Genomic DNA, 45,170 nt, shown 5'->3' with positions numbered 1-45,170 from the left:
GGTGAGGAGGCGGGTGAGGGTGGTGCGGGCGGAGCGGACGGAGATCTGCTGGCCGACGATTGCGCGTACGGCTGCTTCGAAGCCGTCGGCGGCGCGGGGGACGCGGATGCCGGGTTCGGCGGCGATCGCCGGGGCCAGGGCGGGGTCGGCGGCGAGGGTCTCGTCGACGGCCTGCGGGTCCGCGTCCAGGTCGAGCAGGCGGCGGCAGCGGGCCACCGCGGGGGCCAGGTCCCGCATGTCGGCCAGGCGCAGGGTCGCCGAGACGTGCCCGGCCGCCGGGGTCAGCGCCACCTCCGCGGCGCCGTGCGGCAGTCGCAACCCCCGGCGGTACGTCCCGTCGCGTACCTCCTCCACGCCCGGCAGCGCGCGGAGGGCGAGGAAGTCCAGCAGCGCGGCGGCGTGCAGCGGCGGACGGTACGCCAGCCGCAGCGTGATCGTCCCCGCGCCGCCCGGCGTGGGCCGGCCGGCGCGCGCCACCCGCAGCTGCGACGGGGCGGTGCCGTAGACCTCGCGGACCGTGTCGTTGAACTGCCGGACGCTGCCGAATCCGGCCGCGAAGGCGATCTCGGCCATGCCCAGCCCGGTGGTCTCGATCAGCGTGCGGGCGGTCTGCGCCCGCTGGGCCCGGGCCAGCGCCAGCGGGCCGGCGCCCAGCTCGGCGCGGAGCATCCGGTGCAGGTGCCGCTCGGTGTAGCCGAGGCGAGTGGCCAGCCCCGGTACGCCGTCCCGGTCGACCACCCCGTCGGCGATCAGCCGGACGGCCCGCCCCACCACGTCGGCCCGGACGTCCCACTGTGGCGAGCCCGGCGCGGCGTCCGGGCGGCAGCGGCGGCAGGCGCGCAGCCCGGCGCCCTGCGCGGCGGCGGCCGACGGGAAGAACCGGACGTTCTGCCGCTTCGGTGTCATCGCCGGGCAGGACGGCCGGCAGTAGATCCCGGTCGAGGTCACGCCGGTGTAGAACCAGCCGTCGAAGCGCTGGTCACGGCTGTCCACGGCCCGGTAGCACCGTTCGAAGTCCAAATCCACGACACCGATGATGCCCGCTGGTCAGGCCGGTGGCTCGCGGGAATCGGACGCGAGCGTGGTGACGCCCGACGCCCCGGGCGGTGGTGCGATCCGGGGGCGTCGGGCCCGCAGTCAGCGCGGCGCCGGACTGCCCAGCGGTACGTCGGTGCCGACCGGGCTCGGCGCCGCCGCCGCCGGCGGGGCCGGGACGGACCGCGCCGGGCCCATTGGCCTGCCCGGTCCTCAACCGGGTGCCGGTCGCCGGTGAGCAGGTACGCGACCCGCATCAGCGCCGGAGTGCGGCCGGCCACGAACTCGGCCGGCCGGGCCCGATCGTCTGCGTCCACGCGTCCTCCCCGCTTCGTTCCTACCGGCACGGACGCCGCAGCTCGGGCCCGCTATCCGTTGCCGGGCAAGGAATCGGACGCGAGAAAGTGTCGGTAGTGGTCGGTACGGTCCCGCCACCAACTCAAGAAGGGTGCGGGGGCGATGGCGAGCGTGGCCGGGCGAGGTGCCCGCTGATGCGGTCGGGGCGGGCACGGCTCGACCGCGCGGTGGTGCAGGGCTTCTACGACCGGATGCGGGCGGTGGCGCCGGCGGCGTACGGGGCGATTGAGCGGGACCGGGTGGGTGAGCCGGGGCGTCCGTTCGCCGAGACGGCGTGCGGCCGGCTCGCCGCGTCGCTGGATCCGGCCGGCGTGCGGGCGCTGGGCATGTGGGCGCACCACTGGTGCATGCGCTTCTACGACGACGACACCCGGCCGGGGCTGCGGCTGGTCCGGGAGATCGCCGGTCGGCGCGGGCTGGGCTGGACGGTCGACGAGGTGCGCTGGATGCTCGGCGAGTCGTACGCGGCGGGCCCGTCCGCCGCGCACCGGTTCACCCTGCCGGTGGCCGCGGCGGCCGAGCTGCCCGCCGGGGCGCTGCCGGAGGCCGACGCGCTCGGCGCGGACTGGCGTCTGGCCGGCTGACCCTCCCCGCTCGGGCGGGCGGGCAGCTGCGCCACCACCATCGCCGCCACGGCCAGCGCGAAACCGGCGAGCTGGGCCGGGGTCAGCGCCTGGTCCAGCACCACCCAGCCCAGCGCGGCGGCGGTCAGCGGGCTCAGCGCGCCGAGCACCGAGACCTGTGTCAACGGCAACCGGCCCGCGCCCCGGAACCACAGCACGTACGCCAGCGCGGTGCCGACCAGCCCCAACCAGGCGTACCCGAGCAGGGCTGGGCCGTCCGGGGCCGGCGGCGCGCCCTCGATCGCGATCGCGACCGGCGTGACCAGCAGGCCGCCGGCGGTGAGCTGCCAGCTCGTCGCGGCGAGGGTGCTGATCCCGGCCGGGCGGCCCCAGCGGCGGGTGAGCACCAGTCCGGCGGCCATCGCGGCGGTGCCGGCCAGCCCGGCGGCGACCCCGAGCGGGTCGGTGCCGGCGTCCGGCCGGAGCACGACCAGAGCGACTCCGAGTGGGGCGGTCACGGCGGCCAGCAGGGCGAGCCGGTGTGGCCGGTCCCGCAGCACGAGCACGGTGAGGCCGGCGACGAGCAGCGGCTGGGCGGCGCCGAGCACGGCGGCGGTGCCGCCCGGCAGCCGGTACGCCGCGAGGAAGAGCAGCGGGAAGAACGCGCCGATGTTGAGCGCGCCGAGCAGGGCGGCCCGCCACCACCAGGAGCCGTGCGGCCGTCGGCGGGTCAGCGCGAGCAGCAGCAGCCCGGCGGGCAGCGCCCGCAGCGCGCCGGACCAGAGCGGCCGGTCCGGCGGAAGGAGTTCGGAGGTGACCAGGTAGGTGGTGCCCCAGACGGTGGGCGCGAGGGCGGTCAACGCGATGTCAGTGCGACGACGGCTCATCGGACCCCCGATTCTCTTTGCAGTAAGTAGCTTAGCGCTAAGCTAATCACCGGCGAGGGAAAAGCGGAAGGGCGACGTGGGGCACAATCCGGGGGTGACCGACCGGGACGACGTCGACCGCATCGTCGAGCAGTGGCGGCGCGAGCGCGCCGGGATGCGACCCGAGCCGATGGCCGTCTTCGGCCGGATCTACCGGCTGGCCCGGATCCTGGGCGACGCGCAGGAGAAGGTCTACGCGGACTGGGGCATCGGCCGGGGCGAGTTCGACGTGCTGGCCGCGCTGCGGCGCAGCGGCGAGCCGTACACGCTGGCGCCGAAGGAGCTGACCGCCGCGCTGATGCTCACCAGCGGCGGGATGACCGGCCGGCTCGACCGGCTGGAACGGGCGGGGCTGGTCCGGCGGGAGCCCGACCCCGCCGACCGGCGCGGGCTGCGGGTCACCCTGACCGACGCCGGCCGCCGGGCGGTCGAGGAGGCCGCCGAGGCGGGGCTGGCGGTGCAGCGGCGGATCCTCGACGCGCTGCCCCCGGCGGACCAGACCCGCCTGGGTGACCTGCTGCGCGCGCTGCTCGCCGCCGCCGAGGCGGGCTGACCAGGACGACGGCCGGACCGGGCGATGACGCAGGATGAAGGCGTCACCGGCCCGACGAGAGGATCATCCGTGCCCGCCAGCGAACCCACCATCGTCGCGACCAGCATGGGCTTCAGCAGCCGGGACCGGGGCCCCTGGGACGCGAAGCCCGGCCCGGTCTTCGACCTGATGGCCGAGCTGGCCGGGACCGACGAGCCACGAATCTGCTACCTCAACCAGGCGGTCGGCGACCAGCCCACCTCGTTCACCGTCTTCTACGGCGCCTTCGCCGGCACCCGCTTCCGCCCGTCGCACCTGGCGCTGTTCCCGATGCCGACGGTCGACGACATCCGTGCCCACCTGCTCGCCCAGGACATCATCTGGGTCGGCGGCGGCAGCGTGGCCAACCTCTGCGCCGTCTGGCGGGTGCACGGCCTGCCGGAGATCCTGCGCGAGTGCTGGGAGGCCGGGGTGGTGCTCGGCGGCGTCTCCGCCGGCTCGATCTGCTGGCACGTCGGCGGGGCCACCGACAGCTTCGGCCGCACGCTGCGCGCCTTCACCGACGGCCTGGGCTGGCTGCCGTACGGCAACGGGGTGCACTACGACAGCGAGCAGCGGCGCCGCCCGCTGATGCACCGGCTGGTCGGCGACGGCACCCTGCCGGTCAGCCACTGCACCGACGACGGGGTGGGGCTGGTCTACCGGGGCACCCGGCTGGCCGAGGCGGTCGCCGACCGCGAGGGCGTCGCCGCGTACGAGCTGACCCCGGACGGCGCGGGCGGCGCCCGGGAGACCCGGATCGAGCCCCGGCTGCTCACCGCCTGACCGCCGGCCGCCGGCCCGTCCCGCTCGTCGGCGGGGCGGGCCGGCACCGCTCGAGGCGTACCCGAGATGTCCTTTTCTCCCGGCGGACGGGCCTGCCTGCCGGGTGCCGGCGGGTGGCGGCGTAAGCTGGCTCGTCGTGAGTCTCACCATCGGCATCGTCGGCCTGCCCAACGTCGGCAAGAGCACCCTGTTCAACGCGCTCACCAAGAACGACGTGCTCGCCGCGAACTACCCGTTCGCCACGATCGAGCCCAACGTCGGCGTGGTCGGGCTGCCGGACGAGCGGCTGGGCAAGCTCGCCGAGATCTTCTCCTCGCAGAAGGTGCTGCCCGCGCCGGTGTCGTTCGTCGACATCGCCGGCCTGGTGCGCGGCGCCTCCAAGGGGCAGGGCCGGGGCAACGCGTTCCTGGCCAACATCCGCGACGCCTCGGCGATCTGCCAGGTGGTGCGGGCGTTCTCCGACCCGAACGTGGTGCACGTCGACGGCAAGGTCTCCCCGGCCGACGACATCGAGACGATCAACACCGAGCTGATCCTCGCCGACCTGCAGACCCTGGAGAAGGCGCTGCCGCGGTTGGAGAAGGAGGCCAAGCTCCGCAAGGACCGGGCCGCCGCCGTCGCCGCCGCCAAGGCCGCCGTCGACGTGCTCGACGGTGGCACCACGCTCTACGCCGGCGCCGCCGCCGCGAAGATCGAGCTGGAGCACCTGCGCGAGCTGCACCTGCTCACCACCAAGCCCTTCCTGTACGTCTTCAACGTCGACGAGGCCGAGCTGGCCAACGCCGAGTTCCTCGACGAGCTGCGCGCGCTGGTCGCGCCCGCCGAGGCGGTCTTCATGGACGCGAAGATCGAGTCCGAGCTGGTGGACCTGCCCGAGGAGGAGGCCCGCGAGCTGCTGGAGTCGATCGGGCAGCACGAGCCCGGCCTCGACCAGCTCGTCCGGGTCGGCTTCCGCACGCTCGGGCTGCAGACGTACCTGACGGCGGGTCCCAAGGAGGCGCGGGCCTGGACCGTCCCGGTCGGCGCGACCGCGCCGGAGGCCGCGGGCGTCATCCACAGCGACTTCCAGCGCGGCTTCATCAAGGCCGAGGTCGTCTCCTACGCCGACCTGGTCGAGGCCGGATCGATGGCGGCGGCCAAGGCCGCCGGCAAGGTCCGGATCGAGGGCAAGGAGTACGTCATGCAGGACGGCGACGTGGTGGAGTTCCGCTTCAACGTCTGAGCCCGGCCCCTCCGCAGGCGCGGGCAGCCGACCATCGACGCGCTACCGCTCGGAGCGCCGACGCGCCAGATGGACGGTGATGTCGCCAATGATTCTCACCGTCTCCGGCACCACCCGCAGGATCCGGCTGAACGCCTGCTCCCGAGTAACGGGCGGCAATTCGAGGTAAGCGGAAATGGTCGAGAGAAGGCCGACGTAGTCGCGGGCACTGATCGTCGGCCGCCGTGTGATCACGGCCTGCCGAACGTCCGCGAACCACTCGGACCGTTGCAGCTCCGTGCCCGGCCACTGCATGTCCTGTCCGGGCGGCGTCCCGTCCGGCGACGGCACCTCGTCCGTCGCCAGGAACGGCGCCCGGGCCGCGCGCACGGCTTCCGCCACGGCCGGGTCCGCCAGCCGGAGTGGTCCACCGAACGAGGCGAACACGCCACCCGGCTCCAGCAGCGCGGCCATGCGTGACCACCGGCCCTCGGGGTTCGTCCAGTGCAGCGCCGCCGCCGCGTACACCAGCTCGTAAGGCTCGCCGGTGCGCAGGTCCTCGAATGCGGCCTGCACCGTCCTGACCTCTGTCCCGACGTGCTTACGCAGCTCGGCGAGCATGGCCGCGTCCGGCTCGGACGCGGTGACCGCGACCCCTCGGTGCCCGAACAACCGGGTCGCCTTGCCGGTCCCGGCGCCGATCTCCAGAGCGGTCCGGATCGGCCGGCCCGCGTACGTCGACACAAGGTCGAAGAGTTCCGCGGGATATCCCGGCCGGAACCGTTCGTAGGCTTCCGCCATCGCTCCGAAGCTCAGCGCGCGACGAGACATGCCGGGATCCTGGCACGAACCAGGCGGTCGATGCCCGGTCTTTCCAGCCGGCCCCTCCGCCTGGTGGGTCCGGAGACCCGCACAACGCCCACTTCGGGGTAAACCGCGCCGACGGTGACGAACCCGGGTGTCGCGCGAATGGCCGTTGCCCCATCGGGTACGCGGGCTGGGGTACGCGGAGACGCACGGCTGGTCCGATGTACGCGAGAGGGGATGCCTGCGATGAAGGACAGAATCCTGAAGGGCTTGCGCAGGAAGGTGAACGCGGTCGTGGTGCGCCGTCGGGGCAAGGATGCCGTGATCACCAAGCCGACCGGTGCAAAGAGGCCCGGGAGGCGTTTTCAGTGAGAGCGCGACCGGCCGGGGGCTGACGGCCTCCCGGCCGGGACTCGCGATCAGGCCGAAGGACAGGGCCCGGCTGAGGGCGCGCGGACGCCGGGGTGACTCGTTGGCCGACCCGCCGATCAGCGGCAGAGCGAGTCGATGAACGGCTCGAAGTCGGGGAACTCGGCCCGGGCCGCCTCGATCACCTCGGGCGCGGTCTGTCGCGCCTGCGGCGCGTACCGTTCGGCGATCGCGGTGCGGCGGGCGTCCGGGCGGGGCCGGTGCTCGTGTCGCGGCCACATGGTCGCCTCCATCGGGCCGAAGCCGCCCGCGAGCAACCAGAGGTAGGCCGCCAGATCGCGGGCGACCACGGACAGCTCACCCTCGGAGCCGAGGAACACCACCGGCTGCCGTTCGACCGGCTCGCCGGGGCGGACCCGCCAGCAGGCCGCCAGCCCACCCGTGCCGTCCTGCCCGAAGATCCGGAAATCAACTCCGTCCATCGAGGTGTTGCCGCTCCACGCCTGCCACCACTCGGCGGTCTCGGCGAGGGTGAGGAAGGCGTCGTACGGCTCGAAATCGATGCCGTCACCGCCGTCGTAGTCGAAGCCGCCGTCGTGGGCCTCCCGCAGCGGGGCGGGGATCGCGAGCTGTCCTCCGGTCACCGCCGCACCCTAGCGGCGACCCCCGACACGTCCGCTCAGCTCGCGGCGGATCAGCTGATGTAGTGCAGGATCACGTTGTGCACGTGGTGGCTCTTCTGCGCCCCCCGGAACTCCACCTCGTAGGTGTGCGTGCCGACGTGGACGGCGATCGCCCCGGTGGAGAAGAACGACCCGCCCCACGACTTGTTGCTCACCACGCTCACGCTGGTGATCTTCGAGTACGGGATGCTGGTGATGGCGTACCGCTTGCCGACGAAGGACCGGTCCTGGATGATCACGCGCCGGTCGGTGAGCCCGATGAAGCCGGTTCCGGTGCCGACGGCGTCGTAGACGGCGATGATCTGCTCTCCGTCGAGCAGTCCACTCTGGATCTGCTGGAACTGCTCCTTGCGGTCGTACGTCGCATTGGCCATGGATCCCACGGTAGGAAGCGGATGCCAGCGGTCCGGTCGACTAGTCTGCACGCCGCACGGGGGATGCAGGGGAAGGAACCGGACATGACCACGGATGAGACCACGGCCGGGCGGCCGGCAGGCCCGGCGGAGCCGGTCGCGGGCGAGTGGGAGCCGTGGGCCGGGTCCCGGCCGGCGCGCGGCCGGACGAGCCGCCTGGCCGTCGCCGCCTTCGTCCTCGGGCTGCTGGGCGGCGTGCTGGGGGCCGTCCTCGGGGTGGTCGCGCTGCTCCGCATCGGACGGACCGGGAAGCGGGGGCGGGGCCTCGCGGTCGCCGGGGTGGCGCTCTGCGGCGTCTGGATGCTGATGCTGGTGCTGGTCCTGACCGGGGTGCTGTCGCGGCCCGACCCGGCGGCCGGCGGCGTCCGGGGGCTGCGGGCGGGTGACTGCTTCCGCGTCGACGACACCCCCACGGGTACGCGCACCGCGCCGGAGGAGGTCACCACGGTGCCCTGCACCGCACCGCACGACGCGGAGCTGGTCGACCGGGTCCCCGGGTACGAGCGGTACGCCGGTGAGGCGTACCCGGGGACGGCGGCGCTATCGGCGCGGGCCGAGACGGCCTGCCGGCAGCGGCAACGTAGCTACGTCCTCGACCCGCTCTCGCTCCCGACGGACGTGCGGCTGCGCTGGTACGTCCCGTCGCGGGTCGAGTGGCCCACCTATCCGCAGATCACCTGTTACCTCGCCGGGTCGACGCCGCTGACCCGGCCGCTGCGGCAGGACGCGACGGTGGTCCGCCCCGAACAGCTCGCCTACCTGACGGCGACCCGGGAGCTCGACGAGGCCCGGGCCGTCCTGGCCGCCCAGGCCCCGACGGCCGCGCCGGCCGAGCTGCGCGCCATGGTGGAGCGTGCGGCGAGCGCCAACGGCAGGTTCTGGCTCGCGCTCAGCGCCTACGCGTGGCCGGTGGAGGCCCGGGAGCCGATGGTGAAGCTGATCGCCGAGGCGCAGGAGGCCGCGGCGTCCTGGCGGGACGCCGAGAAGGCCACCGACCGCGACCAGATGCTCCGGCTGGTGGCCCAGGCCGAGCAGCGCCGCGAGCCGCAGACCGAGCTGGCCGTGCGCCGGGCCCTGGGACTGTCCACCGTGCAGGGCGAACCGGCCCGCTGACACACCCAGCCCCGCCGGTCGCGTCGGGGGACGCGGCGCGGCGGGGCTGCGGGGGTTGGGGGTCAGTGGTTGGTGCGCGGGTCGTCGTCGCGGGTGCGGCTGCCCGACTTCGCCAGGCCGCGGCTGATCAGGTAACCGATGGTCAGCAGGGTGATGTACCACCAGGCCTTGTCGGCGGCGAAGTAGTCACCGCCGTTGTCGGCGGCCCCGTCGCCCACGGCGTTCGAGGCGATCAGCACGCCGATCACGGAGAGCAGGTAGACGGCCAGCTCGGTGGTCTTCCACGACGGCTTGGTCTCCTCGCCGTGCCGACGCGCGACGCGCACGTCGTGGTGGCCGAGGTGGTCGCCGTGCGTGGTGAGGTTGGTGCCGGTGGGCGTGGTCATGGTCAGCTCCTAAGGGGTCACTCCGGGGTATTCGTCCTGTACGAGCGGTATCGACCCGCCCGCGCTGAAACTTGTACCCTGGGCGTCTTCGCCCAAACGACGGACTCTCAGGAAAGTCTCAGGAGGGGGCCGCTCGGCCGGTCCGGTCCGGCACGTTCCGGCGAGGCCGGGTGCAGCGGGGGCCACTAGCCTGGCAGTGACGCCTCCGGTCGCCCGGGGGCGCGGCGGACGGGGGCCGACGATGGACGCCTGCCACGGGGCTGCGGCGGCGCGCTGGGCCGCTCAGGGGCCGGTGACGGCCCGGTACGCGTCCTCGATGCGGGCCGCCAGCAGGACCTCGCCCTCGGTCAGCGGCTCGCCGTCGCCGTGCCCGACCCGGATCTGGGTCTCCTCGTCCCGGCGGCTGATCTCCGGACGCAGCCGGAGCGCGTCCGCGACCACCTTGACCCGTTCGGTCAGCGCGGCGTGCTGGGTGTCGTCCATGACGAGGATCCGCCGGATCTGCTCGCCCTCGCGGGTCCACCCGGTGAGGAGCGTCAGCGCGTCGCTGAGGTAGTCGTGCTTCGCCCGGCTGTTGAACAGCGCGCGCATCACTGCACCTCCCAGGCGTCGTTGCCGGCTTGTGGCCAAATCGTCGCCGTCCCGTGTCCTCGCGATGTATATCAGTCTGTCGTCAGCGCAGCGGTGTGTCCACGCCCACACTTCCGTGTTCTGCTGACCTACCGGTCGGGGACGGTACCCAAACCGACGATTGATCTGGCACGCTGGACGCCCGTGCGGACCGAACGGGTAGGCGGAAGCGGGCAGACCGAGCGGCGTGAGCCGAAGGTGGTCGTCGGAGCGGCGATCATCCGCGACGGGCAGGTGCTGGCCTGTGCGCGGTCCGCGCCGCCGGAGGTGGCCGGGATGTACGAGTTCCCCGGCGGCAAGGTCGAGCCGGGCGAGAGCGAGACCGACGCGCTGGTCCGCGAGTGTGCCGAGGAACTGGCCGTACGCGTGGAGATCGGCGGCCGCGTCGGCCGCGACGTCCGGATGGCCCACGGCCGCTCGGTGCTCAAGGTGTACCTCGCCCGGCTCCTGCACGACGACCAGCCCAAGGCGCTGGAGCACCAGGGCATGCGCTGGCTCTCCGCCGCCGAGCTGGACTCCGTCACCTGGCTCCCCGCCGACGTCCCCATCGTGGCCGCCCTCCGCCCTCTCCTGCGTCCCGCCCCCTGATCCCGCCGGGCGCTGCCGTCAGCCGTGGGGTCGTCGCCGTGACCCGTCGACTCGGCAGGCGCACTTCGCGAGCCGGTGGGAAACCGGCAGGGAGGCGGAAAGGGGACGGGGGCCGGCGGCTGTCGCCGCGGCCCCCGTCGTTGCTGTCGTGCTCAGTGCTTCTCGTCCTGGCCCGGGTGGGCGAAGTTGAGGTGCTCCGGCGGCAGCGGGAAGGTGACGTCGTCGCCGAACGGCGACGGTGCCGCCGCCCGGTCGAAGGTCAGCTCCGTCAGCGGCAGCTTGCCGGTGGCGTCGACCGCCGGGGCGGTCGGGTGCGGGACCTCGCGGTGCCAGTTCACACCCTGCTGGGCCTGGATCTCGGCGTTGGAGTCGTGCGACCCTCCCGCGTGCGAGTGGACTCCAGCCTGACGAGCGCTGCGGTGCACCACGGACTCCTTCCCCGCGCTGCTCGCGGTGCTCTGGGGCGTGTCACCCCGACGGAAGATCTTGCTACCAAGCCACACGAGGGGATCGTACCTGCGGTCGACGACCCGCTCCTTCATGGGGATGATCCCGTTGTCAGTGATCTTGATGTGCTCGGGGCAGACCTCGGTGCAGCACTTGGTGATGTTGCAGAATCCGAGCCCCTGCTCGGCCTGCGCGTAATCCTTGCGGTCGGTCTTCGCGTCCAGCGGGTGCATGTCCAGCTCGGCGGCCCGGATGAAGTACCGCGGGCCGGAGAAGGCCTGCTTGTTCTCCTCGTGGTCGCGGATCACGTGGCAGACGTTCTGGCACAGGAAGCACTCGATGCACTTGCGGAACTCCTGCGAGCGCTCCACGTCGACCTGCTGCATCCGGTAGTCACCGGGGGCCACGCCGGGCGGCGGCGCGAAGGCCGGCGTCTCCCGCGCCTTCTCGTAGTTGAACGAGACGTCGGTGACCAGGTCCCGGATGACCGGGAAGGTGCGCAGCGGGGTCACTGTGACCGTCTCGCCCTCCTCGAAGGTCGACATCCGGGTCATGCAGCTCAGCCGCGGCTTGCCGTTGATCTCCATCGAGCAGGAGCCGCACTTGCCCGCCTTGCAGTTCCACCGGCAGGCCAGGTCGGGCGCGTCGGTGGCCTGGAGCCGGTGGATGACGTCGAGGACCACCTCGCCCTCGTTGACCTCGACCATGTAGTCCTGCAGGTCGCCGCCGCTCTCGTCGCCCCGCCAGATCCGGAACTGTCGCTTGTTGCCCATTACTTGCCCGCCTCCTCAGCGAGGGCGTCGAACGTCGCGAGCTCCTCGTCGGTCAGGTACTTGGCCAGCTCGGCGCGGTCGAAGAGGCCGATCAGCTCCGGCCGCATCGTCGGCAGCGGCTTGTGGTCCAGGCGTACGGTGTCGCCGTCCAGGGAGCAGACCAGGTTCACCCGCCGCCACTTCGGCTCCATCGCCGGGAAGTCCTCCCGGGTGTGCCCGCCCCGGGACTCCTGCCGCTCCAGCGCGGCCTTCGCGGTGCACTCCGACACCACCAGCATGTTGCGCAGGTCCAGGGCCAGGTGCCAGCCCGGGTTGTAGCGCCGCCCGCCGCTGGCGCTGACCTTGGCGACCCGCTCGCGCAGCTCGGCCAGCCGGCTCAGCGCGTCCACCAGCTCGCCCTCGCGCCGGATGATGCCGACCAGGTCGCCCATCACCGCCTGGAGGTCCTGCTGGAGGGTGTACGGGCTCTCGCCGGTGTCCCGCTGCAGGGGCGCCAGGGCCGTCTCCACGGCCGTCTCGACGGCGGCGATCGACACCTTCGGCCGCCCGCCGAGCTGCTCGGTGTACGACGCCGCGTGCCCGCCGGCCCGCTTGCCGAAGACCAGCAGGTCGGACAGCGAGTTGCCGCCGAGCCGGTTGGAGCCGTGCATGCCGCCGGAGACCTCGCCCGCGGCGAAGAGCCCCTGCACGGTGCCGTACGCGGCGCCCGAGTCCGGGTCCACCTCGACGCCGCCCATCACGTAGTGGCAGGTCGGGCCGACCTCCATCGGCTCCTTGGTGATGTCGACGTCGGCCAGCTCCTTGAACTGGTGGTACATCGACGGCAGCCGGCGGCGGATCTCCTCGGCCGGCAGCCGGGAGGCGATGTCCAGGTAAACGCCACCGGCGGGGGTGCCCCGACCGGCCTTGACCTCACTGTTGATCGCGCGGGCCACCTCGTCGCGGGGCAGCAGCTCCGGCGGGCGCCGGTTGTTGTCCGGGTCGTCGTACCAGCGGTCGGCCTCCTCCTCGGTCTCCGCGTACTGCTTGCGGAAGACGTCGGGGACGTAGTCGAACATGAACCGCTTGCCGTCGGTGTTCTTCAGCACGCCGCCGTCGCCGCGGACCGACTCGGTGACCAGGATGCCCTTCACCGAGGGCGGCCAGACCATGCCGGTGGGGTGGAACTGGAGGAACTCCATGTTGATCAGCGTCGCCCCGGCGCGCAGCGCCAGCGCGTGGCCGTCCCCGGTGTACTCCCACGAGTTCGAGGTGACCTTGTAGGAGCGGCCGACCCCGCCGGTGGCCAGCACCACCGCCGGGGCCTCGAAGAGCACGAACTCCCCGGACTCCCGGTAGTAGCCGAAAGCGCCGGCGATCCGGTCGCCGTCGAGCAGCAGCTCGGTGATGGTGGTCTCGGAGAAGACCTTGATCCGGGCCTCGTAGTCGCCGAGGTCGCGCTTGTCCTCCTGCTGAAGCGAGACGATCTTCTGCTGGAGGGTGCGGATCAGCTCCAGGCCGGTGCGGTCGCCGACGTGCGCCAGCCGCGGATACTCGTGGCCGCCGAAGTTGCGCTGGGAGATCTTCCCGTCCTTGGTGCGGTCGAAGAGCGCCCCGTACGTCTCCAGCTCCCAGATCCGCTGCGGCGACTCCTTCGCGTGCAGCTCGGCCATCCGGAAGTTGTTGAGGAACTTGCCGCCGCGCATGGTGTCGCGGAAGTGGACCTGCCAGTTGTCCCGGTTGTTCACGTTGCCCATGGCGGCCGCCGCGCCGCCCTCGGCCATCACGGTGTGCGCCTTGCCGAAGAGCGACTTGGAGATGATCGCGGTCTTCTTGCCGGCCAGCCGGGCCTCGATCGCCGCGCGCAGGCCGGCGCCGCCGGCCCCGATCACGACGACGTCGTAGTGGTGTCGTTCGATTCGCGTCTCAGTCATGTCCAGGGGCCCTTAGTTGATGAACCGCAGGTCGTTGATCCACTCTGCGGCGACCGCCATGACGTAGAAGTCGGTGAGGGCGAGGGTGCCGAGGGTGATCCACGCGAGCTGCATGTGCCGGACGTTGAGCCAGGACACGCCGGTCCAGGCCTTGTAGCGCACCGGATGCTTGGAGAAGTGCTTGAGGCGGCCGCCGATGATGTGCCGGCAGGAGTGGCAGGAGATGGTGTACGCCCAGAGCATCACCACGTTGAGCAGCAGGATGATGTTGCCCAGCCCGAACCCGAAGCCCTTGGGGGAGTGGAAGGCCAGGATGGCGTCCCAGGTGTTGATCAGCGAGATGATCGCGGCGGCGTAGAAGAAGTAGCGGTGCAGGTTCTGCCCGAGCAGCGGGAACCGCGTCTCGCCGCTGTACGCCTTGTGCCCGTCCGGCACCGCGCAGGCCGGCGGCGACAGCCAGAACGAGCGGTAGTACGCCTTGCGGTAGTAGTAGCAGGTCAACCGGAACAGCAGCAGGAACGGCAGGGTCAGCGCGGCGTCCGGGATGATCCACCAGCCGGGCAGGAACCGGCCGAAGTGCGAGGCGCCCTCGACGCACCGCTCGGTCACGCACGGGGAGTAGAACGGGGTCAGGTAGTGGTAGGCGTCGACCCAGTACCAGTCGTGCATGAAGACCCGGACCGTCGCGTACGCGACCCAGGCGCTGAGCCCGAGGAAGGTGAGCAGTGGGGCAAGCCACCATCGGTCGGTCCGCAACGTCTTCGCCGCGATGGCGGCGCGCGCCCGCGCCAGCGGCCTCGTTGCCGTTGATGTCATTCGAGTCGTCTCCCTGACGGGGCCCTCGCGGGCGGCGGATCACGTTCCGAACGGTCAGCGGACCGGCGAGACCGCGTCCACTGTCACGTCTTGCGCACACCAACGACCGCACCGGCATGTCGGCGCAGCTAAGTGACACACGTTACGCCGATCTCCACGGCCCGGCCGCGCAACGCAGTGTCCCGTGTGTCCCGCAGGTTGGAAAGACCCGGAGCATGATCAATGTCCGGTGACGAGAAAAGATCGTCTCCCGTCGAACCGGACGGTCAGCCGGAGGCCCCGCCGGTGAAGTTCCACGCCGCCAGCCGCAGCGGTGGCGCCTCCCACCAGACCCCGTCCAGCCGGTCCGGCTGGCGGACCGGCCGCCGGCCGAGACCGAGCACCGCGCCCGGCGCCAGCATCCGCGGGTACGACTCGGTGAACCGGAAGTCGCGTACGGCCCGGGTCGGTACGCCGTCCTCCACCAGCCACACCCCGTTGCGGGTGAGGCCGGTGATCACCAGGCTCTTCGGGTCGAGCACCCGGGTGTACCAGAAGTCGCTGACCAGCAGCCCCCGCTCCATCCCGGCGACCAGTGCGGCGGTGTCGTGGTCCACCAACGCCCCGGGTGCGGGGTCGGCGCCACCGTCGAGCCGCCCACCGCCCTCGGGCGCGGCGAGCAGGCGCAGGTTGCGGGGGATCGGACCGAAGGTGGACGCGCCGACCATCCCGTGGCCGGTGGACCCGGTGCCCACCTCGGCGCCGCTGCGCCGGTCGTGGGCCACCGCCCGGGTGACCCCGGCCTCGACCAGCGTCAGCGCCCGCCGGGCGGTGCCCTCCAGGTCGTACGGGAGGGTGGAGGCGTGCAGCGGGTCGTCGACCAGGGTCACCGACGCATCGAACTGGGCGGCGCCCGGCTCGGCGAAGGACTGCCGCTCGGCGTACCGCTTGCCGTTGAAGCCGTACCAGGAGAAGTTCTGCAGCAGGTCGGCCACCGCGGCCGGCTCCAGCACCACCTCGTACCGCCCCGGGGGCAGCTCCACGGGGTCGGCGGCGGCGCGCGCCTTGCCGGCGGCCCGGGCGCCCAGCGCCGCCCCGTCGAGGTCGGCGAGGCGGTCGGTGCAGAGCCGGGCCACCCCGTCGGCGCCGCCGGCCCGGGCGATGCCGTCCATCGCCGCCTCGGTGGTCCGCCCCTGCGCGGTGTGGCCGGCGGAGTTGGCGAACGCCCCGGACCGGTACGACGTCCGGCAGTAGCCGGCCGCCTCCAGGCCGCCCACCGCGTCGACGAAGGCGCGGACCCGGTCCGCCCGGGCGTCCGGCTCGGCGTAGGCGGTGTCCTCGTCGAGCAGACCGCTGGAGCGCACCGCGGTGGGTGGGGTCACCCCCGGCCAGGCCGGGTCGGGCGGGCAGAGCCGCGCCGCCGTCACCGTCCGCTCGACCAGCGCACGCAGCCCGTCGGCGTCGACCAGGCTGCCGCCGCCGGCGGCGGTCCGGCCGTCGACGTGCAGGCGCAGGCGCACCGAGACGCCGGACTCGGCGACGTTCTGGTGGATGAACGAGTTGGCGAACCGGGTCAGCGCCAGGTCGTGCCGGGTCACCGCCACCTCGGCCTGGGCGTCCGGCCCGGCGATCCGGCGGACCAGCTCGACCACCTGACCGGCGACGTCCAGCTCGGTCATGCGCGTACCCCCACTCGGACGTTGCGGAAGCGGGCCGGCGCGGCCGGGTGGCCGGTGTGGCCGATCTGGCCGGGCTGGCCCTTGCCGCAGTTGGGCGTGCCCCAGGCGACGGTCTCGGAGGAGAGCATGTCCATCGAGCGCCAGAAGAGCGGACCGATGCCGGTGTAGGTGGGGTTGCGCAGCATCCGCCCCCGCCGGCCCTTCTTCACCTCCCAGCCGATCTCGCAGCCGAACTGGAAGTTGAGCCGCTTGTCGTCGATCGACCAGGAGCGGTTGACGTCCATCAGCACGCCGTCGTCGGTGGCCGCGACGATCTCGTCGAGGGTGTGCGGCCCCGGCTCCAGGCCCACGTTGGTCATCCGCACCATCGGCAGCCGGGCCCAGCCGTCGGCGCGTACGCTGCCGCCGTGGTCGAGACCGGCGACGGCGGCCGAGTCCCGGCCGGCGAGCACGCCCACCCAGCGCCCCTCGCGGACCGCGTCCCGGCGCACCGCCGGGGAGCCCTCGTCGTCGAAGCCGAAGCTGCCCAGCGCGCCGGGGATGGTCGGGTCGATGGTGACGTTCATCAGCTCGGAGCCGTAGCGCAGCGAGCCGAGCTGGGCCAGGTCCAACCAGGACGTGCCGGCGAAGGCGGCCTCCCAGCCGAGGATGCGGTCCAGCTCGATGGCGTGCCCGACCGACTCGTGGATCTGCAACGCGAGCTGCTCGCCGCCGAGGATGAGATCGGTCTCGCCGGCCGGGCACTCGGGCGCGGTGAGCAGCGCCCGGGACTCCTCGGCGATCCGCGCGGCGTGCGCGGTGAGGTCCAGCGACTCGACCAGCTCCCAGCCGGTGGTGCCGTACTGGCCCCGGTAGCTGGGGTAGGAGCGGCGCTGGGTCTCGCCGTCGCCGATGGAGGTGGCCGAGATGCCGCCGCCGCACTCGCGGATGCGCTGGTCGATCCGGTGCCCCTCGCTGGAGACGAACCACTTGGCGGTGTCCCAGATCTGGTAGAGCCCCTCGGCCAGGTCGGCGCCGTGCTCCCGCATCGTCGCGGTGGCGCCGACCAGCAGGTCGCCCTTGTCGGAGAGGGCGACCCCGAGCGGGTCGACCCGGCACTCGGAGGCCCAGCTCGCCACGGCCGCCTCGGTCGGCACCAGGTCGATCGGCGGGCCGGGCACCCGCGCGCTCGCGGCGGCGACCGCCGCGGCGCGCCGGCCGGCAGCGCGGGCCGCGGCGTCGGAGAGCTCGGGTACGGCGTGGAAGCCCCAGCTCGACCCGACCAGCGCCCGCACCCCCAGGCCGATGCTCTCGTCCTGGGTCAGCTCCTCGATCGCGCCGTTGCGGGCTGACATCGACTCGTAGCGGCGGTGCATCACCCGGGCGTCCGCGTACCGGGCGCCCGCGTCGAGGGCGGCCTGGACGGCGGCCGACGCCGCGTCGAACTCGGTCATGTGCCCGACCCTAGGCGAGCCGACCGACGTTCGTCAGCCGAGCAGCTCCTCAGGACGGATGGTGGCCTTGACCGGTTCGGTCAGCTCCAGCTCCTCACCCGCCCTGGTCACCGAGCGTTCGACGTAGTGCCCACCCTGCCGCTGATAGAGGTGCATGGTGAGGGTCTCCTGGTCGACCAGCAGATACCACTCGATGCCGGCGGCGTAGTAGTGCATCTTGAGCACCTTGTCCGTGGCCGCGTTGCTGGGCGAGATGACCTCGCACACCAGATGCACGTCGCTGGCGTCGATCACGAGCACGCGCAGGTCGACGGCGTTGGTGATGACAAGGTCGGGAATCGGGATCCGGCCCGGCCTCAGGCGGACGTTCACGGCTTCGAGCACCCGCAGGCCGGCCTCACGCACCGGCTGGCGGAGCGCGGCGCGGAGTTCTCCGGAAATGTTCTGGTGTAGGGGGGTGGGCCCAGGAGTCACGTGAAGGCTCCAGTCGAAGAGTTCGACGCGTTGTCGCGTCTCGCCGAGGGCGAGGTACTCCTCTTCGGTCCACAGGCCGTCGTGATCGAACACCGCCGCGGTCATGGTCACCTCCGCCTCTCTGGTGCGAACTCTCCCGTGCCTGCCGCGACCATCGTCGCACCTGACGTGCGGGCCTGGGCCGACGACGTCGAGTTGCGGCGGTGGATGTCCTGGTGAGGACTGTTCACGCCCGTTGTCGACTCGTTACGCTGTGGGCCGCTGACAGCGCCGCCCTTGTAGCTTATTTTCGCCCTCAGAGCTTTGTTGTAGGTTCTCTACAACCTGAGGGAGGCGGTCGTGGACAGTCCGGAACCCGTGCCGTCCGCGCAGCCGGACGACCGCCCCGGCGTACCGGAGCAGCGCGCCGACGAGGCGCCCCACCTGCGCGTCGACGATCTGCGGGTCAGTTTCGCCACCACCGACGGCGTGGTGCGCGCGGTCGACGGGGTCTCCTTCGACGTGGCGCGCGGGCGCACGCTCGGCATCGTCGGCGAGTCCGGCTCGGGCAAGAGCGTCACCTCGCTGGCCATCCTGGGCCTGCACGACGCCAAGCGGACCACCATCACCGGCCGGATCACCCTCGGCGGGCGGCAGCTCGTCGGTCTCGGAGACGAGGAGGTGCGCCGGCTGCGCGGCCGCGACATGGCGATGATCTTCCAGGACCCGCTGTCGGCGCTGCACCCGTACTACACGGTCGGCCGGCAGATCGCCGAGGCGTACCGGGTGCACCACCCGGGGGCGGGCCGGCGGGAGGCCCGTACCCGGGCGGTCGACATGCTCGGCCGGGTGGGCATCCCGCAGCCGGCCCGCCGCTTCGACCAGTACCCGCACGAGTTCTCCGGCGGCATGCGGCAGCGGGCCATGATCGCGATGGCGCTGGTCAACGACCCGGACCTGCTGATCGCCGACGAGCCGACCACCGCGCTCGACGTGACCGTGCAGGCGCAGATCCTGGACCTGCTCACCGACCTGCAGGCCGAGTTCCACTCGGCGATCATCCTGATCACCCACGATCTCGGCGTGGTCTCCCAGGTCGCCGACGACGTGCTGGTGATGTACGGCGGCCGGGCGGTCGAGCGGGGCACCGTCGAGCAGGTGCTGCGGCGCCCGCAGCACCCGTACACCTGGGGGTTGCTGTCGAGCGTGCCCTCGCTGCACGGCGACGCCGAGGCGGACCTGCTGCCGATTCCCGGCACGCCGCCCTCGCTGATCAACCTGCCGTCGGGCTGCGCCTTCCACCCGCGCTGCCGGTACGCCGGCCGAAACGGCGACCGCTCCCGCACCCAGGTACCCGAGCTGGGCCCGGCAGGCGAGGCCGGGCACCTGGTCGCCTGCCACCTGCCGGCGGAGGAACGCGGCCGGCTCTATCGGGAGGACGTGGCGCACGTGGGGGTGGCCCGGTGAGCGCGGAGGTCGAGACCACGGCGGCGGCCGACGAACCGCTGCTGCGGGTACGCGGGCTGAGCAAGCACTTCCCGGTGCGTACCGGGCTGCGCAGCCGGGGGCTGGTGCGGGCGGTCGACGGGCTGGACTTCGACGTGCGGGCGGGGGAGACCCTGGGCCTGGTCGGCGAGTCCGGCTGCGGCAAGACCACCACCGGCCGGATGCTGGTGCGGCTGCTGGAGCCCAGCGCCGGGACCATCGAGTTCGCCGGCCGGGACATCACCCACGCCCGACGGCGCGAGCTGCGGCCGCTGCGCCAGGACCTGCAGATCATCTTCCAGGACCCGTACGCCTCGCTGAACCCCCGGCACACTGTGGGCCGGATCGTGGCGATGCCGTTGCAGGTCAACGGCATCGACCCGCCCGGCGGGGTACGCAAGCGGGTGCAGGAGCTGCTGGAGCTGGTCGGGCTCAACCCGGAGCACTACAACCGCTACCCGCACGAGTTCTCCGGCGGGCAGCGGCAGCGCATCGGCATCGCCCGGGCGCTGGCGCTGCGGCCGAAGCTGATCGTCGCCGACGAGCCGGTCTCCGCGCTGGACGTGTCGATCCAGGCGCAGGTGATCAACCTGCTCCGCGACCTGCAACGCGACCTCGACCTGGCGTTCGTGTTCATCGCCCACGACCTGGCCGTGGTGCGGCACTTCTGCCAGCGGGTCGCCGTCATGTACCTCGGCCGGATCGTCGAGATCGGCGACCGGGCGGACATCTACGAGCGGCCCCAGCACCCGTACACCCGGGCCCTGCTGTCGGCGATCCCGGACGTGACGGCGCTCGGCCCGGCCGGGCGGATCCGGCTGGCCGGCGACGTGCCGACGCCGCTGGACCCGCCCTCGGGCTGCCGGTTCCGGACCCGGTGCTGGAAGGCGCAGGACATCTGCGCCACCGAGGAACCGGCCCTGGTGCCCCGCGACGGCGGCCGGCAGTCCACCGCCTGCCACTTCCCCGAAGGGGAACCGGCCGGCACGAGCCCCGAAGGGGAACCTGCCGGCACGAGCCCCGAAGGGGAACCTGCCGGCACGAGCCCGGCGGTCCCGGTGCAGGCCGTGGCCCCGGCGGAGCCGACGGCTCCCGCCGGGTCGGTGGGCGCGAGCGGCGAGGAGGTGGCGAGGTGAGCCTGTCCCCGGTGGAGGGCGTGGCGCTGGCCGAGATCGAGTCCGGCGGCGACGGCGAGGCCCCGAAGCGCGGCGGCGTCGTCGGCCGGTCGCCCGGGCAGCTCGCGCTGGCCCGGCTGCGCCGCGACCGGACCGCCCGCATCAGCGGCGCGCTGCTGGTCTTCTTCGTGGTGGTGGCGCTGGTCGCGCCGCTGCTGTCCCTGGTCTACGGCATCGGCCCCGGCGACGACTTCAAGGACAAGCTGGACCGGTGCTGCGGAATGCCGCTGGGCTACCTGGGCGGCATCTCCGGTGAACACTGGTTCGGGCTGGAACCCGGCACCGGCCGGGACATCTTCATCCGGATGGTGTACGGCCTGCGGACCTCCCTGCTGATCGCCTTCTCGGCGGCGGTGCTCAGCACCGCGCTCGGCGTGACGCTCGGCGTGGTCGCCGGCTACCTGGGCGGCTGGGTGGACGCGGTGATCACCTGGATCACCGACCTGGTCCTCGCCATGCCGTTCCTGATCATCGCGCTGGCCCTGACGCCCACCCTGGTGCTGCGCTTCTACGGCGAGCGCGACGCGGTGCCCGAGGCGTTCGGCGTGGCGATGCTGATCGTGATCTTCGCGGTCTTCGGCTGGACCAGCACCGCCCGCCTGGTCCGCGGGCAGGTGATCGCGCTGCGCGAGCGGGAGTTCGTCGAGGCGGCCCGGGCCAGCGGCGCCGGCCTGGGGCACATGCTCTTCCGGCAACTGCTGCCGAACATCTGGGCGCCGATCCTGGTGGCCTTCTCGCTGGCGGTGCCGCAGTTCATCACGAGCGAGGCGGCGCTGGCCTTCATCGGCGTCGGGCTGACCGACGAGACGCCGAGCTTCGGCCGGATGATCTACCGGAGCCTGGACTACCTCCAGACCGACCCGGCGTACGTCTTCTTCCCCGGCGTCACCATCTTCGCGCTGGTGCTGGCCTTCAACCTCTTCGGGGACGCGCTGCGCGACGCGCTCGACCCGAAGTCGTCGCGGTAGGGGTGCCGACATGGCCCGTTTCCTGATCAAGCGGATCTTCTCCGCCGCCCTCACCCTCTTCGTGGTGAGCGTGCTGACCTTCCTGATGTTCTTCGCGCTGCCCCGCGACCCGGTCAGCGGCATGTGCCCGAAGAACTGCAACCCGGAGCGGCTCGAGCGAGTCCGCCAGGAGCTGGGACTGCGCGACCCGCTCGTCACCCAGTACGCCGGCTACATGAAGGGCATCGTCACCGGACGGGACCTGGGCAGCGCCCAGGGCGGCCGGTGCGACGCGCCCTGCCTCGGCTGGTCGTACGTGGCCAACGAGGCGGTCTCCGACACCATCGCCCGGGTGCTGCCGGTGACCCTGAGCATCGTGATCCCGGCAGCGATCCTCTGGTTGCTGCTCGGGGTCGGCCTCGGCATGGTCTCCGCGCTACGCCGGGGCACCTGGGTGGACCGGGCGGCGATCGGCTTCTCGCTGACCGGCGCGTCGTTGCAGCTCTACTTCGTCGGCGCGGTGCTGATGCTGGTCTTCGTCTACACGACCCGCCTGCTGCCGGTGCCCGGCTACACGTCGATCCTCGACAACCCGCTGAAGTGGGCGAGCGGGCTGGTGCTCGCCTGGGTCGCGCTGGCCTTCCTCTTCTCCGCGATCTACGCCCGGCTGTCCCGGGCCCAGATGCTGGAGACGCTCTCCGAGGACTTCGTCCGGACCGCGCGGGCCAAGGGCCTGGCCAAACCCCAGGTGTACGGGCGGCACGCGCTGCGCGCGGCGATCACCCCGGTGGTGACCATCGCCGGGCTGGACGTCGGCGGGGCGCTGGGCGGCACGGTGATCACCGAGCTGACCTTCGGCCTGACCGGGCTGGGGCGTACCGCCGTGGACGCGGTCAAGGCCGGTGACCTGCCCACCATCATGGCCACCGTGCTGATCTCGGCCTTCTTCGTGGTGGTCGCCAACCTGGTCGTGGACCTGCTCTACGCCGCGATCGACCCCCGGGTCCGGCTGGGCTGACGCCGGCGCCGGTTGGCGTCAAAATTTATCGACAACTGTTACACAATTCGAAGGTTTTCTTCTTTACGATCCTCGGGACGTCGGCGGTTCCCCGCCCGGCGCCCGCAGAGCACACGGTGGAGGAGGTACGACATGCGACCACGGGTGGCGGCAGCCGCATCCGGCGCCATCGCACTGGTTGTGGCGTTGGGCGCGTGCACGAAGAACACGGACGACGGTCCGGTGGTGGACAACAACCGGCAGCAGACCGGGGTGATCGCGACCGACCCCAAGGACTCCCAGGGGCCGGCGGCCGAGGTGGACGGCGCCCAGAAGGGCGGCACCTTCACCATCATCCGGGAGACCCCCATCTCCCACCTGGACCCGCAGCGGACGTACTCGTTCGCCGGCCTGATGGCCAACCCGCTCTTCGCCCGCTACCTGACCACCTGGAAGGACGACGGCAAGGGTGGCCTGGTGCTCGTCGGTGACCTGGCCGAGACGCCCGGCACCAACGTCAACAACGACTGCAAGGTCTGGGAATTCAAGATCAAGGACGGGGTGAAGTTCGAGGACGGCAGCCCGATCACCGCCAAGGAGATCGCGTACGGCATCGCCCGCTCCTTCGACCCCGACCTGTCCGGCGGCCCGACCTACCTCCAGGAGTGGCTGGCCGACAGCCCGCAGTTCGACACCAAGTGGGACTTCAAGAAGAACAAGACCGGCCTGCCCCCGGGGCTGACCACGCCGGATGCGAAGACGCTGCGCTTCGAGTTCACCAAGCCCCGCTGCGACCTGCCGTTCGCCGTCTCGCTGCCGACCACCGCGCCGCTCAAGCCCGAGATGGACACCGGCGTCAACCTCGACCAGAAGCCCTTCTCGTCCGGGCCCTACAAGGTCGCGAAGCACCAGGTCGGCGTGCAGCTGACCCTGGACCGCAACCCGAACTGGGACCCGAAGACCGACCCGGTGCGCCACCAGTACCCGGACCAGTTCGTCTGGACGTTCGGCCCGACCGCCGACGCCGCCAACAACCGGGTGATCGCCGACAACGGCGCGGACCAGAGCGCGCTGGCGTGGAACTTCGTGCCCGCCTCGCTGGTCGCCAAGGTCGCCGGTGACGCCAACCTGAAGTCGCGGACCATCCTCTCCCCGACGCCGAGCGCGAACCAGCTGGTCATCAACACCCAGCGGGTCACCGACCTCAAGGTCCGGCAGGCGCTGAACTACGCCATCGACCGGGACGGCCTGATCAAGACCCTCGGGGGCGCCACCGTGGCGGCCCCGATGACCACGCTGATGCCGCCGTCGACGATCGGCTACCAGGCGTACGACGCGTACCCGGCGGGCGCCAGCGGCGACATCGACAAGGCCAAGGAGCTGCTCGGCGGCCAGAGCCCCCAGCTCGTCCTCGGCGCCTCCGACGACTCGACGGAGCAGGAGCTGGCCACCCAGATCAAGAGCAACCTGGAGAAGGCCGGCTTCAAGATCACGATCCGGAACATCCCGGACGACGCCAAGCTCGACGAGATCAAGAAGAAGAACAACCCCTGGGACCTGTACCTCGGCAGCTGGGCGGCGGACTGGCCGAGCGGCGCGTCGATCCTGCCGGTGCTCTACGACGGCCGGTCGATCAAGGCCGAGGGCAACAGCAACCAGTCCTACTTCAACGACCCGGCCATCAACGCCGAGTTCGACCGGATCCTGGCCCTGGCCCCGGCCGACCAGGGCCCGGAGTGGGGCAAGCTCGATGAGCGGATCATGAAGGAGCACGCCCCGGTGGTGCCGCTCTACGTCGACGTGGCCTACGTCGTGCACGGCTCGAAGGCCGGCGGGGTCTTCATCTCCAGCGTCTTCGGCTACCCGGCGTTCGTCAACGCGCACGTCAAGCAGTAACCGGCGGTAGGGACGGGCCCCGGTCGACAACGGTGTCGGCCGGGGCCTTCCGCGTGCCGGAGCCTCGGGCCGCTTGTCGCGTCCTATCCGACCTTGAGGGCCAGCTTCCCGACATAGTGATCATTCAGGGCGCGATGCGCATCCCCGACCCGCTCCAACGGGAAGCTCCGGGCGACGTGGACCTCGAAGGAGCTCGCCTCGATGATCGCGTTCAGCCGATCGGTGGCGGCGCGGCTTCGATCCCCGTCGTAGCAGGACACCGTCGCGCCCAGCGACGTCACAGGCGCGGGCAGGACACCGTTCGGCCACGCGATCCGCCCCGAGTTCCTGATCGCGCGAAGAGACCGTTCGGCAGTCTCGCCTCCCGCGGTGACCAGGGCCGCATCGAGCCCGCCTGGTGCGAACTCGAAAGCCGCAGCCAACACATCGTCCTTGCGACCGTCGACGGCGTCGTCGGCGCCCAGCCGCCGGGCCAGGGCGACACCGTCGTCACCGGAGGCCACGGCCAGCACCCGGATGCCCCGGTGCCGCGCCAGCTGCAGGGCCATGTGCCCGATACCCCCGCTGGCCCCGAAGACCATGAGCGTCTCGTCCGGCCGCAGGCCGAGCAGATCGAGGCCGCTCAGTGCAGTCAGGGCATCCCACGCCATCGCGCCGGCCTGTTCGGTCGGCACCCGGTCGGGCACGCGCGCCACGAACTCCGCCTCGACGACGCCGTACTCGGCGTAGAAGCCGCCACGCGGCACTGGCACCGTCGCAGCGTAGACACGCTCGCCCACGTCGAACCGGGTGACGTTGCGTCCGACCGCGGCCACCGTGCCCGCCGCGTCCCAGCCGAGGACATAGGGGAAGGTCGAGGCGACACCGAAACCGCCGTCGTAGTGCCCTTCCCGCTCGCCCGCGTCCCAGGACCCGACCCCTGCGAACTCCACCCGGATGAGAACGTCGTCGTCGCCGACCTCCGGGAGCGGTATCCGGCGCGACGTAAGTTCGTCGGCTCCGCCGAACCGGTCAAGGACGACCGCGCTCATCTGCGGCTCCACGATCGCGCCGCCCGCTGTGCGCTCGACTCTGGTGTCCATCGGCCCTCCTTGTTACTTGAGTGAATCAAGGATCATTGGAGCACAGCTATTTGAGCGCATCAAGTAACTGTTCTAGGCTGGCAGCCATGGCACTGCCGAACGGACCCGTGACCACCTCGTCCGAGGCCGAGGCCGTCTTGTTCGACCTGGTCGACGTATACGACCGCGCCTACGAGGCGGCCGCAGCCGAGCTGTCGCTCAGCCCGGCGCAGGCATGTGTGCTCGGACGACTCGATGAGCGACGCGGCATGGGCGCCCTGGCCGAGGAGCTCGGCTGCGATGCCTCCAACATCACCCAGATCGTCGCGCGCCTCGAAGCGCTCGGCCTCGTCACCCGCGAACCGAATCCCCAGGACCGCCGCGCACGACTCGTCGCGCGAACCCCTCGAGGAGACGAGATCAACCACCGGTTCGCAACAGCCTTCACCTTCGCCCGCACGGCGGTCGGGCGACTCTCACCCGACGAACAGGACCAGTTGACGGCGTTGCTGCGCAAAGCACTGGGCTGACACGCACCCGCGGCCGAACACCCTCTCAGAGGTGCGTACGCAGGAAGTCCAGCTCCAGCCGGAGCAGGCGCTCGGAGAGCCCGTCGGCAGCCAGGTGAGTCGCCCCGGTCAACGGCAGCACCGCGTGCGGGCGCCCCGTGGCCAGCAGCGCCGCCGACAGCCGTAGCGTGTGCGCGGCCACCACGTTGTCGTCGACCAGGCCGTGCACCAGTAGCAGTGGCCGGGCCTGCTCCGCTCCGACCAGCGGCTCGGCGGCCAGCTCCAGCAGCGAGTGGTGGCCGTACACGTCGATGCCGTCGTCCGGCAGGCCCAGGTAGCGCTCGCTGTAGGCGGTGTCGTACAGCGCCCAGTCGGTGACCGGGGCGCCGGCGATGCCGCACTTGAACAGCTCCGGGTGGCGCAGCACGGCCAGCCCGGCCAGCCAGCCGCCGAAGGACCAGCCACGGATCGCCACCCGGTCGAGGTCCAGGTCCGGGTGCTTGCCCGCCAGGGCGGTCAGCGCGTCCACCTGGTCGCTCAGGATCACGTCCGCCACCCGCCGGTGGATCGCCTTCTCGAACGACGGGGCCACCCCGGGAGTGCCCCGGTTGTCGACGGTCACCACCGCGAAGCCGGAGTCGGCCCACCACTGCCGCTCCAGCCAGGCCGCCCGCGCCGCTACCACCTCCTGGTGCCCGGGGCCGCCGTAGACGTCCAGCAGCACCGGCAGCCGGGTGCCCTTGACGTGGTCGCTCGGGTAGAGCACCCCGGACGGCAGCCGTCGGTCGGTCACCCGGACCAGCATCGGACGCGGGGCGTACGGCGGGGTGGCGGCCAGCGAGCGCAACTGGGCCACCTCGCGGTCACCCCGCCAGACCGACCAGCTCGTCCCGGCGTCGTCCAGCGAGGCGGTGCCCACCACCAGTACGTCCCCGCCGACCGCGGCGGTGTGCCAGCCGGGGGTGCCGCTCATCCGGCGGGCGTCCACGCCGCCGCCGATGATCGTGCGGACCCGGTACAGGTGGCGCTGGCTCGGCTCGCCCTCGCTCGCCTCGACCAGCAGGTCCGCCGGGCCGTTGCCCGTCGGCAGCCGCCCCACCACCCGGCGTACGTAGAGCGACGGCGGGGTGAGCAGGGTGCCGTCGGCGAAGAGGCAGCGCGCGTCGTACCCGTCGTGGGCCAGCTCCCCGCCGACCAGCACCCGGCCGTCGGGCAGGTGCGCCGGGGTGCCGGGGATCGGCTCCACCCAGCGCGGGTCGGCCAGCTCGGCGTGCACCTGCGTCTCCCCGGTACGCGGGTCGACGGCCAGCACCAGGCCGTGCTGCTGCGAGCGGCGCAGCACCGTGATCAGCGGCCCGCCGTCGGCCCAGCCCACCGAGGCCAGGTAGGGGTAGGTCTCGCGGTCCCAGTGCACGTCGACCCAGCCGCCGTCGAGGTCCAGCAGGTGCAGGCTGACCTCGGCGTTCGGGCCGCCCGCCCGGGGGTACGCGACGGTGGTCGGCGGGGTCGTCGGGTCGGCCGGGTCGTGCAGGTGCCAGACCGGCAGCCGGGACTCGTCCACCCGGGCGGCGAGCACCGACCGGCCGTCCGGCGCCCACCAGTAGCCCCGGAAGCGGTGGAACTCCTCGGCCGCGACGTGTTCCGCCAGCCCCCAGGTCACGCCGGAGTCCTCGCCGGCCAGCAGGTTGTCGGTGCCGTCGGACTCGACCACCCGCAGCTGGCCCCGCCGGACGCCCTCGGCGGCGTCGGTGACGTACGCCAGCCGCTCGCCCGTCGGGTCCGGCCGTGGGTCGATCACCGGCCCAACGGTGTTCACCTCGACCACGTCGCCGTGCACCAGGTCGGCCCGGAACAACCGCCCGGCCAGCGCGAAGACCGCCACCCGGCCGGCCGCGTCGAGGGCGTACGAGCCGATGCCGGCGCTGCTGAGCCGCAGCCGCTCGCGCAGCGCCCGCTCGCCCGGGGCGAGCGTCCCCGGCCCGGCCTCGTTCCCGAGCAGGACGGCCGGGTCGGCGATCAGGCGTTCCTCGCCGCCGGCGACGTCGAGCGACCAGAGCGCCTCGGCCGGATCCTCGGGACCGCCCGAGCGGAGGAAGACCACCCGGGAGCCGTCGTCGGCCACGGAAACGGCGCGCGGTGCCCCGTGGCTGAACCGACGGGTACGGGCGGCCAGCTCGGGAAAGTCCACAGCCCAGATCGTATGGCGGCTCGCGGCGTGATGTGGCCGACCTGGGCGGACGCGTCAGGCTCGGCGGACGGAGACCGCCGGTTAGAGTGACGGACGTGACGACGCTGCCCGACCGACGCCTGTTGCTGGTTCACGCGCACCCCGACGACGAGTCCATCGGCACCGGCTCGACGATGGCGTGGTACGCCGCCGACGGCGCCCACGTCACGCTGGTGACCTGCACGCTCGGCGAGGAGGGCGAGATCCATGTGCCGGAGCTGGCGCAGCTCTGCGCGGCCGAGGCCGACCAGCTCGGCGGGTACCGGATCGGCGAGCTGGCGGCCGCCTGCGCCGCGCTCGGCGTCACCGACCACCGCTTCCTCGGCGGTGCCGGTCGCTACCGGGACTCCGGCATGATGGGCCTCGCCACCAACGAGCACCCCCGGGCCTTCTGGCAGGCCGACCTCGACGAGGCCGCCGGGCACCTGGTGGAGATCATGCGCGAGGTCCGCCCGCAGGTCATGATCACGTACGACCCGAACGGCTTCTACGGGCACCCCGACCACATCCAGGCCCACCGGGTGGCGATGCGGGCGCACGAGCTGGCCGCCGCCGAGGGCTGCGCCCCGGCCAAGGTCTACTGGACGGCCCTGCCGCGCAGCGTGATGGAGGCCGGCCTGACCCAGTTCACCGAGGCGTCGGACAACCCGTTCGACGGCATCGGCAGCATCGACGAGCTGCCCTTCGGCACGCCGGACGCGGAGATCGCCGCCCGGATCGACGCCACCGACCAGCACGCCGCCAAGGAGGCGGCGATGCGCGCGCACGCCACCCAGATCCCGGCCAACTCGTGGCTGTACTCGATCGCCGGCAACTTCGGCGCCGAGTTCATGGGCGTGGAGTACTTCACCCTCGCGGTGGGCGAGAAGGGCCCCGGCAAGGGCCCGTACGGCTGGGAGGACGACCTCTTCGCCGGGCTGCTCACGGACGGCCAGGACCGCTCCCCGGTCGCGGTGGCCGGGCTCCGGTGACCCTGCCCGCCGCGCCGATGCCGGTCATCGAGGAGCAGGTCGCGCCGACGCCGCCGCCGAGCCGGTCCACGCGGCTGGCCGACCTCGCCCTGCGGATCGCCGGTGGGCTGGTGTCGGTGGTCGGCGGGGTGCTGGTGGCCCTGCTCGGGCTGCTGCTCTCCACCGTCCGGGTGGGCGGGCACCTGATCGGGGTCTCGGTGCTGGTCACCATCGGTGCGGCGATCGCGGTGAGCTGGTTCGCGTACACCACGGTGGGCCGGAAGTGGGCGGTCGCGCTGCCCGCGCTGCCGTGGTTCGTGCTGATGGCCGTGGCGGCGGTCCGCACCACCGAGGGCGACCTGCTCGTCGCCGGGGACAACTGGGTCGGTCTGGGCATGATCACCGCCGGGGCGATGACCTTCGCGGTGATGGCGTTCCGGCAGATCCTCGGCCCGCCGCAGCGACGTCACGACGGGTGATGACGGCACACAGGCTGTGGTGGTAGACATTCCTGCCAGAAGGCCCGTCACTGGGGCGGGCGGTACGGCGGGAGGCGTGCGATGGGGAATCGGTGGCGCGCGGTCGGCGTGCTCGCGGGGGCGCTGTTCGCGGTCAACGTGGTGGCTCGGGTGATCATCAAACTCGGCTTCGACGGGAACGACACCGCCGCCGACCGGGTATCGCTGGGCATGTTCGTGGTGATCGGGCTAATCCTCGCCGGGGTGGTCTTCGTCCAGGGTCGTACCCGTCCCGCCGGGCGCTGGGGCGCGGACGTGGGCGCGGCCATGCTCGCGGCGCTGCTGCTGACCGTGCTGGTCGGGCCGCTGCTGGTCGGCGACAACCCGTTCGGCGGGGGCGCCGGGCTCTTCTTCGCCCAGATCTGGCTCTACCTGCTGGCCGCCGGGGCCGGTGTGGCGATCGGCTACCTGGTGCTCACCGCGCTCGGCCTCGACCACCGCTCGCAGCAGCTCAAGCGGTACGCCGAGGTCAAGCTGGCCAAGCCGCGCCGGGTCGTCCGCCGCTGACCCGTCGGACCGTCCGGTCCCGTCCCGATCGCCGGGTCCGTTCATCGCTGCGGCGGGTCGGGCGTGGGCGGCAACGTTGGTGTGAGCGACATTCCTGAGAGGCATAAATATGCCGCTCAGGAATGTCGCTCATTGCTGTTTCGCCCGTCCGCCCGGCCCCGCCCTTGTCCTGCCCGGCCCCGCCGGTCCCGTTCCGCCCGGCCCGAGCGCGAGCCGGGAGGCGGATCTCGTCGACGGTTCCCCGGACCCGGTGGCGTCGCCTAGCGGGCGGGGGAGGAAGCCGGGTTTCGGGCCTCCGTTCCCGGCAGTGGCGGGGTGTCCACCGCCGCGCCGTTCCCGGCGGTGAGCACGGTGCCCTCCGGGGTGACCACCTCGTCGACCGGCTCCATCTCCGCCGGCACCATCGAGGTGAGCACCCGGTCGGCGGTGTCCAGGGTCAGCGCCGGTCCGGTCCGCTCGTCCGGGGTCCGGACCGGCTGCCGGTCGGCGACGTGCCCGGCCGCGTCGCCGCCGCCGGACCGGGGCTGCGGGACGCTCCCACCCGGGCGTGCGGCCTTCGGCGGCGACGACTCGGCCACCGCCTCCTCCAGCTCCGCCGCGCGCCGCTCGACCTCCTCGACCTCCATGGCCAGTGGCGTCACGTCCGCCAGCTCCGCTGCGCGCCGCTCCACCTCCGCCAGCTCCACCTCCGGGGACGCCGACTCCGCCGCGTCCGATCCGGAACGACGCGAGCCGGAGCCCTCCGGGGCGGCCGACTTGCCGTCGGAAGCCGAGCCACCGGAGTTCGACGGACCGGAGTTGGAGGAGCTGGAGTTGGAGAAGCCGGAACCCGAGCCGCCGGACTTCGACCGACCGGAGGTCGACGAGCCGGAGTTCGAGCCGCCGGAGTTGGAGCGGGCTGAGTCCGAGCGGGACGTGCGGCCGGTGCCGGAGCGGGTGGTCTTGCGGCCCTCGCGCAGCGCCGTGATCAGGGTCTCGACGAGTTCGTCCTTGCGCATGTCGGCGGTGCCGGTGATGCCGCGTCGGCGGAGCCGGTCGCGGAGCTGGTCGACCTTGAGCCGGGCGATCTCGCTCTCGTTGATCTCCGGGGTGTTCGGGGTCTGGTTGCCGGGGACGTTCTTCGTCGCGGTCGAGCCGCTGGCGCGCCCCGATGCGTTGCGCGTGGCCATCGAGCAGGTCCTTCCTGGTCCGGGGTCGTGACGGGTCGCGACGATGCGTCGTGCCGCGTCCAGTCCTTCCCTACCCCGAACGACCTGCGGGAACCTCCCGGTCCTCAGTCCGGCGCGACGCGGGTCAGGTAGGTGTGGTGGGTGGTGAAGCCCAGCCGCCGGTAGAGCGTCACCGCGGCGGTGTTGCGCTGTTCCACCTGGAGGAAGGCGTGCGTCGCCCCCTCCGCCACACCCCAGTCGACCAGGGCCCGCATCACCCGGACGGCCAGCCCGCGCCGCCGGGCCTCGGGCACCACCTCGATCAGGCTGAGCCCGAGCCAGCGTCCCTGCCCGGTGACGGTGCCCCGGCCGATCGCGACCAGCGTGCCGTCGGCGTACACGTGGGCGAAGCGGACCCGGTCCACGGCGGTGAGCACGTGCCGCGCGGCGTCCGGGAGGCCACCCTTGCGGCCGGCGGCGATCGCGAGCCAGTCCGGCGACGGGGCGGCGGCCAGCTCGACCGGCGGCGCACCGGGCCGGGCCGGCTCGGCCGGCGGCACCGCGGCGAGGGCGACGGTCTGCACCAGCACCGGCGGTCGGCTGCCCCAGCCCCGGGCGTCCAGCTCCGCGCCGACCGGCGCGGCCAGCGGCAGCGGAGTGTTCACCATGGCCGGTTGGCCCTGCTCGGCGTACCAGCGTTCCACCGCGTCCAGGGCGGCGGGCAACGGCCGGTCCGGATCGCCCACCGGCAGCGCCGAGTTGGCCCGGCCGGACCAGCCGGCGGCGGCGCGCAGCAGCCAGTCGCCCAGCCTGCCCCGGACGGCGGCCGGCCAGGCCTCGTCGGAGGCCAGCTCCAGCTCGACCACGGCGGCGGCGGTCGGCCGGCGGGTCGGCGGGACCCGCTTGGCCCGGTGCACCTCGGTCACCGGCACCCGCAACCGGCCCTGCGTGGTGGCGAGAGTGAGATGGGTCTCGGTCAGCTCGACCAGCTCGCCGAGAGCGTCCGAGAAGAGGGGCCGGCCCTCACGAATCCCCACAATGCGGCGCACCACGATCCGGTGGCCCACGTCCTGCTGTCGGAGCACGATCGACCTCCTCCCCGGCGAGATACTAGGCTCTTACCGTCGCGGGTGATCGCGGCGAGTCTTGCGGAGGAGAAGACCGGTGACCTACATCATCGCCGAGCCGTGCGTGGATGTGCTCGACAAGGCATGCATCGAGGAGTGCCCGGTCGACTGCATTTACGAGGGCAATCGGATGCTCTACATCCACCCCGACGAGTGCGTCGACTGTGGTGCCTGTGAGCCGGTCTGCCCGGTCGAAGCCATCTTCTACGAGGACGACGTCCCGGAGCAGTGGAAGGACTACACCGGGGCCAACTACGAGTTCTTCGAGGACCTGGGCTCCCCGGGTGGCGCGTCGAAGATCGGCAAGGTGGAGAAGGACGCCACCTTCGTCGCCGCTCAGCCGCCGCGCGGAGAGGGCCACTGAACCGGCCCGCGCCGGTCTCGTCGCGGCTGCCCGAGTTCACCTGGGACACGCTGGACGCCGCGGCCACCCTGGCCGCGGCGCACCCGGACGGTCTGATCAACCTCTCGATGGGTACGCCGGTCGACCCGGTGCCCCCGGTGATCCGGCAGGCGCTGGCGGACGCGTCCGACGCGCCCGGCTACCCCCTGACCGCCGGCACCCCGGCCCTGCGGGACGCCATCGCGGCCTGGGTGGCGCGGTCCTGCGGGGCGGGCGTGGACGGGCTCGGGGTGCTGCCCACGATCGGCTCCAAGGAACTGGTCGCCTGGCTGCCCACGCTGCTCGGCATCGGCCCCGGTGACGTGGTCGTGGTGCCGTCGATCGCCTACCCGACGTACGAGGACGGGGTCCGGCTGGCCGGCGCCACCACCGTACGCGCCGATTCGCTGACCGCCGTCGGCCCGACCTCCCGGGTACGCCTGGTCTGGGTCAACTCGCCCGGCAACCCGACCGGCCGGGTGCTGCCCGCCGCCCACCTGCGCAAGGTGGTCGACTGGGCCCGCGAGCGGGGCGCCGTGGTGGCCAGCGACGAGTGCTACCTGCCGCTGGGCTGGACGGCCGGCGCCGAGCCGGTCTCGGTGCTGTCGCCCGAGGTCTGCGGCGGCTCCTACGACTCGGTGCTGGCGGTGCACTCGCTGTCCAAGCGCTCCAACCTGGCCGGCTACCGGGCCGGCTTCGTCGCCGGCGACCCGGCGCTGGTCGCCGAGCTGCTCAAGATCCGTAAGCACGCCGGCATGATCGTGCCCGCGCCGGTGCAGGCGGCCATGGTGGCCGCGCTCTCCGACCAGGCGCACGCCGACGAGCAGCGGGAACGCTACCGGGCCCGGCGGGAGATGCTGCTCGCCGCGTTCACCGGGGCCGGCTTCACGGTGGAGCACTCCGAGGCCGGGCTCTACCTGTGGATGACCCGGGGCGAGGACTGCTGGGCCACGGTCGACTGGCTGGCCCGTCGCGGCATCCTGGTCGCCGCCGGCGCCTTCTACGGCCCCGGGGGCGCCCAGCACGTCCGGGCCGCGCTGACCGAGTCCGACGCGCACGTCGCCGCGGTCGCCGCCCGGCTCGCGCAGGCCTGACGCAACGATGGGCGGGGCCGGCGAGGTGCTCCGGGCGGCGGTGGTCGGCACCGGGCTGATCGGCGGTTCGGTGCTGCTCCGGCTGCACGCCGCCGGGCTGGACGTGGCCGGCTGGGACCCGGACGAGGCGACCCGGCGGCAGGCCCGGCGGGTGGGCGTACCCGTGCCGGAGCGGCTGGTCGACGCGGTGGCCGACCGGGACGTGGTCTTCCTCTGCGGGCCGCTGCCCACCCTGCCGCAGACCCTGCTGCGGGTGGCCGCCGCCACCGGCGAGGACTGCCTGCTGACCGACGTCGGCAGCACCAAGGCGGAGCTGGCCGCGTTCGCCGCCGCCCGGGGGCTGACCCACCGGTTCGTCCCCGGCCACCCGATGGCCGGCACCGACCGGGCCGGCCTCACCGCGGCGGTGCCGGGGCTCTTCGACGACGCCGCGTGGGTGCTCTGCCCCGCCCCGGGGCCCGGCCTGGCCGCGTTCCGCCGGCTCACCGTGCTGGTCATGGAGGTGTTCGCCGCCCGGGTGGTGCCGATGGCGGCCGACCGGCACGACGCGGTCGTCGCGCTCGCCTCGCACGTGCCGCACCTGCTCGCCGGCGCCCTCGCCGGCGCGGCCGAGCGCTCGCCGCTGCGCGACGCCGTCCTCAGCCTCGCCGCGGGCAGCTTCCGCGACGGCACCCGGGTCGCCGGTACGCCGCCGGAGCGGACGGCGAACATGCTGCTCTCCAACCGGGCGGAGGTGCTGTCGGCGCTGACCTCGGTCACCTCCTTCCTGGACGAGCTGGCCGCCGCGCTGCGCGCCGACGACCGGGCCGCGCTCACCGCCCGGCACGCCGAGGGCCGCCACGCGCGGACCGCGCTGGCCGGGCGGGCCACGGTCGAGCTGCGGCAGGTCTTCCCGCTGGCCGGCGACGGGGACGCGGAGCTGCGCTTCCTGCACGAGCTGGGCGCGGCCGGCGGCCACCTCGACGGGTGCCGGACGGCCGGCGACGAGGTCGAGTACTCGGCCCGCCGGTTGGTCGTGGAACCGGGCGGCCCACCGACCTCGCCGCTAGGGTGAGGGCGTGACGGACGGACCGGTCGTGGCGGTGCGCGGCGAGGCGTACCGGGAGGTCGCGCCCGAGCTGGCCCGCTTCCAGGTGACCGCGACGGCCCGCGAGCGGGACCGCGAGGTCACCCTGACCCGGCTCGCCGAGCGGGCCGCCGCCGTACGGGTGCTGCTCGACGAGCACGCCCCAGCTCTCGACCGGCGGGAGGCCGGCGACCTGCGGGTACGCCCCGAGACGAACCGCTCCGGCGAGCGGGTGGTCGGCTACCACGGCAGTGTCACCACCGGCGTCACCGTCACCGAGTTCACCGTCCTCGCCGAGCTGATGCTGCGCCTGGCCGACCAGGAGCAGGTCGAGGTGGCCGGTCCCTGGTGGTCGCTGCGGCCGGACAGCCCGGCCCACCGGGAGGCCCGGCACGCCGCCATCGCCGACGCGCTGCACCGCGCCCGGGAGTACGCCGACGCGCTGGGCGCCCGGCTGACCGCCCTGCTGGAGCTGGCCGACGCGGAGGAGGGGTTCGGCCCGATGGCGACCGGCGTCGCGTTCTCCCGGATGGAGAAGGGCGCGCCGCCCGAGCTGGAGCTCGACCCGCAGCCGCAGACCGTGCACGCCGTGGTGCGGGCCCGGTTCCGGATCAGCGACCCGGTCCTGCCCTGATGCCCGAGGCCACCGCGCTCCCGCTCGACGACCTGCTGGCCCGGGCCCGGGCCCTGGCCGAGGCCGGCCCCCGGCAACTGCTCGGCATCGCCGGGGCGCCCGGGGCGGGCAAGTCCACCCTCGCCGAGCGGATCGTCGCGGCGGTCGGCCCGAGCGCCCGGCTGGTGCCGATGGACGGCTTCCACCTGGCCCAGGCGGAGCTGGAGCGGCTGGGCCGGGCCGCGCGCAAGGGGGCGACGGACACCTTCGACGCCAACGGGTACGTCTCGCTGCTGCGCCGCCTGCGCCGGCTGGAACCGACCGCGGTCTATGCGCCGCTGTTCCGCCGGGACCTGGAGGAGCCGGTGGCCGGGGCGATCGAGGTGCCGCCCTCGGTGCGGCTGGTGGTGACCGAGGGCAACTACCTGCTGCTCACCGACCCGCCGTGGGACGAGGTGCGGCAGCTGCTGCACGAGGCGTGGTTCCTCGACCTGGACGCCGAGTCGCGGCTGCGCCGGCTGATCGCCCGGCACGAGGCGTACGGGCGGACGCCGGAGCAGGCGGCGGCCTGGGCGCACGGCAGCGACGAGGCCAACGCGGCCGTGGTCCGCGGCACCGCACACCACGCCGACCTGGTGGTCCGCCTAACCGACCCCCTGCCGGGGTGACGGGACCGTCCGCCGCAGCAGCCGGGCGACCACGGCCCGTTCCCGCTGGAACTCCACCGCCTCCGGGTATCCGCTGTGGTTGCGGATGGGCGGGTCGGCGACCTCGCCGCCGCTGGGGTGCAGCGCCACCGGGTCGACGACCGGCAGGTCCCGCCCCCCGGCGGTGACCGGCCAGCCCAGCGGGTCGGTCGCCCGCCAGAAGTTGGTCCAGGCGACGCCGCCGTCGGGCCGGGTCAGGGTGCCGGCGAGCACCCGGAGCCGGTCCGGCCCGAAGTACGCCGGGAAGACCCGGCCGTAGAGCCGGGTGAGCTGGCAGCCGTAGGAGAAGAACCAGATTCGCCGCCGCCACCGGGCCGGCAGCTGGAACAGCATCGCGGCGCAGATGACGGTCCCCTGGCTGTGTCCGGAGAGGATCACCCCGTCCATCCGGCGCGGGTCGTGCTCGGCCAGCGCGAGGATCCCGGCGACCCGGGTCTGCAGTTCCGGCACCGCCCGCTCGGCGTAGCTCGGCGGGGCCAACGGGTGCGCCGCGCGGGGCCAGAAGGTGCCGACGTCCCAGACGACGCCGACCGAGCGGCGAACGGTGTCGTTGCGGTAGACCAGCAGCCCCAGCGCGGCGACCACCACCGGCAGCCAACCGAGCATCATGCCGCCGACGTCGGCGACGGTGTGGACGACCGCCTGCCGGCCGACGGCGGACCCGGGGCGGCTGCGGGAGAGCGCCGCCGCGCAGCAGAGGGTGGCCAGCCCGGCCGCGACGGTGGCGTACCAGCCGACCAGCCGGACGGCGTGCTCGCCGACCAGCCGGTGCAGGGCCCGGTAGCCGCTGACGTCGCGGCAGCGCCGCCGGTCGTGGGCGGAGTGGACGGTGCCGGGCCGGGTCAGCTCGGCGTACTCCCGCCGGCGCAGTGCCGCGAAGAGCAGGCCGGCGCGGATCGCGGTGCCGGCGAGGGCGACCAGCGCGACGGCGAAGGCCAGCCCGGCCCAGAACACCGCCGGCGGCGGCCGCACCCGTTCGGGCCCGGCGTCGGCGTTGAGCCGTTCGGCCACCCAGTGCAGCAGCCCGGCGCAGTAGGCGAGGGCCATCATCCAGCCGGCCCCGGCGATCAGGGCCGGTCCCCGGCCGCCCCAGGCGAGATCGGTGTGCGCGCCGAGCGGTTGCCGCTCGCCGTCGGGCCGGGTCCGGGGCAGCAGCAGGCCGGTGGCGGCGACGGCGATGGCCGGCACGGCGAGCATCCAGGTGTCCAGCCCCGGCGGTGCGGCCGGCACCCCGGGCAGCCCGCCTTCGATCCAGGCCACCCCGAGCGGCAGCAGCGCGGCACCGGCCACCGGGGCGGGCAGCGCCCGCCGCCCCGAGCGGGCGACCGCGCCGATGGTGATCAGCAGCAGCGCCTGGTACGTGGCGAGCCAGGCGACGGCGGTGTCGTACCCGGGCAGGGACCGGTCGGTCAGGCAGCCCGGCGGGGCGGGGGCGCGGAAACAGCCGGCCGGCGGCCGGAACTCCGGCAGCGGCCGCCCGGCGGGCCCGTCCGGGAGCAGCAGGAGCGCGAAGGTGCCGATCAGTCCCAGGCCGGTGAGCACACCGACCGCGACGCTCCACCGGCCGAGCGGGGTGCGCCCGCGCCGGCGGGTCAGCCACGGCCGGCTGACGGCGACGACCGCGGTCCCCAGCACCGCGGCGAGGGCGGCGACGGTGGGCCAGGCGACGGCCGCCCGGACGCCCCGGGGCGGGTCCGTCAGGAGCACCGCCGCGACCGGCACCGACGCGGCGACCGCCGCCCCGGTGCACAGGTGCAGCACGCCGGCCCGGCGCAACTGCCCCTCGCCGGCCCAGAAGGTCCGGTCCTGCAACGGGTTGGCGAGCGGGTCGGCCTCCGGTCCGGGGTCGGAGGGGCGGGGCGGGGGCGCGGCGGGCATCTCCGCCTCGTACTGGTAGGTGCGCCAGGCCAGTGCGCCGAGCGCGGCCAGCACGGTCAGCGGCAGCAGCAGGCCGACGGCGAGCGGGTGGAAGTCCGCCCGCCACCAGCCCTGGCCCAGGAACTCCCACGGGCCGGGCAGGCGGCGCAGGCAGTCCTGGTCGACGCACTGCCAGGCGATCAGGTCCACGCCGACGCCGGTCAGGGCGATCGAGAGGGTGGCGGTGAGGCTCAGGCAGAAGAGGCGGATCAGCCAGGCGGTGATGCCGGAGCGGCTGGTCCAGCGCTCCGTGTCCGGGTCCGCCGGGATCTCGGGGCGGGCGTGCAGGGCCACGTTGGCCAGGGTGAACGGGAGCAGCAGCGTCCACAGGGCCCGCTCGACGTCCCGCGCGGTCCGCGCGCCGGAGGTGAGCTGCCCCCAGCTGTACGCCTCGACGGTGATCGGGTCGTCAGGACCGGCCGCGGTGGACCGGTAGAAGCCGGTGACCGTGCCGCCGGCCACCAGGGTGGGGTGCGGGCCGTTCGCGCCGGGTTCGGGGCGCAGCCCGAGGAGCTGGTCGGGCGGGGTGTTGGACACCCCGTGCACCCGCAGTTCGAGCACCCGTTCGCCCATCCGTGCCCCCTGGTGTCGCGCTCACTACCCAGAGTGCACCCTGATGCCCGGTTCCGCCCACCCCGAGAGTCGCTGTTTCAGCAGCTCAGCGACTATTCCAGGGTGCGTACCGGTCGGGCGGGGTTACCGACGGCGACCACGTTGGGTGGCAGGTCCTTCGTCACCACGGCGCCGGCGCCGACCACGGTGTTGGCGCCGACGGTGACCCCGGCGAGCACGATGGCTCCGCCGCCGAGCCAGACGTTGTCGCCGATGGTGATCGGTGCGGCGGCCTCCCACTTGTCCCGGCGGGGTCCCGGCTCGACCGGGTGGGTGGGGGTGAGCAGTTGCACGTTCGGTCCGATCTGGACGTCGGCGCCGATGGTGATCCGGGCGACGTCGAGGAAGACCGCGTTGTAGTTGACGAAGCAGCGGGGCCCGAGGTGGATCTGCCAGCCGTAGTCGCAGTGGAACGGCGGGCGTATCCAGGTGTCCTCGCCGAGCGAGCCGAGCAGCTCGCGCAGCGCGGCCAGTCGCCCCTGCGGGTCGGTGGCGGCGCTGGTGTTGAATCGTTCCATCAGCTGGGCCGCGCGGTCGAGGTCGGCGATGATGTCGGGCTCGTTGGCGATGTACGGCTCGCCGGCGAGCATCCGTTCCCTCATGGACGTCACCGGCCGATCATCCCTGACCGGGTTGATGCCGGATGCCGGGTCCGTCATATTTCAGACTTCATTTTGCATACCCGGTATGTAATTCTGGTTTCCGTCAATGTGACTCCCGTCTATGACGACGCTTCACGAGGAGGATCCGTTGCACCGAAGCAGAAGAAAAACCGTCGCGCTCGGTCTCGTGCTCGGCCTGGCGCTCGGCACCCCGGCCACCGCGTCGGCCGCCGCACCGTCGCCGGGTGACCCGGCCCGGGCGGGCCGGCCCGCCGCGAAACCGCAGACGGCGACCGGGGCGTCGACCAGCGTCACCCTGCTCACCGGGGACCGGGTCACCGTCACCGCCTCCGGCGACGCCGCCGTCCGGCCCGCCGCCGGCCGGGGCGACGTGCGATTCGTGGTACGCCGGGACCGCGGCCACCTCACCGTGGTGCCACAGGACGCCCTGCCGCTGGTCCGCTCGGGCAAGGTGGACCGCCGGCTCTTCGACGTCACCGAGCTGATCTCCGCCGGCTACGACGACGCCCGCCGCGCCGATCTGCCGCTGCTGGTGTCGTACGGCTCAGGCGAGGCCCGGCGCGGCGTGGCCGCGCTGCCCGGCACCCGGGTGACCCGGGACCTGCCGGCGATCCGCGGTGCGGCCCTGACCGCCGGCAAGTCCACGGCCAACGCCGTCTGGGCGGCGGTCACCACCGGCTCCACCGGCACCCGGCTCGGCGCGGCGGGGGGCGTCGAGCGGATCTGGCTCGACGGTCGGCGTCGGGTCACGCTGGACCACAGCGTCCCCCAGATCGGGGCGCCCTCCGCATGGTCGGCCGGCTTCACCGGCAAGGGCGTCACCGTCGCCGTGCTGGACACCGGCGTCGACGCGGCTCACCCGGACCTGACCGGCAAGGTGGCCGAGTCGCGCAACTTCACCGAGGTCACCGACGACCGGGACACCGTCGGCCACGGCACCCACGTCGCCTCGACCATCGCCGGCAGCGGTGCCGCGTCGGGCGGCAAGTACAAGGGCGTGGCCCCGGACGCCACGCTGCTCAGCGGCAAGGTCTGCGAGGACATCGGCTGCTCCGACTCGGCCATCCTGGCCGGCATGCAGTGGGCCGCCGTCGACAAGCGGGCCGCCGTGGTGAACATGAGCCTCAGCGGCGGCGACTTCCCGGAGGTCGACCCGCTGGAGCAGGCGGTGCAGACGCTGACCGCCGAGACCGGCACGCTCTTCGTCACCGCCGCCGGTAACGCCGGCGCGGACGGCTCCGTCGGCTCGCCGGCCAGCGCCGACGCGGCGCTCGCCGTCGGCGCGGTGGACCGCGAGGACCAGCTCGCCGACTTCTCCAGCCGGGGGCCCCGGGTCGGCGACGACGCGATCAAGCCCGACATCACCGCGCCCGGCGTCGACATCGTCGCCGCCCGCGCCGCCGACGGCGTCATCGGTGACCCGGTGGGGGAGAAATACGTGGCGCTCTCCGGCACCTCGATGGCCACCCCGCACGTGGCCGGCTCGGTGGCGCTGCTGGCCCAGCAGCACCCGGACTGGAAGGCCGGCCAGTTCAAGTCGGTCCTGATGGCCGCAGCGAAGCCGCACCCGGCGCAGAGCGCGTACGAGCAGGGGGCCGGCCGGGTCGACCTCACGCGAGCGATCACCCAGCAGGTGACCAGCGACCCGGTGAGTGTCTCCTTCGGCCGCGCGCTCTGGCCGCACGGCGACGACGCGCCGATCACCCGCACGGTGGCCTGGCGCAACGCCGGCCCGGCCGCCGTCACCCTGGACCTGACCGTCGAGGTCACCGGTCCGGGTGCCCGGCCGGCACCGGCGGGCATGTTCAAGCTCGGCGCGACGCGGGTGACCGTGCCGGCGGGCGGCCGGGCGGAGACCACCGTCACCGCCGACACCCGGCTCGGTGGCTTCGACGGCTACTGGACCGGCCGGGTGGTGGCCCGCGCCGGCGCCACCGTCGCGGTGACCCCGGTGGCAGTGAACCGGGAGGTGGAGAGCTACACCCTGACGCTGACCCACCTGGACCGGTCCGGCTCGACGGCCGGGGACTACTACACCACGCTGGCCGGGCTGGACCGCTTCGACATGCGGGACGCCTACGACCCGGACGGGGTGGTCCAGGTGCGGCTGCCCAAGGGGCGCTACGGCCTGAACACGGTCATCTTCGAGCCCGCTCCCGAGGGCGAAGCCGGCGGGCTCACCATGCTGGCCCAGCCCGAGCTGACCGTCGACCGTGACCGCACGCTCACCGTGGACGCCCGGCGGGGCAAGCCCGTCCTGACCACGGTCCCGCAGCCGGACGCGGCGCCGCAGCTGATCGACGTCTCCGCGGTCTACTACGCCGACGACGGCAGCATCTACGGCTTCGGGCTCTGGGCCGGCAGCTTCGCCGGCCTGACCACCGCCCAGCTCGGCAGCCCGGTCTCCGCCGACCGGTTCGTCTCGACCATCAGCAGCCAGTGGGCCGACCGGGAGGCGGCGAACAGCCCCTACCTGTACGCGCTCAGCGAGGCGATCCCCGGCCGGCTGCCCACCGGCTTCGTCCGGCACTACCGCAAGGGCGACCTGGCCACCGTGGTGCACCGCTTCCGGGGTGGCTACCCGGGGATGACCGCCGAGCGGTTCGTCATGCCGGTGCTGGAGTACAACACCGGCGGGTCCGCGATCATCCTGCCGACCGAGGTGCCCGGTGAGCGGGTGGAGCACTACAACACCAAGCGCGTGCGGTGGGAGTCCGAGATCGACTTCGGGGTGATCAGCGACGAGGGCTGGCTGGACCCGAAGGTGGCGCTCTTCTCCGTGCCGACCGCCTACAAGGCGGGGCGGAAGGTCCACGAGACCTGGAACCAGGCCCCGTACGGGCCGTCGTTCCCGGCCCCGCGCTACCCGGACGAGAGCGTCAGCCGCACCGGCGACCTCATCTTCGTCGGCCTGCCGGTGCACAGTGACGCCGCCGGGCACCCCGGCGGGTCGATCACCGACACCGCCCGGACCGCCCTGTGGCGCAACGGGAAGCTGGTCGGCGAGACCGAGTACGCCGGCTACGGCGAGTTCACCGTGCCGCGCGCGGCGGCCGACTACAAGCTGACCGTCTCGGCCACCCGCAGCTTCACCGACCTGAGCACCGAGGTGGAGTCGACGTGGACCTTCCGGTCCGGTCACGTCGCCGGTGAGACCCCGGCGCGGCTGCCGCTGATGGCGGTGCGTTTCGCCCCGCCGCTGCGGGTCGACAACAGCGCGCCGGCCGGCCGCCTCTTCGCCGTGCCGGTGCAGGTGCAGCGGCAGCCCGGGGCACCGGCCGCCGGGGTGGAGAAGCTGACCGTCGACGCCTCGTACGACGGCGGGAAGACCTGGCGCAAGGCCACCGTGCTCCGGGTGCCCGGCCAGGGCTGGGCCGCGCTGCTGCGGCACCCGGCCGGCCCCGGTCACGTGTCCCTGCGGGCGACCGCCCGGGACACCGCCGGCAACACGGTGACCGAGCGGATCGTCCAGGCGTACCGCCTGCGGTGAGCAGGGCCGGGGCCGCGGTCTCACCGCCGCGGGCCCGGGCCGGGGCGCGTCGCCCCGGCCCCGGCCGGTCCGTCAGTCGTTGGCGTGCAGCGCGGCGTTCAGTTCGATGCCCCGGCCGCTGCGCTGCTTCGCCTCCAGCGCGCCGGTGACCGAGTTGCGCCAGAAGAGCAGCCCGTCCACGCCGGAGAGCTCGCGGGCCTTCACCACCCGCCCGTCCGGCAGGGTGATCTTCGACGCAGCGGTGATGTAGCAGCCCGCCTCGACCACGCAGTCGTCGCCGAGCGAGATGCCGACGCCGGCGTTCGCGCCGATCAGGCTCCGCTCGCCGATGCTGACCTTCTCGGTCCCGCCGCCGGAGAGGGTGCCCATGATCGACGCCCCGCCGCCGATGTCGGAACCGTCGCCGACCAGCACGCCCTGCACGATCCGCCCCTCGACCATGGAGGTGCCCAGCGTGCCGGCGTTGAAGTTGACGAAGCCCTCGTGCATCACGGTGGTGCCGGCGGCCAGGTGCGCCCCGAGCCGGACCCGGTCCGCGTCGGCGATCCGGACCCCGGAGGGGACCACGTAGTCGGTCATCCGGGGGAACTTGTCCAGCCCGTACACCGCGAGGTGGCGGCCGGCGGCCCGCTCGATCACGCGCAGCTCGTCGACCCGCTCCGGCGGGCACGGCCCGGCCGAGGTCCAGGCCACGTTCGCCAGCTTGCCGAAGATGCCGTCGAGGTTGAGCTCGTTGGGCCGCACCAGGCGGTGGGAGAGCAGGTGCAACCGGAGGTACGCGTCTGCGGCGTCCTTGATCGGGTCGTCCAGCGAGCCGATCACCGTGGTCACCTCGACCGTACGCAGACCCGGCAGCGCCCGCTCGCCGATCGCGCCCGGCGGCAGGTCGAGCACGTCGGCCTGGTCCTCGCCGGGGACCAGCGGCAGCTCGCCGAGTCCGAGCTTGCCGGTCGGGTACCAGGTGTCGAGCACCTGGTCGTCAGCGGTGACGGTGGCCAGGCCGATGCCCCAGGCGGGTACTGCGGACGTCACTGTTACACCTCTCGTTAGCGGCTACGGGGCACGCGGGCGCACTCCCCGCGCACACCGAATTTGACGGTACCGTGCCCAGCATGGAGAACCCGCTGACCCCCGAGGTCTTGGCTGATCCGGTGGCGCTGACCCGTGCCCTGGTCGACATAGAGTCCGTCTCCCTCAACGAGAAGGCCATCGCCGACTGCGTCGAGGAGGTGCTGCGGGGCGTGCCGCACCTGGCCACCTTCCGGCACCAGAACACGGTGATGGCCCGTACCGACCTGGGCCGGGCGTCCCGCGTGGTGCTCGCCGGTCACCTGGACACGGTGCCGCTGAACGACAACTTCCCGTCCACCATGCGCGGCGACCTGATGTACGGCTGCGGCACCTCGGACATGAAGTCCGGTGTGGCGTTCGCGCTGCACCTGGCGGTGACGCTGCCCGACCCGCGCTACGACGTGACGTACTTCTTCTACGAGGCCGAGGAGATCGAGTCGCGGTACAACGGGCTCACCCTGGTCGCCCAGGAGCACCCGGAGTGGCTGGAGGCCGACTTCGCGGTGCTGCTGGAGCCGACGTACGGGATCGTCGAGGCCGGCTGCCAGGGCACCATGCGGGCGGTCGTCACCACGCACGGCGAGCGCGCCCACGCCGCCCGCTCCTGGCACGGGGTGAACGCCATCCACGGCGCGGGCGAGGTGCTGCGCCGGCTGGGGGCGTACGAGGGCCGGCGGGTCACCATCGAGGGCTGCGACTACCGCGAGGGGCTGAACGCCGTCCGGATCACCGGCGGGGTGGCCGGCAACGTCATCCCGGACCACTGCGAGATCGAGATCAACTACCGGTACGCCCCGGACCGTGACCCGGCGGGCGCCGAGGCGCACCTACGGGAGGTCTTCGCCGGCTTCGATCTGACGGTGACGGATGCGGCGGCGGGCGCGGCGCCCGGGCTCGAGTCGCCGGCGGCGCAGGAGTTCCTCGCCGCCGTCGGAGCTGCGCCGATCGGCAAGCTGGGCTGGACGGACGTGGCCCGGTTCGCGGCGATGGGCATCCCGGCGCTGAACTTCGGCCCCGGCGACCCCAACCTGGCCCACCACAAGGACGAGCACGTCGAGATCACCAAGATCCGCGACGGCGCCGCCACCCTCCACCGCTGGCTCGCCGCCTGACCCCACCCCGGCCCC

42 protein-coding genes and 1 pseudogene are annotated in these 45,170 nt (G+C 73.2%); 23 read left to right on the top strand and 20 right to left on the bottom strand.

What is annotated here, in order from left to right; translation table 11 throughout:
- A partial coding sequence (locus ACSNN7_RS16545; RefSeq protein WP_436681689.1) for a bifunctional transcriptional activator/DNA repair enzyme AdaA occupies positions 1–1,026 on the bottom strand: 1,026 nt, incomplete at its 3' end.
- A 500-nt stretch (positions 1,027–1,526) separates the two neighbouring features.
- On the opposite strand from ACSNN7_RS16545, the gene ACSNN7_RS16540 reads away from it, so the two are divergent.
- Positions 1,527–1,976, top strand: a complete 450-nt coding sequence (locus ACSNN7_RS16540; RefSeq protein WP_436681688.1) for a hypothetical protein — start codon at positions 1,527–1,529, stop codon at positions 1,974–1,976.
- 44 nt (positions 1,977–2,020) lie between these two features.
- Here the strand turns inward: ACSNN7_RS16540 and ACSNN7_RS16535 are convergent.
- Positions 2,021–2,842: pseudogene (locus ACSNN7_RS16535) on the bottom strand (EamA family transporter); the annotation flags it as partial.
- 94 nt (positions 2,843–2,936) lie between these two features.
- Here ACSNN7_RS16535 and ACSNN7_RS16530 point away from each other — a divergent pair.
- The 3 genes from ACSNN7_RS16530 (at position 2,937) to ychF (ending at position 5,460) form a co-directional block, all read left to right on the top strand.
- A complete protein-coding gene (locus ACSNN7_RS16530) occupies positions 2,937–3,434 on the top strand; it encodes a MarR family winged helix-turn-helix transcriptional regulator (protein ID WP_436681687.1) in 498 nt (165 codons plus the stop codon).
- A 69-nt stretch (positions 3,435–3,503) separates the two neighbouring features.
- Positions 3,504–4,238: a Type 1 glutamine amidotransferase-like domain-containing protein gene (locus tag ACSNN7_RS16525; protein ID WP_436681686.1), complete on the top strand. Its 735-nt coding sequence runs from the start codon at positions 3,504–3,506 to the stop codon at positions 4,236–4,238.
- Positions 4,239–4,374: 136 nt separating this feature from the next.
- The gene (gene ychF, locus ACSNN7_RS16520; RefSeq protein ID WP_334449251.1) at positions 4,375–5,460 is read left to right on the top strand and encodes a redox-regulated ATPase YchF; all 1,086 of its coding nucleotides are present in this window, start codon (positions 4,375–4,377) and stop codon (positions 5,458–5,460) included.
- A gap of 42 nt (positions 5,461–5,502) precedes the next feature.
- On the opposite strand, the gene ACSNN7_RS16515 is transcribed toward ychF, so the two are convergent.
- On the bottom strand, positions 5,503–6,270 hold the full coding sequence (locus ACSNN7_RS16515; protein ID WP_436681685.1) for a class I SAM-dependent methyltransferase: 768 nt from the start codon (positions 6,268–6,270) through the stop codon (positions 5,503–5,505).
- 222 nt (positions 6,271–6,492) lie between these two features.
- Here ACSNN7_RS16515 and ACSNN7_RS16510 point away from each other — a divergent pair, with 222 nt between their 5' ends.
- The gene (locus ACSNN7_RS16510) at positions 6,493–6,618 is read left to right on the top strand and encodes a hypothetical protein (protein WP_436681684.1); all 126 of its coding nucleotides are present in this window, start codon (positions 6,493–6,495) and stop codon (positions 6,616–6,618) included.
- Positions 6,619–6,734: 116 nt separating this feature from the next.
- Here ACSNN7_RS16510 and ACSNN7_RS16505 read toward each other — a convergent pair whose 3' ends face one another.
- Complete coding sequence (locus ACSNN7_RS16505; RefSeq protein WP_436681683.1) at positions 6,735–7,259, bottom strand: SMI1/KNR4 family protein; 525 nt, start codon at positions 7,257–7,259, stop codon at positions 6,735–6,737.
- Positions 7,260–7,309: 50 nt separating this feature from the next.
- Positions 7,310–7,672, bottom strand: coding sequence for a PH domain-containing protein (locus tag ACSNN7_RS16500; protein WP_250791763.1), 363 nt, complete (start codon positions 7,670–7,672; stop codon positions 7,310–7,312).
- Between the two features lie 84 nt (positions 7,673–7,756).
- Here ACSNN7_RS16500 and ACSNN7_RS16495 point away from each other — a divergent pair, with 84 nt between their 5' ends.
- The gene (locus ACSNN7_RS16495; protein WP_436681682.1) at positions 7,757–8,824 is read left to right on the top strand and encodes a septum formation family protein; all 1,068 of its coding nucleotides are present in this window, start codon (positions 7,757–7,759) and stop codon (positions 8,822–8,824) included.
- A gap of 62 nt (positions 8,825–8,886) precedes the next feature.
- Here the strand turns inward: ACSNN7_RS16495 and ACSNN7_RS16490 are convergent, their stop codons facing one another.
- Together ACSNN7_RS16490 and ACSNN7_RS16485 are read right to left on the bottom strand one after the other, a co-directional pair.
- Entirely contained in the window at positions 8,887–9,210 is a 324-nt protein-coding gene (locus tag ACSNN7_RS16490; RefSeq protein WP_436681681.1) for a hypothetical protein, read from the bottom strand.
- 282 nt (positions 9,211–9,492) lie between these two features.
- On the bottom strand, positions 9,493–9,801 hold the full coding sequence (locus tag ACSNN7_RS16485; RefSeq protein ID WP_436681680.1) for a 4a-hydroxytetrahydrobiopterin dehydratase: 309 nt from the start codon (positions 9,799–9,801) through the stop codon (positions 9,493–9,495).
- Between the two features lie 237 nt (positions 9,802–10,038).
- Here ACSNN7_RS16485 and ACSNN7_RS16480 point away from each other — a divergent pair, with 237 nt between their 5' ends.
- Entirely contained in the window at positions 10,039–10,428 is a 390-nt protein-coding gene (locus tag ACSNN7_RS16480; RefSeq protein WP_436681693.1) for a (deoxy)nucleoside triphosphate pyrophosphohydrolase, read from the top strand.
- 152 nt (positions 10,429–10,580) lie between these two features.
- On the opposite strand, the gene ACSNN7_RS16475 is transcribed toward ACSNN7_RS16480, so the two are convergent.
- The 6 genes from ACSNN7_RS16475 to ACSNN7_RS16450 all read right to left on the bottom strand — a co-directional run bounded on the left by ACSNN7_RS16475 (position 10,581) and on the right by ACSNN7_RS16450 (position 18,047).
- On the bottom strand, positions 10,581–11,648 hold the full coding sequence (locus ACSNN7_RS16475; protein ID WP_436681679.1) for a succinate dehydrogenase/fumarate reductase iron-sulfur subunit: 1,068 nt from the start codon (positions 11,646–11,648) through the stop codon (positions 10,581–10,583).
- Positions 11,648–13,561 (bottom strand): fumarate reductase/succinate dehydrogenase flavoprotein subunit, encoded by a 1,914-nt coding sequence (locus ACSNN7_RS16470; RefSeq protein ID WP_436681678.1) that lies wholly within the window; start codon positions 13,559–13,561, stop codon positions 11,648–11,650. Before ACSNN7_RS16470 ends, ACSNN7_RS16475 begins: the two co-directional genes overlap by 1 nt.
- 12 nt (positions 13,562–13,573) lie before the next feature.
- Positions 13,574–14,377, bottom strand: coding sequence for a hypothetical protein (locus ACSNN7_RS16465; RefSeq protein WP_436681677.1), 804 nt, complete (start codon positions 14,375–14,377; stop codon positions 13,574–13,576).
- 266 nt (positions 14,378–14,643) lie between these two features.
- Positions 14,644–16,035: a TldD/PmbA family protein gene (locus ACSNN7_RS16460; protein ID WP_436681676.1), complete on the bottom strand. Its 1,392-nt coding sequence runs from the start codon at positions 16,033–16,035 to the stop codon at positions 14,644–14,646.
- Positions 16,032–17,468, bottom strand: a complete 1,437-nt coding sequence (locus ACSNN7_RS16455; RefSeq protein ID WP_436681675.1) for a TldD/PmbA family protein — start codon at positions 17,466–17,468, stop codon at positions 16,032–16,034. The genes ACSNN7_RS16460 and ACSNN7_RS16455 overlap by 4 nt, the downstream gene beginning before the upstream one ends.
- A 33-nt stretch (positions 17,469–17,501) precedes the next feature.
- Positions 17,502–18,047 carry a Uma2 family endonuclease gene (locus tag ACSNN7_RS16450; RefSeq protein ID WP_436681674.1) on the bottom strand — a complete coding sequence of 182 codons (546 nt, stop codon included), beginning with the start codon at positions 18,045–18,047 and terminating at the stop codon, positions 17,502–17,504.
- Positions 18,048–18,299: 252 nt separating this feature from the next.
- Here ACSNN7_RS16450 and ACSNN7_RS16445 point away from each other — a divergent pair, with 252 nt between their 5' ends.
- The 5 genes from ACSNN7_RS16445 (at position 18,300) to ACSNN7_RS16425 (ending at position 24,421) form a co-directional block, all read left to right on the top strand.
- On the top strand, positions 18,300–19,388 hold the full coding sequence (locus ACSNN7_RS16445) for an ABC transporter ATP-binding protein (RefSeq protein ID WP_436681692.1): 1,089 nt from the start codon (positions 18,300–18,302) through the stop codon (positions 19,386–19,388).
- Positions 19,385–20,542, top strand: a complete 1,158-nt coding sequence (locus ACSNN7_RS16440) for a dipeptide ABC transporter ATP-binding protein (protein WP_436681673.1) — start codon at positions 19,385–19,387, stop codon at positions 20,540–20,542. Before ACSNN7_RS16445 ends, ACSNN7_RS16440 begins: the two co-directional genes overlap by 4 nt.
- A complete protein-coding gene (locus ACSNN7_RS16435; protein ID WP_436681672.1) occupies positions 20,539–21,549 on the top strand; it encodes an ABC transporter permease in 1,011 nt (336 codons plus the stop codon). The genes ACSNN7_RS16440 and ACSNN7_RS16435 overlap by 4 nt, the downstream gene beginning before the upstream one ends.
- Before the next feature lie 10 nt (positions 21,550–21,559).
- Positions 21,560–22,546, top strand: a complete 987-nt coding sequence (locus ACSNN7_RS16430) for an ABC transporter permease (protein WP_436681671.1) — start codon at positions 21,560–21,562, stop codon at positions 22,544–22,546.
- 132 nt (positions 22,547–22,678) lie between these two features.
- Positions 22,679–24,421, top strand: a complete 1,743-nt coding sequence (locus tag ACSNN7_RS16425; RefSeq protein ID WP_436681670.1) for an ABC transporter substrate-binding protein — start codon at positions 22,679–22,681, stop codon at positions 24,419–24,421.
- 83 nt (positions 24,422–24,504) lie between these two features.
- Here the strand turns inward: ACSNN7_RS16425 and ACSNN7_RS16420 are convergent, their stop codons facing one another.
- Positions 24,505–25,503: a quinone oxidoreductase family protein gene (locus tag ACSNN7_RS16420; protein WP_436681669.1), complete on the bottom strand. Its 999-nt coding sequence runs from the start codon at positions 25,501–25,503 to the stop codon at positions 24,505–24,507.
- Between the two features lie 86 nt (positions 25,504–25,589).
- Between ACSNN7_RS16420 and ACSNN7_RS16415 the strand changes: the two genes are divergently transcribed.
- A complete protein-coding gene (locus ACSNN7_RS16415) occupies positions 25,590–26,012 on the top strand; it encodes a MarR family winged helix-turn-helix transcriptional regulator (RefSeq protein ID WP_436681668.1) in 423 nt (140 codons plus the stop codon).
- 25 nt (positions 26,013–26,037) lie between these two features.
- Here ACSNN7_RS16415 and ACSNN7_RS16410 read toward each other — a convergent pair whose 3' ends face one another.
- The gene (locus tag ACSNN7_RS16410) at positions 26,038–28,179 is read right to left on the bottom strand and encodes a prolyl oligopeptidase family serine peptidase (RefSeq protein WP_436681667.1); all 2,142 of its coding nucleotides are present in this window, start codon (positions 28,177–28,179) and stop codon (positions 26,038–26,040) included.
- 86 nt (positions 28,180–28,265) lie between these two features.
- Here ACSNN7_RS16410 and mshB point away from each other — a divergent pair, with 86 nt between their 5' ends.
- From mshB to ACSNN7_RS16395, 3 genes are all read left to right on the top strand, one after another.
- The gene (gene mshB / locus ACSNN7_RS16405; protein ID WP_436681666.1) at positions 28,266–29,189 is read left to right on the top strand and encodes an N-acetyl-1-D-myo-inositol-2-amino-2-deoxy-alpha-D-glucopyranoside deacetylase; all 924 of its coding nucleotides are present in this window, start codon (positions 28,266–28,268) and stop codon (positions 29,187–29,189) included.
- Between the two features lie 17 nt (positions 29,190–29,206).
- Positions 29,207–29,647, top strand: a complete 441-nt coding sequence (locus ACSNN7_RS16400) for a hypothetical protein (RefSeq protein WP_436681691.1) — start codon at positions 29,207–29,209, stop codon at positions 29,645–29,647.
- Positions 29,648–29,728: 81 nt separating this feature from the next.
- A complete protein-coding gene (locus ACSNN7_RS16395; RefSeq protein WP_436681665.1) occupies positions 29,729–30,193 on the top strand; it encodes a hypothetical protein in 465 nt (154 codons plus the stop codon).
- A gap of 260 nt (positions 30,194–30,453) precedes the next feature.
- Here the strand turns inward: ACSNN7_RS16395 and ACSNN7_RS16390 are convergent, their stop codons facing one another.
- Together ACSNN7_RS16390 and ACSNN7_RS16385 are read right to left on the bottom strand one after the other, a co-directional pair.
- Positions 30,454–31,362 (bottom strand): hypothetical protein, encoded by a 909-nt coding sequence (locus ACSNN7_RS16390; protein ID WP_436681664.1) that lies wholly within the window; start codon positions 31,360–31,362, stop codon positions 30,454–30,456.
- Positions 31,363–31,466: 104 nt separating this feature from the next.
- Positions 31,467–32,426 carry a GNAT family N-acetyltransferase gene (locus ACSNN7_RS16385; RefSeq protein ID WP_436681663.1) on the bottom strand — a complete coding sequence of 320 codons (960 nt, stop codon included), beginning with the start codon at positions 32,424–32,426 and terminating at the stop codon, positions 31,467–31,469.
- 79 nt (positions 32,427–32,505) lie between these two features.
- On the opposite strand from ACSNN7_RS16385, the gene fdxA reads away from it, so the two are divergent.
- From fdxA to ACSNN7_RS16360, 5 genes are read left to right on the top strand one after another with little or no spacing between them, the layout of a single operon-like run.
- On the top strand, positions 32,506–32,832 hold the full coding sequence (gene fdxA / locus ACSNN7_RS16380) for a ferredoxin (RefSeq protein WP_007464872.1): 327 nt from the start codon (positions 32,506–32,508) through the stop codon (positions 32,830–32,832).
- A complete protein-coding gene (gene dapC, locus ACSNN7_RS16375) occupies positions 32,829–33,944 on the top strand; it encodes a succinyldiaminopimelate transaminase (RefSeq protein ID WP_436681690.1) in 1,116 nt (371 codons plus the stop codon). The genes fdxA and dapC overlap by 4 nt, the downstream gene beginning before the upstream one ends.
- Before the next feature lie 7 nt (positions 33,945–33,951).
- Entirely contained in the window at positions 33,952–34,998 is a 1,047-nt protein-coding gene (locus tag ACSNN7_RS16370; RefSeq protein WP_436681662.1) for a prephenate dehydrogenase, read from the top strand.
- 4 nt (positions 34,999–35,002) lie between these two features.
- Positions 35,003–35,644 carry an SIMPL domain-containing protein gene (locus ACSNN7_RS16365; RefSeq protein WP_436681661.1) on the top strand — a complete coding sequence of 214 codons (642 nt, stop codon included), beginning with the start codon at positions 35,003–35,005 and terminating at the stop codon, positions 35,642–35,644.
- Entirely contained in the window at positions 35,644–36,291 is a 648-nt protein-coding gene (locus ACSNN7_RS16360; RefSeq protein WP_436681660.1) for a nucleoside/nucleotide kinase family protein, read from the top strand. The genes ACSNN7_RS16365 and ACSNN7_RS16360 overlap by 1 nt, the downstream gene beginning before the upstream one ends.
- On the opposite strand, the gene ACSNN7_RS16355 is transcribed toward ACSNN7_RS16360, so the two are convergent.
- Together ACSNN7_RS16355 and ACSNN7_RS16350 are read right to left on the bottom strand one after the other, a co-directional pair.
- Positions 36,268–38,820, bottom strand: a complete 2,553-nt coding sequence (locus ACSNN7_RS16355; RefSeq protein ID WP_436681659.1) for a hypothetical protein — start codon at positions 38,818–38,820, stop codon at positions 36,268–36,270. The genes ACSNN7_RS16360 and ACSNN7_RS16355 overlap by 24 nt on opposite strands.
- A gap of 92 nt (positions 38,821–38,912) precedes the next feature.
- Positions 38,913–39,470, bottom strand: coding sequence for a sugar O-acetyltransferase (locus ACSNN7_RS16350; RefSeq protein WP_436681658.1), 558 nt, complete (start codon positions 39,468–39,470; stop codon positions 38,913–38,915).
- A gap of 112 nt (positions 39,471–39,582) precedes the next feature.
- Between ACSNN7_RS16350 and ACSNN7_RS16345 the strand changes: the two genes are divergently transcribed.
- Complete coding sequence (locus ACSNN7_RS16345) at positions 39,583–42,972, top strand: S8 family serine peptidase (RefSeq protein WP_436681657.1); 3,390 nt, start codon at positions 39,583–39,585, stop codon at positions 42,970–42,972.
- A 72-nt stretch (positions 42,973–43,044) separates the two neighbouring features.
- On the opposite strand, the gene dapD is transcribed toward ACSNN7_RS16345, so the two are convergent.
- On the bottom strand, positions 43,045–44,004 hold the full coding sequence (dapD, locus tag ACSNN7_RS16340) for a 2,3,4,5-tetrahydropyridine-2,6-dicarboxylate N-succinyltransferase (protein WP_436681656.1): 960 nt from the start codon (positions 44,002–44,004) through the stop codon (positions 43,045–43,047).
- A gap of 80 nt (positions 44,005–44,084) precedes the next feature.
- Between dapD and dapE the strand changes: the two genes are divergently transcribed.
- Positions 44,085–45,155, top strand: coding sequence for a succinyl-diaminopimelate desuccinylase (gene dapE, locus ACSNN7_RS16335; protein ID WP_436681655.1), 1,071 nt, complete (start codon positions 44,085–44,087; stop codon positions 45,153–45,155).
- Positions 45,156–45,170 lie beyond the last annotated feature (15 nt).

The sequence above is a fragment of the Micromonospora sp. URMC 105 genome, assembly GCF_051386295.1.
GTDB lineage: Bacteria > Actinomycetota > Actinomycetes > Mycobacteriales > Micromonosporaceae > Micromonospora.
This window is presented reverse-complemented; position numbering and strand designations above follow the sequence as displayed.

What these genes read in the sequence shown, in the direction of transcription:
- ACSNN7_RS16360 (WP_436681660.1), top strand. Translation starts at nt 35,644, where the DNA reads ATGCCCGAGGCCACCGCGCTCCCGCTCGACGACCTGCTGGCCCGGGCC.
- ACSNN7_RS16420 (WP_436681669.1), bottom strand. Translation starts at nt 25,503, where the DNA reads ATGGACACCAGAGTCGAGCGCACAGCGGGCGGCGCGATCGTGGAGCCG.
- ACSNN7_RS16395 (WP_436681665.1), top strand. Translation starts at nt 29,729, where the DNA reads ATGGGGAATCGGTGGCGCGCGGTCGGCGTGCTCGCGGGGGCGCTGTTC.
- ACSNN7_RS16415 (WP_436681668.1), top strand. Translation starts at nt 25,590, where the DNA reads ATGGCACTGCCGAACGGACCCGTGACCACCTCGTCCGAGGCCGAGGCC.
- ACSNN7_RS16460 (WP_436681676.1), bottom strand. Translation starts at nt 16,035, where the DNA reads ATGACCGAGCTGGACGTCGCCGGTCAGGTGGTCGAGCTGGTCCGCCGG.
- ACSNN7_RS16465 (WP_436681677.1), bottom strand. Translation starts at nt 14,377, where the DNA reads ATGACATCAACGGCAACGAGGCCGCTGGCGCGGGCGCGCGCCGCCATC.
- ACSNN7_RS16540 (WP_436681688.1), top strand. Translation starts at nt 1,527, where the DNA reads ATGCGGTCGGGGCGGGCACGGCTCGACCGCGCGGTGGTGCAGGGCTTC.
- ACSNN7_RS16345 (WP_436681657.1), top strand. Translation starts at nt 39,583, where the DNA reads ATGACGACGCTTCACGAGGAGGATCCGTTGCACCGAAGCAGAAGAAAA.
- ACSNN7_RS16425 (WP_436681670.1), top strand. Translation starts at nt 22,679, where the DNA reads ATGCGACCACGGGTGGCGGCAGCCGCATCCGGCGCCATCGCACTGGTT.
- ACSNN7_RS16495 (WP_436681682.1), top strand. Translation starts at nt 7,757, where the DNA reads ATGACCACGGATGAGACCACGGCCGGGCGGCCGGCAGGCCCGGCGGAG.
- ACSNN7_RS16515 (WP_436681685.1), bottom strand. Translation starts at nt 6,270, where the DNA reads ATGTCTCGTCGCGCGCTGAGCTTCGGAGCGATGGCGGAAGCCTACGAA.
- ACSNN7_RS16355 (WP_436681659.1), bottom strand. Translation starts at nt 38,820, where the DNA reads ATGGGCGAACGGGTGCTCGAACTGCGGGTGCACGGGGTGTCCAACACC.
- ACSNN7_RS16500 (WP_250791763.1), bottom strand. Translation starts at nt 7,672, where the DNA reads ATGGCCAATGCGACGTACGACCGCAAGGAGCAGTTCCAGCAGATCCAG.
- ACSNN7_RS16450 (WP_436681674.1), bottom strand. Translation starts at nt 18,047, where the DNA reads ATGACCGCGGCGGTGTTCGATCACGACGGCCTGTGGACCGAAGAGGAG.
- ACSNN7_RS16455 (WP_436681675.1), bottom strand. Translation starts at nt 17,468, where the DNA reads ATGACCGAGTTCGACGCGGCGTCGGCCGCCGTCCAGGCCGCCCTCGAC.
- ACSNN7_RS16370 (WP_436681662.1), top strand. Translation starts at nt 33,952, where the DNA reads ATGGGCGGGGCCGGCGAGGTGCTCCGGGCGGCGGTGGTCGGCACCGGG.
- ACSNN7_RS16485 (WP_436681680.1), bottom strand. Translation starts at nt 9,801, where the DNA reads ATGCGCGCGCTGTTCAACAGCCGGGCGAAGCACGACTACCTCAGCGAC.
- dapE (WP_436681655.1), top strand. Translation starts at nt 44,085, where the DNA reads ATGGAGAACCCGCTGACCCCCGAGGTCTTGGCTGATCCGGTGGCGCTG.
- ACSNN7_RS16490 (WP_436681681.1), bottom strand. Translation starts at nt 9,210, where the DNA reads ATGACCACGCCCACCGGCACCAACCTCACCACGCACGGCGACCACCTC.
- ACSNN7_RS16470 (WP_436681678.1), bottom strand. Translation starts at nt 13,561, where the DNA reads ATGACTGAGACGCGAATCGAACGACACCACTACGACGTCGTCGTGATC.
- ACSNN7_RS16430 (WP_436681671.1), top strand. Translation starts at nt 21,560, where the DNA reads ATGGCCCGTTTCCTGATCAAGCGGATCTTCTCCGCCGCCCTCACCCTC.
- ACSNN7_RS16475 (WP_436681679.1), bottom strand. Translation starts at nt 11,648, where the DNA reads ATGGGCAACAAGCGACAGTTCCGGATCTGGCGGGGCGACGAGAGCGGC.
- ACSNN7_RS16390 (WP_436681664.1), bottom strand. Translation starts at nt 31,362, where the DNA reads ATGGCCACGCGCAACGCATCGGGGCGCGCCAGCGGCTCGACCGCGACG.
- ACSNN7_RS16510 (WP_436681684.1), top strand. Translation starts at nt 6,493, where the DNA reads ATGAAGGACAGAATCCTGAAGGGCTTGCGCAGGAAGGTGAACGCGGTC.
- ACSNN7_RS16400 (WP_436681691.1), top strand. Translation starts at nt 29,207, where the DNA reads ATGCCGGTCATCGAGGAGCAGGTCGCGCCGACGCCGCCGCCGAGCCGG.